We start from the raw sequence: 57,671 nt of genomic DNA on the forward strand, positions 1-57,671 counted from the left end.
CAGAAACGAATCGGGGACGTAGGGATTCCGAATGAACGGAAAAGGTAGGCACAGCACATTCAGTAGCTTTCCCATAAAGCACTCCTGGGGGCGGGACTGAGCTCGCCCCATAGGGCGAGAATCCCTATGGATGGATGTGAGGTTGAAACCGTGGTCAGGCGCCGCGGAGGGCACCCAAAATCAATTGAGCCGCGTGACGACGATCAGCCGCACGGACGCATGTGGCCTGTTCGTAGCCGGAGCCGCAGAGTGAGGTATCTGTCTTGCCGACCTGACGACAGATCAGTGGCCTGACAGAAGGTGTTGGGTGGGCATGGCGGACAAACACCACACCCATGAAGTGAAGGCCGACCAGCAGCGGGCATCGCAGGGATCCGGTGTTCGATCACCGTGTCAGCTTCTGCGCTGACGAGGTAAAAGGTGAGCCGTTGAGGCTCTTTGCAGCAGATATTGGGCATGGTGATTCTCCAGATTCATGAAGCGGAGCGCGGAGAACACTTCGCCCGGCGGGGAAGGATTCCCCGCGTGGGTGGGTACAACGGATGGTGTTACGCCAGGTACTTGAGTCCAGAAGTGACCAAGCCGGAAGATACACCGGCTGCGGCGCCTATGATCAACAAGAGACGTATCGTCAGGTTTTTGCTCAAGGTATCCACCTTGGCGTCAAGCTTCACGAGGCTTTTCTGAAGCTCGGAGATGTCGATCTTCAATTCGGCACGAAGCACCGCGAGATCAGTTTTACTCGCAAGGGTTGAGGTCATCTCTTTCTCCATTGCCTCAATGACGGCAGTAGCGTGTACTTCTGGAACGTTGGATGCGACCAACGCTTTGTATAAAACAGTTTCCATTTTCATGGAGCCTCCAAGATTAAGGGAGGACCTGCCCCATACGGGCGAGGCCCGTATGGGGGAAACAGTGAAGCAACAGCAGAGCTTCCATCGACAGCAGTCGATCGGTCGCGCTACTGGAAGCGTTGCGACCTGGGGAGTGGATCAATGCGCAATGGCGCATCGTAGCTTCCCGGATCCAAGCTACATGGGCATGGTGCTGACAACGTCAGCGGTACGCACCGATACAATGACCAACGCTGCAGTGGGCTGTCAAAACCCCAACTGCTACAAGCTTTTTCAGGCCGATGGCGTAGCGACTAGAGCAGGGACCAGGACTACAAATTCCGTTCCGGTGACAGTGTAGGAACCTTGCTGTTCGACTGATCAGCTTTTGCTGGACGATGTCTATATGCGCAGGGGGGAACGTGCAGGAAGATTTGATCCGGCGGAGAAGCGTTGGTGTACAAAGTGAATAGGGGGGAGTAGGTACTTCATGGCTGTGCGCCGCTAACTACCTCTCAACTCCAGAGTAAGGTGCTGCCTGACCTCCATGGCGTCATGCAGTATCCGAACGATCTCGATGACCTGGTCATCTGCCAATCGATGGAAAACGACATGCCGCGGTCTCTGTACGGTGCCCGTGGCCGTTGCAGCCTGCTTGCGTACGCAGGTCAGATGAAAGCTCCTCAGTTCCTCTGAGAGTTCATCTCGAGGGCTGCTACCCCCCCTGTTTGGCATTTCTGCAAGGTCTTCGATGGCTGTGTGTATGAGCGCCTGGTACCTGATCCTGGCATGTGAGCCAAACTGTACTTGGGAGTACCTGAGAACATCCTCTATATCACTGAGGACCGTATGAGAGAGGCGGTACTTCCCCATGCTCAACGGTTCTTGGTGGGGGTCACCCAGTCGACGCTGTCGCACCAGATCAAGCAACTTGAGGAAGAGTTGGGCGTCGATCTTTTTGATCGCGTTGGCAAGCGTGTAGTGATCACTGAGGCGGGTGATACTTTTTTAGCACAAATTTTGCCGACGCTCAGGCAAATCGACATGGCGGTTAATGCGTTGCATTTGTCGCCAGCTTCAACTGTGGGAACAGTCCGAGTAGGGGCGACTTACAGTTTCAATACTCGCCTGGTGCCCCAGTGCATTGCGAGCTTCCTATCCCGAAACCCAGGTATTCGTATGACAGCTGAAGAGTTGTCACGGGCCGATATCGTCGAGCGCCTGGAGTAAGGGAAGCAGGACCTTGGGATCGCCTACCGACCAGCAGAGGGACATGACCTTTGGTTTGAGCCGCTGTACAACGAAGAAATGGTCTTGGTGGTGGCCAACTATCATCCGTTGGCCAAGCGCCGTAAAGTCAGGATGATCGAGCTGCACAATCTGCGCATGACTCTGCTTCGAGCGACTTTCAGTACCCGCCAGAGCTTGATGAATGCTTCCGGGCAGCTGGCGCCGAACCTCTGGTGGTTGCCGAAATGAACACCATCATGCCGATGATCGAGTTGATCAGACAGCCTGACCTGGCTGGTTGTTGGAGAAACAGCTATTGGCCCTGCGCAAGGATTGTGTATCGTCGCCCTGGAAAACCCGACCCTGTGCGTACTCCAGGCTTGCTGTGGAAACGGGGTGGATCGGATGACCTGTTGATCAGGCAGTTTGCCTCGGTCGTTCGGCGGGTTGCCGAGGCCGGAGTAGGGCGGGTTGCCGTCAACCCTTGATTGGCACCAGCTCTTTCAGTGCCAGGTGCATAACAGCTCAGATACGTTGACCACTACACTGACGCCTGGCTGCCTAGGGCTGTTGAGTTTGTGACGTTGGCGTTGTTTCCCTATTTGCCTCGGGAAGCCCAGAGCGATTCACTCTCCCTGGGCTTTTTTACCGTTTGTAGTCAGCGGCTCGCTTGCTGGGAGGGGCGCTTAGGTGCCCAAGACGCGGATACGTTACGGCGCTTAACAACAAAACCAGTGCAGACAACCATGGCGGCCAGTCCCGCTGTGGCCAAAACCTCGCCTTGGTGGGCAGGGAGGGTCAGCATCAAGCCAAGAGCCCCGACGATGAATACGATCACGGCCCAGGTCAGTCCGGGGTAGAGCCACATCTTGAATTCAAGAATATGCCCCTGCGAAACCAGTTTCTTGCGCATCCGCAATTGAGAGATCGCGATCACCAAGTAAACGAGTAATGCCACGGCGCCAGACGTCGCAAGCAGAAAGGAAAACAATCTCTCGGGCGCGAAGTAGTTGATTATCGTCGTAATGCAGCCGATGGCAGTGCTGGCGATCACAGCTTGACGGGGGACTTTGGCAATCGTGGTTACCTTCAGAAAGCCAGGCGCTTCTCCTCTCTTCGCCAGGGAGAAAAGCATACGTGAAGCGGTATAGATCGCAGAGTTCAGGCAGCTGGCAACGGCAATCAGCACAACGACATCAACAATGAATTTCGCATTGGGGATCTGGAGATATTCTAGAGCTCGCTGATACGAGCCTACAGTTGCCAATGCTTGGTCGTTCCACGGGACAATGGATACGATCATGAGAATTGACACAATATAGAACAAGCCAATGCGCCAGATCACCGAGTTTGTGGCTCGCGCGATTTGCTTGCTTGGATTATGGGACTCTGCAGCGGCGATGGTTACGATTTCCGTGCCCATGAAGCTGAACATTGTCGTCAGGAGCGCGCCAAGCACAGGGCCGTATCCGTTGGGGGCAAAACCACCGTTGGCGCTTATCAGTGCGCTAATACCACTGACTTCCCGGTTCGGCAGCCCACCGACCAAGGCTATCGCGCACACGATGATAAACGTGATGATTGCCGCTACCTTGGCCAATGCAAACCAGAATTCAAATTCACCATACCGGGCCACACTATAGAGATTCGTTAGTGTTAGGCCACACGTAATCGATAGCGCAAAGATCCAAGTGTCGATTGTTGGAAACCAGCTATGCAAAATTGCGGCGGCTGCAATGGCTTCGAGTGGAATGACAAGCACCCAGAACCACCAATACAGCCAACCAATTGTGAAGCCGGCCCAAGGGCCTATGGCACGATTAGCATAGGTGGAGAAGGAACCGGTATCAGGTGATGCGACGGCCATCTCACCTAGCATCCGCATGACTAATACGACGAGAGTTCCCGCGGCAAGGTACGAGATCAGAACGGCTGGACCCGCCGCGGCAATGGCATGGCCTGATCCGACAAATAATCCTGCCCCAATGACCCCAGCGATGGAAAGCATTGTGACATGTCTTTGCTTTAGTCCAGGAGCAAGTGACGTGCCTCCTTGACCTTCAGACGCGCTGGATTTGTATGTTTTTGACATGTATTCACCCTTTTTTTATTAGGCAGGTAGTGAAAAACTATCTACTAGTGTGCGAAAGCATCTTATTGTTGTAACTGCATCTAGCATAAGTCGTAACGCATGCTGGCTTGGAAGGCACTAAGTTTTTAAGTGGTCAACCTCCGCCTGCACCAATAGTGGCTTTAGTCGCGCAGCACTTAACCCCATCAGAAAATAATTCGCCTATATTTTTCCTCGCATTCATTGCTTTTGACACATTCACGTCAACTCGATGTAAGTGCGGCTATGGAGCATAGGTTCGGAAATTGCTGTGTTTTTTTCTTCAAGTGCCATGTGCTAATAAGAGGAGGCGTTGTCCTATGCGGGATAGGGCGAATTTTGGGGAGAGGCAGTAATGGCAAGCGGAGATTGCCTTCAATGGGGGGCGACGGATGGTGACTTGGCGCTTTTCTCCCACACATGTTCGATGGCTCTCAGCGACTTGGGGGGGAGCGTTTGGTGCCAGTAGCTAGAAAAACGGCTGTCACATCCGCGTGAATAGACCCTTGCGAGCCACTAAATCCTGAAGCTATCCACCAGTTGCTTGAGTCGTGAAGCCTGTTGCTCCAGGTCCGAGCAAGCTAGCAGAGTTGACTGAAGGTTCTGAATGCCCTCCTGATTCAGCGTGTTGATTTCATGGATGTCTCTATTGATGGACTCGACCACCGCCGTCTGTTCTTCGGTAGCGGTGGCCACCGACTGGTTCATGCCGTCGATTTCGCCGATGCATTCAGTGACGCTACTCAGGCGTTCGCCGGCATGGTTAGCAATCTTGACACTGTCCTGGCTGTGACGCTGGCTGTCGCTCATAGTGCCCACTGAGGTGCGAGCCCCTACTTGTAGCTCTTCAATCATAATCTGCACCTGTTGCGCCGATTCCTGGGTGCGGTGTGCAAGGTTGCGAACTTCATCGGCGACCACCGCGAAACCACGGCCTGCTTCGCCGGCCCGTGCGGCCTCGATGGCCGCATTGAGTGCGAGCAAGTTCGTCTGCTGGGAGATGCTGGAAATCACCTCGAGAATCTGACCTATGTTCACGGTTTTGCTATTGAGCGTTTCTATATGGTCGCGTGAAGTACTGATCATATGTGAAAGTTGGGTCATAGCCTGAATATTACTATCCACGACAAGCTGACCGTCTAAAGCCAGGTGGCGCGCTTCGCTGGCCTGTTGAGAGGCCAAGGCTGCGTTTTGAGCAATTTCCTGAGCGGCAGCCCCCAACTCGTTGATGGCGGCGACAACGCTATTGGTTCGATTGGCCTGTTCGTCGGAATTGGCCATAGAGGCGTTCGATACCTCGATCACTCTTGTAGCCGCCTCATTGACTTGCGCACTGGCTGATGCCACCTCATGAATTGAGGTGTGTACGCGGGTCACGAAGAGATTGAAGGCGTTACCCAGCTTCCCAAACTCGTCTTGGTTGTGGATTACCAAGCGGCGGGTTAAATCGCCTTCGCCTTCGGCAATGTTCTCCATGGCTTGGGTCATGGTATTGAGCGGCTTGATCAGTACACGAATCAGTATGCCTAGTAAGAGGATGATGAAAATGACCGCTATAGCGGTGGCTATCATCGCCGACGTTTGGAATTTTTTCAGCATGGAGTAGGCCATATCCTTATCCACCGAAATACCAACGTACCAATTGACCGACGGCAGGCCTTTTACCGGTGCGAATGTGACCAGGCGCGTTTTTCCATCGACCTGGATTTCGCTTAGATTGCTGTTGAGTTTCAACGCATCGCCGGAGTAGAGATCGGACAGGTTTTTCATCACTACTTGGTTGTCTGGATGAACCAGTATCTTGCCATCGGCGCTGACCAGAAAGGCGTACCCTATACCGCCAAAATCTAGTGAATTGATGATCTGTACAACTCTGTCCAGCGTCATGTCACCACCGGCAACGCCCAAGGATATGCCCGCTTTTTTTACTTGGGCGACGGCTGTGATTACCAGTTTTTTTGTATTGAGGTCGATGTAAGGTTCGGTTAGAGCTGGGCCGGTATTCGCCTGCCCAGCCAGGTACCAAGGACGGGGGCGAGGGTCATATCCGACGGGCATCTTGTCGTCGGGGCGCATGGTGAATTGGCCTTGTGCTCCCCCTAGATAGCTGTGTTGGAAGGTTGAAATCAGTGTGGGCTGCTCGAGTAAGTTGACTGTACTGGCGGGGTCTGAATTGCTTGCAATGTTTTGCGCCAGGTTTTGAATCAGCAGGATGCGGCCGTCGAGCCATTGGCTGATGTTTGTCGCAGTGACGGCGCCCATTTCATGCAGGTAATTCTCCAGCCCCTTATGAATGGCATTACGTTGCAACTGGTCGATGTACGCGGTGAACAGCGTGAAAACCAGCAGCACGATCAAAGCTGCGACCAAAAGTATTTTGTGACTAAAGCGTAATGTGCTTTTCATGGGGGGATTCACTGAGATTGGATTTATGTAAAGTTGTTTTCGAGAATGTGTCGTTTTTATTTTTAATAACGACTTCAGGTTGTTCTGTCTTATTGTGCTGCAATATCTTGTTTTTGATCGTCAGTGTCTTGCAGGGCGTCATGTGTTTCAGTTCGAATGATGAGCTTACGTTCTTCAGTGGCTCTTTATTCGAACTAGTACCTATCAGCGCAAAAGGTCGTTAAAGCGACGTAGTGAATAAATTCTGTGAGGGACGCTATGTATAGCTTGGTTTTTTTACCAAGAGATAGCCTCCTATTTTGGAAATGATTTTGTCGGTTCTTTCTGGTGCATTAACTAGGTGGCGATATCGTAAATCTCGGCGAGCTCAATGTTGTTGCGGGGCGGTGACTAATTGGATAACACTTTTTTGTTCGAAGCTGACGGCTCATGTCATCACAGCTTTGTAGCTAGGCTGTCGGTCAGTTCGGCATCTCAGGTCGTTGCTCGGACAATTTTGGTGCTCACCTTTTTTTGGGGGGAGGGCACTCACACCGCTCGCGTTCGTCTCGATTCTGACGAAAGGCAGATCCAGGACGATGGTCAACGTACGTCTGAGCGAAAAAAGTACCTGGGTAGCCGGCCGATAGGCGATTTTTTCAACGTGCAGACGGAGGGAAGCCTTGCGAGTTCCTATTTTTTCTACGTGGTTCGTTTTTGGGCCTGATCCTATGATGAGGCACAGTCACGCTGCACCGTAGGCAGAGCAGGCCGTCGATACGCAGCGATAAAGAGAGGGGGCGCGAGTATGGGTATTAAACTGTTGCTGGTTTCCAAGCTCTTTCGGCTGTTCGGTGTCAGATCGAGTGTGGGCATCGAGAAGCGTACACGTTCGCTTTTTTCGTTATCTGACGTTGATAATTCGGCCGCTGAGGCGCCGCAAAGTTGCGGTAGCCCTCACGTATTTTTGGTGAGCGGGCCGTCGCTCCTGCGTACGCGGAGCAGTCAGAGATCTGTTCATACATAGCAGCGAGGATGCAAGGCTTGTAAGGCATTAGACAGGTGGTAAAGTGGAGTGACCGAGCACCACGTGAATTTTCTATGAGTCAACGTGAGTGATGAGGTGCAAGAAAAGTATCTGCTCAGACTGGAGTGTTTGGTTGTTCAGTGGAGTGGAATATGCAGAAAACTTCCAGTTTATGACCTGGTAATGGAAAGAGGCAGTGTATGAGGCTGACAGATTTTGAAGTCATGGTATTCGATTGTTATGGTACGTTGATTGACTGGGAAAGTGGAATATTCAATGCTTTAAAGCCCTTGGCGGATCGCTCGGAAAAAAAGCTGACGCGTGACCAGATACTCGAAGTGTTTGGTCGTCATGAGTCACCTCAGCAAAAAGAAACCCCGAAGGCGTTATATGCTGAAATCCTTCGTAAAGTGTATGATCGTATCGCGAAGGAGTGGAGGTTGGAGGTTGATCCGCAAGAGCGCGAGCATTTTGGCGTCTCGGTAAAAAACTGGCCACCGTTTTCTGATTCGATTGAGGCACTCAGGTATTTTGGCCGGTATTACAAATTAGCGATCTTGTCCAATATTGATCGTGGTGAGTTTGAGTTTAGTCGTGCGAAACTGGGCGCTGATTTTGATTGTGTGATCACGGCTCAGGATGTGGGTTCGTACAAGCCGGCCCCCAAAAATTTTACGTACATGATTAATGCAATAGGAAAGCTTGGGTTTGAGAAAAGCTCGATTTTGCATGTGGCGGAAAGTTTGTATCACGATCATGTTCCCGCCAATGCGGCGGGGTTGGCCAGTGCATGGATTCATCGTCGCCATAATCAGGAAGGTTTTGGCGCGATTCATGTGCCTGCCACGGAGGCGACCTACGATTTTCGTTTTATCAGCTTGGCTGCGATGGTTGAGTGTCATCAGCAATTGATGAGCAGTACATGACAAATGTGTGTCCGTCTTATTTGATAAGGCGGATGGTTATAAGATTTTTCAGTTGAGTCGTCAGCCGTGAGTGGTGTATTGAGCAGTTCAAAATCTCCGTTGTATATATTGGCTGCGCTCGGTGCGATTTTGATATGGAGTACGCTGGCCGTTAGCGTCACCTTCTGTCGTGAGGTGAACCCCCTGTTTATCACAGGGGCGGCATTGACCATCGGCGGGCTGATGGGGTTGCCTTGGGTTCGTTCTTGGGGGATGCCGAAGCGTTTGTTCCTGGTGGGGACGGCGTGCATGCTGGGTTATCACGTTATTTATTTTTATGCTTTGCAGTTGGCGGACCCTATAGGCGTGAGCCTTGTTCACTACCTATGGCCCGTGATGATTGTCCTGCTGGGGCCGGTCTTTGTTAGAGGGGGAAACGTCTCTTTTCGTTGCCTGCTCGCCGGAGCGGCGGGTTTTGCGGGAGCGGTGATCAGTTGTGACCCGACACAGAAGGTTGGTATGAATGGTTGGATAGGTTACGTATTGGCATTCGTATCTGCTGTTGTGTGGGCAGGATACTCGTTAACCGCGAAAAGCTATCCAAACGTTCGAAGTGCCTCCGTCGGTCTTTTTTGCATCGTTTCCGGGGTGGTGTGTCTTATCCTCTATCGGAGTACCGCTCAGTGGCCCTCATTGACGGGCAGCGAGAGCGTGGCGTTATTGTACATGGGGGTGGGGCCCATGGGCGGTGCCTTTTACCTCTGGGATTTTGCGATGAAAAAAGCAGATCACCAACAGGTGGCGGTTTTAAGTTATGCAACACCTGTGCTTTCCACGGGGTTTTTGGCACTTTATCTCGGGCAGGGTCTGCAGCTTTCGATATGGGTGGGCGCACTGATGGTCGCGGTGTCAATGGCGATTGCAAAGGAAGATGCCCCTGCCATTAAAAATAAAAAGAAGGCGTTTCCGTTTTTCTGGAGACGTTCTAAAGGTTCAGGTCTTTTTTAACTGCCGACGTCAACGTCGATAATATTTCAAATTGCACCTTGGGGCGTCGCTGTCTCCACGGTGCGTCTGTGTTTGAAGTTATTAGCTAACTAAATCAATAACAATGGAGCAGTTTTATGGATACGCGCAAGCTATTGGGTTTTCGTTCGTTTTGGATGCTGACGGTTGCTTTGACTTCGTCAACCGCTTTCGCTGATATAAAAATTGGTGTCGCTGGACCTCATACGGGTCCCAATGCGGCATTCGGTGAGCAAATGTGGCGGGGTGCGACACAGGCCGCCGCTGACATTAATAGCGCCGGTGGCATCAATGGAGAAAAAATTGTTTTGGTCAAAGGCGATGATGCCTGTGAGCCGAAGCAAGCGGTGGCGGCAGCCAAACAACTGGTCAATGGCGAGAAGGTAGTGGGTGTCATTGGTCATTACTGTTCGTCGTCCACTATCCCCGCCTCAAATGTTTATGATGAAGCTCAAGTCATCGCGATCACTCCGGCTTCGTCATCCCCGGTGTTAACCGAACGCGGGTTGTCCACGATGTTCCGGATGTGTGGTCGCGATGATCAGCAAGGCGAAGTGGCCGCTCGTTATATCGTTGATACGCTCAAATCGAAAACAGTGGCTGTCATTCACGACAAAGACACTTACGGACAAGGGCTTGCCGATGTGACCAAGGGCAAACTCAAGGCTGCCGGCGTTGACGTTGTTCTTTACGAAGGTTTGACACGGGGTGAAAAAGACTTCAGTTCTCTTGTCACCAAACTTCGGCAAGTCGCGCCTGACGTTGTTTACTTCGGTGGTTGCCATCCAGAAGCGGGCCCTCTGGTGCGTCAGATGCGCGAGCAGGGTGTGAACGCTAAGTTCATCTCCGGCGATTGCGTCGTGACGGATCAGTTGGTGGTGACGGCGGGCGGTCCTCAGTACACCAAAGACTTGCTGATGACGTTCTACGCGGACCCTCGTGATTCGTCGGCTGGTAAAGAGGTTGTTGCCAAAATGCGCGCCGCCGGTTTCGAGCCTGAGGGGTATACCTTGTTCTCGTATGCGTCGATGCAGGCACTCGCTGCCGCGTTTATCGGCACCGGGACGACGGATGGAGACAAGGCCAGTCAATGGCTTAAGTCCCATTCGGTGAACACGATTCTCGGTTCAAAGAGCTGGGACAGCAAAGGCGATCTCAAGGATTCCCCGTACGTGATGTACCAGTGGGATGCCAGCGGTCACTACAAACAGCTGTAACGCCCTTGCGTCCAGAGTCCGCGTTTCTGGCGGACTCATCCTTGTTTGGAGAATTGATCGTGGATGTTTTCTTCCTTCAGCAAATTATAAATGGTCTGACACTGGGTTCAGTGTATGGACTGATTGCCATCGGTTACACCATGGTTTACGGCATCATCGGTATGATCAACTTCGCCCATGGTGACGTTTATATGATCTCTGCCTACCTGGCTGCCATTGGCTTGGCTGTTCTGTCGTACTTCGGCGTGGAATCCTTTCCCTTCCTGATACTGGGGACGCTGGTGTTTACCATTGTCGTGACGGGCGTCTACGGCTTTGTTATCGAGCGGATTGCCTATAAGCCGCTGCGTAATTCAACACGCTTGGCACCGCTTATCAGTGCTATCGGTATCTCGCTGATTCTGCAGAACTATGCGCAGATCGCGCAGGGTCCCAATCAGCAAGGGGTGCCCACTCTGCTGGAAGGCGGTTTGCACCTGAGTGTTGGATCTGACTTCGTGCAGATCACCTACACGAAGATCTTCATCCTGGTCGCTGCATTCACCGGCATGGCAGCGCTGACTTACATCATCAAGTTCACCAAGCTCGGGCGGATGTGCCGGGCGACCCAGCAAGACCGCAAGATGGCGTCGATCCTCGGAATCAACACTGACCGGGTGATTTCGTATGTATTCGTCATTGGTGCGGCCATGGCGGCCTTGGCGGGCGTACTGATCACGGTCAACTTCGGCACCTTCGACTTCTATGCCGGGTTCATCATCGGTATCAAAGCGTTCACGGCTGCCGTATTGGGGGGGATCGGGTCACTGCCAGGGGCCATGCTCGGCGGCATCATTCTGGGCGTTTCAGAGTCGCTGTTCGCCGGGTTGGTCAACTCCGACTACAAAGACGTCTTTAGTTTCACGTTGCTGGTGCTGATTCTGATTTTCCGTCCTCAAGGCCTGCTGGGTCGTCCACTTGTGGCGAAGGTGTAACTATGTCTGTCGCTAAAAACAAACCCAATGTGATCAAAAAAAGCCTGATTGATGCGGTGCTCGCGGGCCTACTGGCCTTGATCGTATTCGGCCCGATTGTGGGGGTCGTTCTGCAAGGTTACAGCTTCGAATTGGAGCCTAGTCGAGTGGCTTGGCTGGTGGCTACGGTGACAGTTGGGCGCTTCCTGGTCAGCCTGTTTCTGCAGACGTCCAAGGGCATGAGCCTGTCTCAGGCACTCGAGCGTGGAGGCGCAGGCGTCCATGTTCTGGCACCCGATCATAAGTCGGCACTGCGCTGGGCTATTCCGATGATGATCGTAGTCGCGATTATCTTTCCGAAATTCGCCAACGCCTACCTATTGGGTGTGGTGATCCTCGGGCTGATCTATGTGTTGCTCGGCTTGGGGCTCAACATCGTGGTGGGCCTTGCTGGTTTGCTTGACCTGGGGTACGTGGCGTTTTACGCCATTGGCGCATACGGTCTGGCGCTGGGGTATCAATATTTGGGACTGGGTTTCTGGTCCGTGCTGCCCCTGGCGGCCATCGTTGCGGCCTTGGCGGGATGCATACTGGGCTTTCCGGTGTTACGCATGCATGGTGACTATCTGGCGATCGTCACCTTGGGCTTCGGTGAAATCATCCGGCTGATCCTCAACAACTGGTTGTCCCTGACCGGAGGTCCAAACGGTTTACCCGCGCCGCTACCGACGTTCTTCGGCCTGGAATTCGGCCGCAAAGCCAAGGAGGGGGGTATCCCAATCCATGAGTTTCTTGGCACTGCCTACAACCCGGACCTGAAATTCATCTTTATTTACGGCGTACTCTTTCTGGCAGTGTTGGCAGTTCTTTACATCAAGCATCGCCTCACGCGGATGCCGGTTGGGCGTGCCTGGGAGGCGCTACGTGAAGACGAGATTGCCTGCCGTGCCATGGGTTTGAACCACGTCCTGGTAAAACTCTCGGCCTTTACCCTGGGGGCTTCCACGGCGGGGCTGGCCGGTGTTTTTTTCGCCACCTACCAAGGTTTCGTGAATCCGACCTCGTTCACCTTCTTTGAATCGGCACTGATCCTGGCCATCGTCGTCTTGGGCGGAATGGGCTCAACGGTCGGCGTGGTCATCGCTGCATTTGTGCTGACCGTTGCACCAGAATTGTTGCGCAGTTTTTCCGAATATCGGGTGTTGTTGTTCGGCGTCTTGATGGTGCTGATGATGATCTGGAAGCCGCGTGGTCTGATCCGTGTCAGTCGTACCGGTGTGGCCCCGCGTAAAGGAGTCATCTCATGAGCAACGAAATTATTCTTTCGGTCGATAACCTGATGATGCATTTCGGTGGCATCAAGGCGCTAAGCGACGTCAGTCTGAAGGTGCGTCGTAACTCGATTTTTGCTCTGATCGGTCCTAACGGGGCAGGTAAGACCACCGTCTTCAACTGCCTCACCGGTTTCTACAAAGCGACCGGCGGGCGGATCATTCTCAATACCCGGGAAAAGAGTACCCATGTCATCAAGTTGTTGGGTGAGCCCTTCAAGGCCCGAGATTTTGTGTCACCGACGAGCTTCGCCAGCCGCTTGTATTACAAAATGTTCGGCGGCACCCATCTGATCAACCGTGCTGGATTGGCTCGGACCTTTCAGAACATCCGCCTATTCAAGGAAATGTCGGTTATCGAGAACCTGCTGGTTGCCCAGCACATGTGGGTCAACCGCAACATGCTGTCGGGCATCCTCAACACCAAGGCGTATCGCAAGGCTGAAGAAGATGCGCTGAACACCGCCTTCTATTGGTTGGAAGTCGTGGACTTGGTGGGCTGCGCAAATCGTCTGGCGGGCGAGCTGTCATACGGGCAACAACGTCGGCTTGAAATCGCTCGAGCCATGTGCACGCGTCCGCAAGTGATCTGCCTGGATGAGCCGGCCGCAGGTCTCAACCCTCAAGAAACCGAAGCACTGAGCGGCATGATCCGTTTGCTGCGTGATGAGCACGACATGACCATCGTGCTGATTGAGCACGACATGGGAATGGTCATGGGCATTTCCGACGATATTGTGGTGCTCGACCACGGCAATGTCATTGCCACAGGTGGGCCTGAAAAAATTCGCAACGATCCGAAGGTGATTGCAGCCTATCTGGGTGCAGATGAAGAGGAACTGGTATGAGCAGATCAATCCTCCAACTGAAAGAGATTGACGTATTTTACGGGCCTGTCCAGGCCCTGAAAAAAGTGTCGCTTCATATCAACGAAGGTGAGACCGTGAGTCTTATCGGCTCCAACGGTGCGGGCAAGTCCACGTTGTTGATGTCGATCTTCGGTCAGCCCCGGATAAGCAGTGGGCAGATTCTCTACCAGGGGGCCGACATTGCTGCGAAGTCGACCCACTATATCGCGTCCAATGGTATCGCCCAGTCGCCCGAAGGGCGCCGGGTGTTTCCCGATATGAGCGTCGAAGAAAACCTGATGATGGGCACCATCCCCATTGGCGACAAGCACGCGAACGAGGATATGCAGCGTATGTTCGAGCTCTTTCCACGCCTTAAAGAGCGTCGTAACCAGCGCGCCATGACCATGTCCGGTGGTGAGCAGCAAATGCTGGCCATTGCTCGCGCATTGATGAGCCGTCCCAAGTTGCTGCTGCTCGACGAACCCAGCCTGGGATTGGCCCCGATTGTGGTCAAGCAGATCTTCCAGACTTTGAGGGACCTGGCTAAATCGGGCATGACCATCTTCTTGGTCGAGCAGAATGCCAATCACGCCTTGAGGCTCTCTGATCGGGCCTACGTGATGGTAAACGGCCAGATCCGCATGAGTGGTACAGGGCAAGAGCTGCTGGTCAATGATGAGGTGCGTAACGCCTATCTCGGGGGGCATTAAGCGCAGGTGAAAAGCGAGAGGAGCTGGCAATAGGCTCCTTTCGTTCTTCAATTCACTGCTCTCGGCTGCTTTATTCGTCGTGTTCCAGGCGGTACATTTCCGCCGCTACTTGAATCTGAAAACGTGACTCAGGGTTTTCCAGGGAAATATCGAGCAGTGCTTCTATTCGGGCCAAGCGATACCGTAAGGTGCTGATATGCACATCCAGCGCTTTTGCCGTATTCGCCAGTTGAAAGCCTTCGCTCGACAGGGCGCAAATGGTTTCCAGCAACATGGTGCCGTTCTTTCGATTGGCCAACGGTTCGATCAGCCGCTGAAGCAGCATTTTCCGAGCTTCCTTGTCTCCCATCAGGGCGCGGGGAAACAGCACCTCATTGAAGGCATGAAGACGGCCTGGACGCAGCAACGGTACCAGCGCTGCCACGTCTTCAGCCCCTTGTGCCATGCCGGAAACCCCCCGATGCACTCGACTGACGGCCATTGCGCCGCCTTCATGGCGTATCTGCTTCCAGATCGTTTCGGGGGCGAGGGTGGCAGGTACTATGAAACTGATCTGATTAAGAGAGACAGAGATCAGTGGTGAAATGCTGAGCGAAACCATCAGATCAAAAATACGACCGGTTTTCGCTTTGCGCCGTTTGAAACCCTCCAGGCTGAGCGGAATGGGCTCGTCCAGGAGCACCAGGCAGATCCTGTAGTCACGGGTTTCACTCCAACCCGAAACCAGGGCTCGTTCAATGGCGCTTGGCGTTTCCGGAAACTTGCCTTCCAGCAGGCCGGCGACCAATGCGTGCCCGAGGCGTGTTTCCTGATCCAGCAATTCACGCTGATGGGACAGATGGAGAGCGGCGATCACCGCGGAATGTTCAAGTGCCCGGGAGTGCAACTCTTCAAACTCGTCGGTGGGGCTTTCGAGCCAGACGATGCCGGCGACTTCTCCCAGGAGCCAGATGGCGCAGCCAAGCCTGAAGCGCGACTGCTCAGCCGACAGGTTGATCAGCAAGGTTTGTGATTCACCAAAGCTTTGCTCCAATGGTCGCTCGGCGATGACTTTGGAAATCAGTTCGCGTTCAAAACTTTCATTGGCGTCTATGTTGTGTCGACTCAGGATATTTCCAGATGTCGAAACTACCAGGCAGGACATGTTCAAGGCGCTGGACAGTGCATTGCCCAGGCTGTCCAGGTTATCGGCTTCGATCGCTGCTCGAGTCAATTTGCGATGAATCAAGTCAGAACGCTGAATGATATCTGTCTGCAAGTTAATGATTTTGGCGAGTATTTCCTGGGTGATCGCACTGAAGGGGACTTCCCAGGGTAATTCCAGGAGTGGAAAATCGCATTCGTTTGCCTCGCTGATTGTAGCTGGCGGGAAATGCTCACGAAAGTGCGGGACGGCCAGTACGACACCGGCCAAGCCGAGTTCGTTCAGTTTGCGCACCAGCACCCTGCTGGTTTCATCGTCCTGTGGCCAGTTGTAACCGGTGGTTAATAGCAGGTCACCCTTCTTCAGCCATTGGGTGATATCCGGATGATCGATGATGTGGACCCACGTAATTTCGCGATCCAGGCCGCGGGCTCCGGCGACGACTGATGCCTGTTTAAGAACGGTCTGCTCGAGTGCAGTAGCTACTTTCATTGTCTGCCCATGAGTGAAGGGTGAACGTGTTATACCTGACGGCATGGTGACCTTGTTTGAAAGGTTGCCGTGCAGTCAGGTGTTCAAGAGGTCACGGCCTTGGTTCAGCGCAACAGCTTGGCCAGCAACTGAGCCAGATGAAGCGGGTCTCGGCCGCTCACCTTCTTGATTTGACCTCGGCAGCTGAACCCGTCTGCGACGACGTCCGCATCAGTGGGTAGCTTATCCAGGTGTGGTTTGAACTCGTTCATGCCAATCGTCTGGGCAATCGGGGCAGTCTTGCTGTGGTAGGCGTAGGCACCTGCGACCCCACAGCAACCTGTTGGTAGGACGCGACCACTGTTGCCCAGCTTGTCGAGCAGTGACTGCTCGGCCCCCAGGCCACCACAAGCTTTTTGATGGCAATGACCATGAATGTGAACATCCTTGGTAAGGGGGGGCAGAGATAGGGCACGATTCTGAATGAATTCGCTCAAGGTCATGATGGATGAGCGTAGTTGAGTAGCCCGTGCATCGTCCGGAAACAGCGCAGGCATTTCGTCGCGAAAGACCGACAGACAGCTGGGCTCCAGAACAATCACCGGCGTTTTCATTGCCAGAACCGGTTCGAGCTGTGACAGGATCGAACTGAGGTTTCGTTTGGCTTCGTCAAGCATCCCCACGTCGTAATAAGGTCTGCCGCAGCAGGTATGTTTCTTCATCAACAAGACGTTGAACCCCAGCTTTTCCAGTACCTCTACGCCGGCTTCCAGCACCTGTGGCGTGAAGCCGTTATTGAAGCTGTCGACCCAGAGCAGGACGTCCTGGCTTAACGGCTCGCTCTGTCGTTTGATCAGTCGCTTGGCCGTGTTGCCTGCACGAAAACTACAACTGGCGATGGCTGGGAATTTGACCGAGGGCGCTAGGCCAAAGTAGCCGCCCACGGCGCGAAACGGCTTGTTGGTCATCGCGAAGTTGAGTATTGGGGAGACTTTACCTGCCACCGGTAGCCATTCACCTATACGGCCAATCATTGCGTCCATCAGAGAGCGACGGCGATTGGCGTAGTGACGATGCAGGAACTCGGCTTTGTAGCGCGCTATATCGACATGAGTCGGGCAGTCGGATTTGCATCCTTTGCAGCCCAGGCACATATCCAGCGAGTCCTTGACCTCTGCGCTGTCCCACTGATCTTCGATGACTTCGCCCTTGAGCAACTCAAAAAACAGACGCGCTCGCCCCCGCGTTGAATAGCGCTCCTCACGTGTGGCACGGAAGCTTGGGCACATCGTCCCGCCTTCCAGGGAGCGGCATTTACCCATACCGATGCAGCGTTCAGACTCTCTTGCCAAGCCTTGATCGCCCAGGCGCGAGTCATACGTGAACAGGCTGGGGATATGCCGGCGTTCATAATCCGGGCCCATACGTAAATGGCTGTCCACAGGCATTGCGTCAATCAGCTTGCCCGGGTTCATTCGGTTTAACGGATCCCAAATACGCTTGAACTCGGAAAAGGCCTGCATGATGGCTGGGGAGTACATGATGTGCAGGTATTCTCCCTTGGCTTGCCCGTCGCCATGTTCTCCCGAGAGCGATCCTCCGTACTTCACCACCAGGTGGGCCGCCTCGTCGAGGAACGCACGCCAGGTTTCAAGGCCTTCCTGGGACTTCAAATCGAAAGTAATGCGCGAGTGAATGCAGCCATCGCCGAAGTGACCATAGAGGTTTGTCTGGTAGCCGTAACTGGCGACAACTGCAGAGAACTCACGAAGGTAGGCGCCAAGCAGCTCGGGTTCCACGGCGGCATCTTCCCAACCCACCACAGGATCGGGCTGGCTGGGATCCAGACCCAGCGAGGTGGCGGAGGCTCCCGTCTCTCGAATGGTCCAGATCCGATTCATCAAGGTGCTGTCGGTGATCAGGCGACTAGCTGGCGAGCCGGGCAAGGCATCGCTGATGCTGATGGCGCGACGAGCAGCGGTGGCCGCTTCCTCGGGTGTGGAACCGCCAAACTCGATCATCAACCAGGCTGCGCCGGTCGGCAGTTCCGCGATATCGGCCAGTTTCAAGCCGCGCTCGCGTAATCCGCCAATGATGCCCTCATCCAATCCTTCCATAGCAATAGGGTGCAGTGGCAGTAGTTGAGGAACAGAGTCGGCGGCCAGGAAGATATCCGAATAGCCAAGCACGACTAACACTCGATGGCGCGGGTTCTCTACAAGACGTGTTTCGGCACGCAGCACCGTGACGCATGTTCCTTCGACCCCTACCAGGGCTCGGGCAATGTTGAATCCGTTCTCGGGCAGCAACTGATCCAGGTTGTAACCGGAAACCCGGCGCTTAAGCTTTGGAAAACCCTGGCGGATTTCGTCCTCATAACGTTCGACCAGAGCCCGAAGGGATCTGACGATCTCAGCCCGTTGACCGCCGGCTTGCAAGTGTTCCTGGTAAGTCGTTTCGTCCGTTGGCCCTACCCAGAATCTCGCCCCGTCGTACGTCAGGATTTCCAGGCGCTCTACGTTCTCGACGGTTTTTCCCGCCATTACCGAGTGGGCACCACACGAGTTATTACCAATCATCCCGCCCAGTGTGCAGCGGCTATGGGTGGCGGGGTCTGGACCGAATGTCAGGCCGGAGTGGCTGGCAGCGGTCTTCAACTGGTCGCAAATCACACCAGGCTCGACCCTGGCCACTCGTTTTTCCGAATCAATAAATTCAATGTTGGAGAGGTACTTAGAGGCATCAATGATGACGGCGGCGTTGACGGATTGCCCACACATGGATGTCCCTGCGCCCCGCGCAAGAATGGGGAGGCCGGCATTCCTGCAGAGCTCAACGGTTTTCACCATGTCATCTAACGTGCGTGGGATGACCACGCCGATGGGGAGTTGGCGGTAGTTTGAGGCTTCTGAGGCGTAGATCGCGCGCGTGCCAGAGTCGAAGCGCACTTCCGCCGTTGTCAGCAACGTCAGTTGCTCGCGCAGGGTGATAAGTGCATTCAAATCCGGTTTGAGAGGGATGTACTTTGTCATTAAGCGGGCCTTCACTGGACGATATTTGCTGAGGTCAAAGAACGCTGTGCAGGCGATCAATGGACTATTTATCGCATCACTTTAATAAGCGCCTTGATGCGTCACTACCTGTGCAGGGTAGGAGGGGGCTAGGTGAATGTCCTACCTGATGTGGGGGTATGGGGTCGTTTTGAAAGCCCCAGGCAGGTAAGGCGCTGGTGTAGAGGCGTGGCTCCGTTCGATGGGTTTTTTTTCCGTCGAAAGGTTTGATGAACGGACCACCTTGTCCTGCTTTTGGTAGGTGGATTGGGGGGCTGGCACTTCCTATGATTGTTAAACGTCAAACGGACTTCGTTCGGAGCGACGTGCAGTGAGCATGTTATCCAGCGCTGGGTGTTTGGTCGGGTCCGCTTGCGATACGTAGGGTTACCAGCCGTTGCCACGCGCTGACTTAGGCGCAGCGGATCATGATTTCAGCGCCTTGTTTAATGTCAGGAGGGAAGTATGACGCCGTACGAAGCGTTTTCCAGCGTCGATATACGTATCGGAAGGGTTGTCAAAGTCGAAGTCAATGAGAAGGCTAAGAAACCGGCTTATAAATTTTGGATCGAGTTTGGTGAGTTGGGTGTGAAAACAACAAGCGCCCAATATACCCAGCTTTATTCGGCAGAAGAGCTGATTGGCCAGTACGTCGTCTGTGTGGTCAATTTGGGGGCGCGAAATATCGCCGGCTTCGCATCGGAAGTGCTCATGCTGGGGGCCGAGTCCGCGCCCGGTGAGGTGGTTTTCCTTAAGCCTGAGCGTGCCGTCGCGCTGGGGCAGAAAGTATTTTAACTGTGCGCCGATGCGCAAACGCTACGGCTTATCAATAGCCGCTGATCTCGCATCACATTACGTCATACCTGAAGGGTATATTAAGAGGAAAGGCAATGAAACTTACTGATTTCACAACACTGTCGTTCGATTGCTACGGTACGTTGATCGACTGGGAGAGCGGTATTGTAAACGGTCTCCAGCCGTTGGCTAAGCGTACTGGTAAAGACCTTGACCGTGAGCAGATTCTGGAAGTCTTTGGTCGCCACGAGTCGCCTCAGCAAACGCTGACCCCGGGCGCCATGTATCCAGTTATCCTTGGCGCGGTATACGACCGTATTGCCAAGGAGTGGGAGCTTGAGCCCATCGCCGCCGAGCGTGAACTCTTTGCCACTTCGGTCAAGGATTGGCCCACCTTCCCCGATTCCGCAGAAGCGTTGCGTTATTTGAAGAAGCACTACAAGTTGGTAATTCTTTCCAACATTGACCGTACCGAATTCAAATACAGCGAGGCCAAGCTTGGCGTTGAATTCGATCACGTGGTGACTGCGCAGGATGTGGGTTCTTACAAACCTAATCCCAACAATTTTACCTACATGATTGATCTGCTGGCCAAGGCGGGTATCGAGAAGAAGGATATCTTGCATACCGCTGAAAGCCTGTACCACGACCACGTGCCAGGCAACGCTGCTGGTCTGGCGGGCGCCTGGATTCATCGTCGCCACGGTAAAGAAGGTTTCGGTGCGACTCATGTTCCTGCGACAGAAGCCAAGTACGATTTCCGTTTTATCAGTATGGCCGACATGGTCGACGCTCATAAAAAGTTAGTGGGCTGATAGACGCGTCTTATCGGCCGGCCTCCTTAATTGCGGTGTCGGCCCGATAAGGCGGTAATAAGCTTGTCGGATTTTTATTTTTTCTCTGAGCCGCACGATCAGTGGGTTGGAAGTGCCGTATGGCTCGCCCCCCCGCGGTGTGGTGTCGCAGGTTATTTATTTTAATGGTGTCTACTGAGTGTTTTCGGCAGGACGCTTTCGGTGGGGTTAAAGAGCAAAGGAGATTTTTGAGAATGACTGAAGTGAATTCCAATCCTATTCTGGTGGCGCGAGAAAATAATGTGCCGCGGGGAGTAGCGTCCGCGCATCCTATCGTCATCAGTCGAGCGGCCGGCAGCTATGTATGGGATACGGCTGGCAAGAAGTACTTGGACTTTGTGGGGGGGATTGGCGTCCTTAACGTCGGGCATAATCATCCTGCTGTCGTTGATGCAATCAAGAAGCAGGTCGATAGCTTCACTCATGTTTGCTTCCAGGTCGGCGCCTACGAACCCTATGTGGAACTGGCGAGCAAATTGAATGTGCTCGTAGGAAGCGGGCTGCCCTACAAATCGGTGTTCTTGACGACCGGTGCTGAAGCTGTCGAGAACGCGATCAAGATAGCCCGTAGTCATACACGGCGCTCCGGGGTTATCGCTTTCCGTGGAGGGTTCCATGGTCGCACGCTTCTGGGGATCTCTCTCACGGGCTTCAGCCAACCCTACAAGCAAAACTTCGGCCCTTTTGCGCCTGACGTCTATCACGCCTCTTACCCGAATGAGTACCGTGGTGTTTCGACCGAGCAGGCCCTCGCATCGCTTCAGGAAATTTTTGATACTCAGATTTTGCCTGAGCGGGTTGCAGCGATCATCATTGAGCCTGTGCTGGGCGACGGTGGTTTTGTGGCGGCGCCGCCGACGTTCATGCAGGCGCTACGTGAACTGACCACTCGGCACGGCATCGTGCTGATTTGTGACGAAATTCAAACGGGCTTCGGTCGTACCGGCAAGATGTTCGGATTCCAGCACTCCAATATTCAGCCTGACCTTGTAACGGTTGCAAAAAGCCTGGCAGGTGGCGTTCCGTTGTCGGGTGTGGTTGGTCGTGCGGAAATCATGGATGCCCCGACTCCAGGCGGCCTAGGCGGCACCTATGGTGGTAACCCACTGGGATGCGCGGCTGGTTTGGCGGTACTGTCTATTTTCGAAAATGAGAACCTGCTGGAGCGTAGCCAGGGTATCGGCAGCCAACTGCTCAGTGGTTTCGAGAAACTCAAGGCGCGCCATCCACGTATTGGTGATGTCAGGACCTTGGGTGCGATGGCTGCGGTTGAGTTCGTCACTGACCGGGACAGCAAGACACCGGATGCGGATGTTGCGCAAAAAGTGATTGAGCAGGCCAGGGATCAAGGGCTGCTGCTGATCAAGTGCGGGATTCATCGCAACATCGTGCGCTTCCTTTGCCCTTTGAATACCTCTGAAAACGATGTCAATGAGGCGCTGGGCATGTTTGAGCGAGCACTGGAAGCGTGTCTTTGATCTCCCGTGATAGTCTCTGAGCCGGTTTGATGAGACAGTAAAAGTCGCCGAATGGCGACTTTTGCGTTCACCATGGGCCCACTATGAAGGGGGCTAAATACTGAATATGGGTTCACACGAGAGGGGCAGAGGGGGAGATGCACGATTCAATCAAGCTCGACCGCATAGATATTTCCATTCTTGCCCAATTGCAAAAAGACAGCTCGTTGACGAATGCGGCGCTTGCAGAAAAGGTCAACCTCTCTCCAAGTCCTTGCTACATTAGGGTCAAACGACTTGAAAAAAGCGGCTATATTCTCCGGTATTCGGCGACCTTGAACATAGCGAAGATCGTAGGCTGTTTAACCATTTATTCGGAAATCGAGTTGGATGAGCATCGCAAGGAAAGCTTTCATCGGTTCGAAACGGCCATTCGCAAGTATCAGGATTTGCAAGAGTGCTACATGGTGACGGGGAAAATTGACTACGTATTGAAATTCATCTGTAAAAGCGTGGTGGAGTATCAGGCGATTATGGATGAGTTGTTGCAAAGCGACGCGGGCGTTGCTCGATTTTTCACGTTCTTTGTTACCCGAATTGTCTTTCAGCGGGAGGGCGTGGAGTTGCAGTCACTTCTGGACCCCAGAAGTGACTGACTGTTTTATATTTGGGTATACCCCGAGACGGCCTGAAGGGTGCGCTTCCATAACTCCAGGTATGCCTCTTCAGTCATGTACGCGGCGTGGGGCGTCAAGGTGACGTTTTCCATGTGACACCATGGATTGCCTGTGCAGATCGGCTCTTGCCAGAATACGTCGAGAGCGGCGTGTCCTACTTGTCCCGATTGCAGGGCGTGAGCCAGCGCGTCTTGATTGACCAATGCCGCCCGCGCAGTGTTGATGATCAAGGCTCCGGGCTTGAGCAACTGCAAGCGTGACGCGTCGAGAAAGTCGATCGTTTGATCGTTTAGCGCCAGATGAAGGGAGACAACCTCGGCTTCGAACAGGACCTTTTCGATATCCGGCTCGAAAAAAGGTGAGTCGATCGGCGAGCGATTCCAGGCTGAAACAGACATGCCGAGCGCAGAGGCCATCTCTGCATAGCATCGACCAATTTCTCCCATACCGATGACTGCAACCTTACGACCTTTGAGTTGCATACCGCCGCGAGGTTGCCACACGCCAGACATCACATCCTTGATCATAAGGGCCAGTTGACGCGCGGCTGCAAATGTCAGGGCCATCGCATGTTCGGCGACCGCGGTGCTTCCATATCCAGGTGTGGTTGCAACGGCAATGCCTCGGTTCTTTGCCCATTCCAGCGGAATATAGGTGCTGGCACCTGTTCCCATAAACACGATGGTCTCCAGATGGGGGCAGGCGCCCAGTGTTTCGGCATCCAGAATGGTGTGTTCGACGAGCAGGATCCGGGCCTTGCTACACAGCGAAATGATTTCGCTTGTGGTGGGGTCGCCGAAGTTTATCGCTGTGTTCTTCGGGGCTCTTATCTTTCCCGAGTCGAAAAGAGTTTTCAGTTCTGGCGTACAGTCAATAAATACAATGGTACTCATGGTTTGCCCTCGCGTGTAGGTTGATGAAGCCTAAACAATGACGGCAAAAAAATTAATTTTTAGGGTGGGGGTGAAAAGAAAATTCTCAGTGAGAACCGTGAGATTTCGAACAAAAAAAATCTGGCCAATACGCATAATCGATTCTTGTCGGGGTCTGTTGATCCTGTTCAGTGAACAGATTTCACCTGTGCCAATGATGGCCTTAATGCCCTATCTGCATGCCGTGGTGAACTTAACGCTCAAAAGGTCTGAATATGAAAGTGTTGGTGCTAGGTGCGGGTCTTGCTGGTATTCCGTCGGCCTATTATCTGGCTCGGGATGGTCATGAGGTAACGGTTATTGATCGTCAGTCAGCGGCGGCCATGGAAACAAGCTTTGCGAACGGCAGCTTGCTATGCCAAGGTCACTCCTATCCTTGGGCAAGCCCTGCGGCGCCGCGAATTATGCTCAAGTCTTTCTTTAGAAATGACCAGGCCCTTCGTATCGCGCCTAAAGTCGACCCTAGGATGTGGTCCTGGCTGCTGAAATTTCTTTGCGAATGTCCGCGCAATCGTGCGGACAAGCACGCCGCCACCCGCCTGCGACTGGCCTCCTATTCTCAAGACGTCATGCGTCAAGTAGTGCGTGATACCGGGATTGAATTTTTTCACACGGACAAAGGCCTTTTGTACGTTTATCGAACCCATCATTCAATGGATGAAGGCTTGCGCCAAATGCGCGTGTTGGAGCAGGCAGGTTTAGGGATCGAGGTGGTTTCCGGGGCGCGCGCAGCAGAACTTGAGCCGGCCCTCAAGCCTGTCGCCGACAAACTGGTAGGGGGCGTGTATGTGCCGTCGGATGGCACCGGGGATGCCCGCCTATTTACTGCGGAATTGGCACGTGTTTGTGCGGAGCGTGGGGTTGAGTTCATGTTCAACACGCAGGTTCTGGATCTAAACGTGGTCAACAACAAAGTGCAATCGGTGAGTACCTCCAAGGGGGTGATTCAGGCGGATGCCATCGTTGTTGCGATGGGCTCCTACTCGTCGGTGCTGCTGCGCAAATGCGGCGTGAAGATTGATGTGTTTCCGGTGAAGGGCTACTCGATGACGGTGCCTATTCTCAGACCGGAGGAAGCGCCGACCATGGGGGGGCTGGATGAGGACAATCTGCTGGCGTTTTCGGTTCTGGGTGACCGTTTGCGACTGACCGCAACAGCCGAGTTCACCGGTTATGACATGAGAATCTCGCAGAAGGATTTTCGTTACATGACCCAGGCGGCCAAGGATCTGTTTCCTACCATCGGCGACTACTCCAAAGCTGAATTATGGTGTGGTTTGCGACCTGCCACACCGGATGGCAATCCTCTATTCGGTCCTACGAAAATAAGTAACCTGTTCCTCAATACAGGTCACGGCTCTCAGGGCTGGACGATGTCTTGTGGTAGCGGAAAGGTCACCGCTGACCTGATTGCAGGCCGCGAACCCGATATTGATATGAGCGGCCTGATGTATCAGTAGGTTGTCGTTGGGGCAGTGGGTGTTTACTGACCCGGTAGCGTATCGCCGAAGAATAGCGTCGAGGCCCTTGCTGTGTCCCGTAGGAGGATTTCGTCGGTTTATCCTAAGTCACAACTGTAGTTTGAGTGTTCCTGCATCCTTATTCTGAAGATGAGTCAACTTGGAGGTTTTGCTATGCCATTGGCATTGATCGAAGTCTGTCGTGCGCGCACCGACGATGAAATTGAGCAGCTACTGCAGTCGGTGTATGAAGCACAGTTAATGGCATTCAATGTTCCCGCATCAGATCGCCAATTGCGCTATGTCGAGCATGACCCCAAGTCTTTTTTTACTCCCCCGGACAGTTCTGAGAATTTTACCCTGATCACGATTCAGGTGTATCCAGGAAGAACCGAGGTGGCCAAACAAGTGTTGTATCAGGAAATCATTAAACGCTTGGGTGCCTTGGGTATTCAGGATACGGACATTTTTATTGGCTTGAACGAAGTGCCTCGTGAAAACTGGTGCATTCGCAATGGTCGGTCAGCCCCGTAGTAGGGCGCTTCGAAGAAGTCAATCGCTCGAGGTAACTCGATGAGTGGGAGGGCGTGAGGCCTTGTCAGTCATCGAGTTATGGTTTGGATCTAGATGCTCATTTTTACAATTAAGAGATTTAGCGGCCGGAGCGAGTATGAATGTCTATCGCGAAGCATGTGCTGTGCGTTCGAACGTTAAGCTAGGCACGGTGGTTGGCAAGTTTCCGGTCGGTCAGCGTTATGCCGCAGGTGATTGGGTATCGGCTGATCGGGTCTTTCTGATTGATCGTGATGGGCGGCGCGTTCAGGATTGTTTTTCTGGCGGTGGCAGTGCGAATCTGGGGTATCTGGCTGAGCTGGCTGAGCAGGAACCGTCACAGGAGCGCCAGGCTGCTCAGGTTTCCAGGCTGTGTCACGCCCTCGCTGATATGGCTGCGCCCGCGCTATCGCATGTATTTTTACGGCAGAGCGCTGATGAAGCGCTGAAACTCGCATTAACTTCAGCGCATCATTATTTTGTCGCCAAGGGGCGACCCGATAAGACTTACTTCCTTGAGCTGGAGTTCACGAGAAGAACAACGATGCGTGCTGTGGGATCGGCCAAGACGCTGAAAAATAGTGTATTTGATGTTCGTTCGGCCTATCTGCCCGCGATGCACCTTTTTTATGGGGCCGAAACGCAGAATGATGATGAGCCTTCGGTCGACTGGAGTCATCTGGCAATCGCCTCGTTGAGGCGGTTTGTTACCTTGAATGGTGCGGATCGATGTGCCGGAATTATTGTCGAGCCGGTTCAGCTTTTTGGGGAGCTTGAGATTATCCCTAGTGGTTTTTTGGCTCGCCTGCGCAGTGAGTGCGATCGACTGGGAACTCTATTGATTATCAATGAAAGGCTCTCAGGTTTTGGGCGGACTGCCGGTGTTTTTTTTTCCAGTGATGAGGGCGTTGTTCCGGATATCCTGGTCGTCGGCGATGGCATGAGTTCTGGTTATCTTGAGACAGGCGCCGCTTTGCTGAGTGATCACGTAGGCGATACCCTGAATCGGGCTAATACGGCGGAAATGAACGTTGAGGGCCGCTCATATACCGCGTTGAGCGATGTGTCAGTTACCAATACGGCTTTGCAACTTTATACCTTCGGTGGTGTGGAGGCTGCCCGCGACATCAGTGCCTACTTTCAAGCACGTCTCAATGAATTACTGCGGATGCCGTATGTCGGTGATGTTCGAGTCAAGGGACTGCTGGCGACGATAGCCATCGTCGAAGATAAAGTGCGTAATGTTAAGTTTTTACCGCGTGCGACGGTTGGGAAAAGAATTCTATCCAGTGCACTTGAACGAGGTTTGATTTTTCAAGTCATTGAAGGCGATATCTTGGCCTTTGCACCCTCATTCAACTACACCTTCGCCGATATTGATGCTTTGGTTGAGGGTGTTCGGAACTCAATTGCTGCCACCTTTTTCTCTCGCTAGTGCACGCAGGCAGTGTAAGTGCGTGGACCGTGTTTGTTGTTTTTTGGAGGTAAAATGTCATTTGTACTAGAGAAACCTGAGTTGCTTCTCCAGATGAACTTCATCAATGGTGTGTGGTGCGACGCGCATAGTAAAAGCATCATGCCGGTCATTAACCCGGCCACAGGGGAAGTGTATGCTACTGTGCCCGATAGTGATGAAGTCGATGCGAAAGCGGCCGTTAATGCAGCAGCGGATGCCTTCGTAACGTGGAAAAAAGTGCCGGCCAAGCAACGGGCTACGATCCTTAAGCGTTGGAATGATTTGATCCTGGCTCATGCACAGGATCTGGGAAAAATCATTTCGTCCGAGCAAGGCAAACCCTTGGCGGAAGGTATTGGCGAAGTCGCTTATGCCGCCAGTTATGTTGAATGGTTCGCTGAGGAGGCGACTCGCTCCAACGGAGAAATCATTCCGTCTCCCGCCGTAGGGCGCCGCATGGCCGCCTATAAGGAGCCAGTAGGCGTCATTGCCGCGATCACCCCCTGGAATTTTCCAGCCGCGATGATTGCGCGCAAGATCGCCCCAGCATTGGCTGCCGGCTGTACCGTTGTGTGCAAGCCCGCCGCTGAAACACCCTTGACGTCCTTGGCATTGGTCAAATTGGCGGAGCTGGCAGGTGTGCCGCCCGGTGTCCTGAATATCGTCGTAACCTCCCACTCGAAAACAGTGGCGGATGTCTGGTTGGACGATTCACGGGTTCGTAAAATCACCTTTACAGGCTCTACCCCTGTCGGTAAGCACCTGGCCCGAGAGTCCGCCGATACACTGAAAAAACTATCGCTGGAACTGGGAGGCAATGCACCGTTCATTGTGTTCGACGATGCGGTGTTGGATGACGCGGTCGACGGATTGATGGTTGCCAAGTTTCGAAACGGCGGACAGACCTGTGTGTGCCCTAACCGCATCTATGTTCAGGAAGGTGTCTACGAGGCGTTCGTGAGCAAACTCACCGCTCGGGTGTCGGCACTGGTCGTTGGGCCGGCAACGGATCCGGCATCGCAAATCGGCCCGATGATCAATGCCAAGGCGATCGAGAAAATCGAGAGTCATGTGGCGGATGCCGTGGAGAAGGGCGCGCGTATTGCCACCGGTGGTCAGCGTATTCAATCGGCTACCTGTATCGGGCCTACCTACTACGCCCCTACGGTCCTGGTCGACGTGGACAAGACTTCAAAATGTTTTCTCGAGGAGACATTCGGTCCCGTGGCGCCGATCACGAAATTCGCTACCGAGGCCGAGGTGCTGGAGTGGGCCAACGATTCACCCTTCGGTTTGGCATCCTACTTCTACACCACTGACCTGCGTCGAGTGACCCGTGTGGCCGAGGCATTGGAGTGCGGAATCGTCGGAATTAACGAGGGCGCCCTGGCTGCCGAAGCGGCTCCGTTCGGCGGTGTGAAGGACTCCGGTTATGGCCGAGAAGGTTCTACCCATGGCCTGGAAGAGTACATGCACGTGAAATACACCTGCCAAGGCGGGTTGGATTGAAGTAGCGCGTCAAGTGGCTGACGGAGGATACCCTTAACGCCGTGGGTGTTGAGGGTATTGTCCTATTTGTGTCATCAGTCGACAACACGACTCGATAGTCTCTGGAGTTTTTATGCACGATGTAGAGCGTTTGTTGCGCCAGGATCGCCACTGGGTTCACCCTGTAACGGCGTTAATGCAGCATGAGGCAATGGGGCCTTGCATCTGGAAATCAGCACAGGGTATTCACCTTACCGATATTCACGGTAAGCGAGTTCAAGACGCCTTCTCCGGGCTGTGGTGCGTCAACGCCGGTTATGGTCAACAAACCATTGTACAGGCTGCAAAAGAGCAACTTGAAAAGCTGCCCTACGCGACAGGGTACTTTCATTTTGCCAGCGAGCCGGCCATTGAGCTTGCTGCACGACTGGCAGCGTTGGCGCCTAAAGGGCTGAATCGGGTGGTATTCGGTCAGGGTGGGTCGGATGCAGTGGACACCGCTATTCGTCTGGTGCGCTACTATTTCAATGCCATTGGCCGACCTGAAAAAAAGCAATTTATTGGCCTGCAGCGTGGCTACCATGGCACTTCCTCAACCGGCAGCGGGTTAACGGCACTGCCGTTATTCCATCGTTATTTTGATGTGCCGACGCCTGAACAACATCACATTCCATCGCCCTACACTTATCGTCATCCAGACGGTCCGGATGAAAGTAAGGTACTGCTCAGTACGGTCAAGGCCCTCGAAGAAAAAGTCGCCCAGATTGGTCCCGAGAAAGTGGCGGCGTTTATCTGCGAGCCTATTCAAGGATCGGGCGGTGTCATTGTTCCACCACCAGGCTTTTTGAAGGCCATGCGTGAAACCTGTGATCGATTGGGCATTCTTTTGATTGTCGATGAAGTGATTACAGGATTCGGTCGTACAGGGCCGATGTTCGCGTGTGAGTCGGAGGGTGTGAGCCCCGATCTACTGACACTTGCCAAAGGCTTGACCTCAGGCTACGCCCCAATGGGCGCGACACTGATATCCGAGCAAATCTACGCAGCTATCGCGGAGGCTGGAAGCGATGGAACGGCATTGGGACATGGGCAAACTTACGCGGGTCACCCGGTCAGTGCTGCGATCGCGAATGCCACGCTTGACCTCTACCTTGAAGGCGGACTTTTGCAGAATGGCGCGCGAGTAGGGGCATATTTCCAGCAACGTCTGAAACAACTCGAGTCTCTGGCCTGTGTCGGTGAAGTCCGTGGCCGAGGTCTGCTCGCGGCAGTGGAGCTGGTCGCTGACAAGCACACCAAGGCTAAACCACCGGCCGCCATGCAGTTGGGTCAACAGGTCCTCAAACATGCCTTCTCAGAGGGATTGGTATTTCGCGCCTTCTCGGACGATATCCTTGGGTTCGCCCCTTCTTTGAATTACACCGAGGCAGATGTCGATGTGCTCATCGACATCTTGAAGTATTCAATCGAAAAAGCTGTTTCCGGTCAGATGTAAGCAGGCAGGACTGAAGAGGCTCGCTGGCTTGGGCCTCTGGCTTAAGAGGGGCACCGAATGCTCAAAAAAGGGGGCAATGTGTACGACGTAGCTGTTTGGGTGGTAGATACGCGATTGCTGATCCGAGAGCACAATGCCATTGATATTGATGGTGTCCGCGCTTGGGCTGAACAAGCGAGATCAAGCAGCGAACAGGGGCGTCGTCCCATACTGGTCTGCGACAGCGCCATCTCGGTGGGTCTGGCACAGATGAAATCGCTGCTGGGCCACCGTTTGCCAACACTCTCATTGGCAGCTATGGCATTTGGCCAAACGACTATGGGGACGCTCTGGGAGTCTATGTTCGCTGAGTCAGGTCAAGTCTGTGCGCAGGTGCTGCTCAATCAGGACGACCTCAAGATCGATCACCGTAAATCCGGTATCAGGGCGACCCTTCGAACCTTGCTGGATAAGGGGGTCGTGCCCATTATCAGTGAGAACGAGCTGTCGGCTCTTCCTCCTTCGCCCTTAGGGGCGGTTCACTTTCTGGCTGAGGTAATCAGCCAGATGATGAATGTGCCCTGCATCAGTCCGGCCCAGACGCTGGAAGGGGTTCAGTGAGCGTGTTCCCAGCTTTTTTGATCGGCGTGGACGCCAGGTTGGTTTTTTGATGGGGGGGAGAAGAGATGGGCGCCGAGCATGGCTTCGGCGCGCTATCAGAGACCCTCTAGTTTTTACTGGACCACGCAATGAAGCGCTCTTCCAGACTTTCGCCATACTCCAGCCAGAAATCCACGTTAATTTTCAGCGCATTTTTCATATTGTCAGGGGCCGTGGGTAGGTCGGCGGCGAGGGATTTATCCAGCAGGCCGGCGGCTATTGTATTTGACGGACCATAAGCCATTTGTTCAGTATAGATTTTTTGCTGTTCAGGACGCATTGCGAAATTGATGAACTGATAGGCCTTATCAAGATGTGGTGTTCCCTTCGGAATTGCCCAGTCATCAAACTGATAGAGGTTCTGGTTCCAGACGGTTTTTAAGTTGACACCGGTTTTTTGAACAGCGTGAATTCTCCCGCTGTAGGCCGAGCTCATTACCACGTCGCCTGAAACAAGATACTGTGGTGGCTGCGCTCCGGCTTCCCACCACTGGATATAAGGTTTTAACTCGTCGAGTTTGGCAAACGCGCGCGCAACGCCAGCGGGGGTAGAAAGCACCTTGTACACATCATCCACCGGCACACCATCGGCCATGAGTGCAAACTCTAAAGACCCTCTTGCCGATTTGCGCAGGCTTCGCTTGCCTGGAAATTTCTTGACATCCCAAAAGTCTTTCCAGTCCTTGGGGGGCACTTTTAGTTTGTCTGCGTTATAAGCCAGTACGTTAGACCACATAAATATCCCGACGCCGCACTCTTGCTGGGAACCGGGAATTAAATGGTCTTTACTCTCGATTTTGCTGTAGTCGATTTTTTCAAATAACCCTTCCTCACAACCTCTGGCCAAGTCCGTATCTTCTACGTCAAGCACATCCCAGCTTACGCTTTTTGTTTCTACCATGGCTTTTAGCTTGGCCATCTCCCCATTCCATTCCCCGGCAACAATATCGGTGCCTGAATGAGCGGTGAAGGGTTTGTAAAAGGCGTCTTGCTGAGCGTCCTTGCTGGCCCCTCCGTATGAGATGACAGTTATTTTTTCTGCTATTGCGTGGCTCGATATTGCAAGGCCACTGATCAGGGAAATGGTCATAAGCGTCTTTGACATTTTGGCTCTCCGGATACAATTGCTATTGTTTGTTTTTGTATGCCATTTTTAGCGGCGGGAGCTAATTTTGTGCGTGCTGCTGGAGAAAACGCGGGTGAATGTTGGTGGACAGATTGAGGGTGCGTTCTGAGCGTAATTTATCTATTGATGGTTGGGGTAGGTGTGAAAGGTAGGAGTGCAAGCTTTTTTATTTGTATGTGTGGGTGGAGGTTTTTCTGGGCTAAATTCGCGTTGCGCAATGCAACAGAATGCATCGATCGCGGCGTGGAGTAAGCAAATAAGGCTGTGCTGTGGATGGCGTATCAACGCCGTTATAGACATTCAGAATACCTTAAGCGTGTCGCTGCTCATTGGGTAGCTTCCCGGACCACCGTTTGAAAGCACGTCTGAAACTGTGAGCGTCACTAAAGCCAAGCGCATGTGCAACGTCAGCGACAGTCATGTCCGTATGGCGGAGTAAGTCACATGCCCGCTCGTGCCGGATTTGATCGAATAGGCCGCTATAAGATAATCCTAGCTCAGTGAGTCGCCGACGTAGCGTACGCTCACTTATGTTAAGTTTCTTTGGGATAGCCTGCAGTGCTTCTCGATCATCCAGATTGAGGCGTATGTGGCTTGAAAGCGTTTCAATAAGCTCGTTACGTGTCGTGCGCCGGTTCAGCATTTTATCTAACTGGGCGCGCAGTGGCGCGCACGTGATATCGTCATAATCAGGCAGTTGTGTATTCAGCCAGTGGGGTTCGCTAATTAGACGATTTCCGCCTGCCGCGAATTTGATGGGGCAGCGGAAAACGCGTCGGTAGGCATCCGCATAGTCTGGACGTGCATAAGACAGTTCTACTCGAAGTGGATTAAAGGTTGCTCCCACAAGTCGCCGCACGATGGACACGGCACTGGAGAATGCTTCCTCGACCAAGAAAGGCTCGATTTCAATGTCAAATACCTTGGGTTTGACTTCTATTATCAATTCACTCGGATTTATGTTGGCCCGGTGCTCCAGCAGTGCTCCCGTATCGCCCTGGTGTTCTAGGCCGTAAGTGATGGCTTCTCCGAGCGTTCTGCACGTGAGCATCGCCAATCCGGCCAGCCCCCATGATACTGGCGTCTGACGGATCCCAGTGGAAAGCCCCAGCGCGGGATCGCGTAGCGTTCGCTGGGTTCGGGTGATCAAAGACCTTGTTTGTCGGTATGACAAGCGTGTCTCCAGGTCAAGGAGTTCAGGATATCCGAAGCCCAGGCCGCGGCAGACGTGGTCAATTGATAATCCACTTTCACTTAAAAGGCTTAGCAGGGCGCGCGCGACATTGGGCACGACAACGGCATCATTTTGTTGCGGATTATCCGTCCAGTGATGGGGGCTGACAGTGGGCTTTAGCATCGTAAAAAAGTTCACAGTTAAACCAGGCTCGCGGGCCGAAAGTGTCTTTTGTTTCGTTGGCAGTATCACCTGTCTTTCTGCCTCTTTGCTGGACGAGTCGTCGATTTAATGAACAGAGTATTAAAACTGTCCGTTAAAGATCCCTGCCTGGCCGGAAAAGGCTCATGGGCGAAGCTCGCTTCCTTTACATTCTGGGCTCGACTCCCTAAGAATAAAGGAAAGCGCTATGACCTCTGCGAACGACCCCGGCATCCTCGACCGAGGAGATGCAGCCTGTATCATTGGCTCGGGACCAGGAGGACTGAGTACCGCTCGGGCGCTGAAGGCGCAAGGTATAACGTATGACCAATACGAGCGGCACTCCGACGTCGGTGGTATCTGGGATATTAATAATTCGGGTACGCCGATGTATGAATCGGCTCACTTTATCTCGTCTCGAGATCTCTCAGGTTTTGTCGGGTTTCCAATGCCCCGACACTTTCCAGACTACCCCTCGCATCGTCAAATAACAGATTACCTTCGAAGTTTTGCGGACGCCTACGGTCTACGTGACCCTATTCAATTCAATATGCCCGTGGCGTTGATCGAAAAAGATGCTGAGGGTCGATGGATCGTGACTCTGGGTGATGGATCCAAGAAACGTTACCGTTGGGTGATCTTGGCGACGGGTACAAATTGGCAGCCCAACTTGCCTTCATTTCGCGGTCAATTTGATGGAGAGATACGTCATTCGAACAGCTTCAAGTCCGGGCAAGAGTTTCACGGGAAGCGGGTGTTGGTGGTGGGGGCTGGCAATTCGGGAACCGACATTTCTTGCGAGGCGGCCATTCATGCCGGAAAAGCGTTCATTAGCATGAGGCGTGGCTATTATTTTATTCCAAAGCATGTGTTCGGCGTGCCGGCTGATGTATTCGGCGAGAATGGGCCGCACCTTCCCCTCTGGTTGGCGAGGCCAATATTCAAGGTGCTCTTGAAACTGCTGGTGGGGGACTTGACTCGCTGGGGACTGCCGAAGCCTGACCATGCTCTATTTGAGACGCATCCGATTGTCAACTCGCAACTGATTCATCATTTGCAGCATGGCAATATTGCGGTCAGGCCGAATATCGATCGACTCGACGGCGAGTATGTAGTTTTCGAGGACGGTTCACGAGAACCGATTGATCTTGTCCTCTGTGCGACCGGTTTCAAATGGGGTGCTGAATGTGCCGCACAGTTTTTTGAGTGGAAGAACGGACGACCGTTACTGTATCTTTCAATGTTCAGCCGCACGCATCAGAACCTCTGTGCAATAGGCTATCTTGACCAAAATTCCAGTGCTTTCAAATTGTTTGATACACAAGCCTTCACCTTGGCGTCGTACTTGCGTGCTCAACTGGACGATTGCTCAAGTGCGAAGCAGTTCGACCAACTGATCAAAACGGATGAACCGGATCTCTCAGGGGGGATACGATTCGTACAGTCGGACCGTCATGCTGTCTATCTGGATGCTCGTTCTTTCACGACCTACCTGGAAAAACTGCGGGCCAGCCTTAACTGGGGAACGCTAAGCATTGGCTGTTATGACGCATTAAAACGCGTACCTAAGCAGGCGAGTGGCGTACCCCCAACCTCGCAGCCTTTGCAAGAGGTCAGCTTACATGGCAAATAAGACGTCGTTTACAGGCTGGACGGCGCTGATTACCGGTGGGGCCGGCGGGTTGGGGCGGGCTATTGCGGCGGTTCTTATCGCTCGGGGTATTAGATGTCTGCTGGTTGATATCGATCCAACCCGATTGGCTCAGGCCGCCACGGCGTTAGGCCCCATGGCGCTCACTCATGAGGCCGATCTCACTGACCCTCAAGCGCTGGAGAACTTAGTCTCGCGGGTAAGAAATGAGCTGGGACGCCTCGATCTTCTTGTCAATAATGCGGGGATATTGAGTAATGTACTGTTTGAAGTGCGTCCGATGCCGTCAATCGTTCGCGAGGTCCAACTCAACATGCTTGTTCCCATTGAGTTGACGCAAGCTCTTCTACCCCTGCTGCAACAGGCCACTGATGGTCGGGTGATTTCAATTGTTTCGCTTGGCGGGTTATTCCCCATGCCGGAAACCTGTATTTATTCGGCCACAAAATTTGGCCTGCGTGGTGCAATGCTCTGTCTGGGGCTGGACGGGCCGCGCCTGGGTGTAAAATTCACGATTGTAAATCCATCGGCTACGGAAACACCGATGTTGATGCGTGAGGCTATTGAGAATGGCAATAAAATGCAGTTCATGGATCGTCCCCAAATGCCTGCGGATGTGGCTAAAACAGTTCTACAGGCGCTAGATAAACCTCGTTTGGAGATGTTCGTGCGGCCTAGCGAGTCATGGAGTGCACGCCTGGTGATGCTGGCACCTGGGATTTTGCCTTACGTGTTACCACTGTTTCGCCGAAAAAGCGAAGCGGGTCATCGCAAGTACCTTGCCTCTCTCACGCAGCGGGGGTTGATCAAAAAGGACGGGGAAGGTTGGCGATTAAATTTGCCAGAAAATTAAGGGGTATTCATCTGCTGTCGTATGGTGGTTGTTTAACGTCTGGTAAGTAAAGTTTTGTCGAAAAATGTTAGCTGTTCTGCAGCCTGTTAATTTAACTGGAGATTAAAATGACACGTCCGGCGAAATATCATGACTTTCGGGAGTTTTACCCATTTTATCTGAGTGAGCACTCCAATCGTACGTCACGTCGTCTTCATTTTATTGGTTCGACAATCGCTGTCCTACTGTCTGTTGTCGCTGTCGCGACTGAACACTGGTGGCTGCTGGTTCTTGCGCTGGTTCAAGCGTATGCCTTCGCCTGGACGGGGCATTTTTTCTATGAGCGAAATCGACCCGCCACCTTCAAGCATCCAATCAATAGCTTCATGGGGGATTGGCGCATGTGGTGGGATATCCTTACCGGGAAGATATCGTTCTAACAGCCCACTGCAATAGTCGCTTCCAAGAGGGCGGTCTTCCATCTCCGATAGGATTGACCGCCACCGCCAAAGCTGGGGCCTTCCGCGCCCAATTTCTTCCCTTCCTTTTCTAGAAAACGGGTATGTACTCTGCCGCCAGCGATCTGGTCGCAGTCCGTTTTCAACCCTTTTTCGTCCTTCTCGCCCCTGCTTGCCCTGTCGGCTCTTGGTTACTTTAGGACGGGTAACCCGTTCTCAGGAGCGTTGAGTGAACAACGAGCATGACGAGCGAATGCCTCAACGACGCTCCGCGCTTTGAGTATGCCTTAGGGCCTTGATTGGAAGTGAAAGCAAACATGAACGATAAAATGACTCAGGTTGAACCTGCGGTTTCTAAAATGGCTTTTGATGCTGCGCGCGGTGCCTTTAAAACATATTTTCATCTCACCACCGAGGAGCGTTTGGCCGAGCTTTCAAAGCTCAAGGAAACGATTCTGATAGGCCGTTCGGTAATTATCGAGCGCGTCATGAAAGACGTCGGCAAGTGCCGCACCGATGCCCTGATCGCAGAAATCCTCGGGACCGTCGATTGGATCAACTGGCTTGAAAAAAATGCGGTTCGGCTGCTCAGGCCAGAAAAGGTCAAGACCCCAATCACACTGCTCGGCAAGCAATCGCTGTTGTTGCATGAGCCCTTGGGCGTGGTGCTGATCATTTGCCCCTGGAATTACCCTTTTCACAATGCCATTACCGGTATCGCCGCCGCTATCGTCACAGGGAATGCTGTGGTCTACAAGCCCTCGGAGCACGCACCCTGCGTTGGCCTGATCGAGCAGGTGCTGGCGTGTTCGCCGGTGCTGCAAAGCCTGGTACAGGTCGTCTATGGCGATGGTCAGCTGGGTTCGGCGCTTATTGATGAGCAGCCTGCAAAAATCTTCTTTACCGGCAGTGGGCCAACGGGCGGCAAGATCATGGCCCAAGCCAGCAAGGAGCTGATTCCTGTCGAACTCGAACTGGGTGGCAAGGACCCCATGATCGTTTTTTCCGATGCGCCCATTGCGCGTTCGGTTGCCGGTGCACTATGGGGGGCTTTTACCAACGCGGGGCAGTCCTGTAGTGCCGTGGAGCGGCTGCTGGTGCAGGACAGCATTCATGAGCATTTTATTGCGGAATTGGTCAAGGAGGCCGGCAAGATTGTCGTGCGTCCTGACGATAGCGGTGATGCGGACATCGGCCGAATGACCGTCGGCTTCCAGAGAGACAAAGTCATCGAGCATGTGCAGCAAGCACTCGCTTCGGGAGCTCGTTTGCGCTTTGGTCAGGTACCTTCCCCGGACTCGCTGATTGTGCAGCCGATCATTCTGGATCGAGTCACACCGGAAATGCTGGTATGGAAGGAGGAAACGTTCGGCCCTGTGCTTCCAGTCATGGCGTTTTCCAGCGAAGCACAGGCTATTCATGAGGCCAATGCGACGAGTTATGGCCTGTGTGCCAGCGTTTTTACCGCCGATGCCGAGCGCGGGCTGCGTGTTGCGCAGGCACTCGACGTCGGCGGTGTTTCGATCAATAACGTAAACATGAGTGAGGGGAATCCGGGATTGCCCTTTGGAGGTGCCAAGAAGAGCGGATTTGGAAAGTTGAGAGGGCCCGAGGGTTTGCTGGGATTTACTCGCAGCAAGGCGGTGCTCATCGACACGGCAAAGCCCAAGATCGAAGCCAACTGGTATCCCTATACCCAGGAAAAGTTTCGTCGGTTCGAACGGTTTATAAAGGCCTTGTATTTCCCGAGCCGACTGCGCCTTCTGGCCATCGCCTGGCATGGCTTCAGACTTGAATCATTCAGTCAGAAACCTCGCAAATAAACGGATGTTCCTGCTGTCGCGAGCACATCGACTCATATGTGCTCGTGTACACGAGCCTGGCCAACTTGACTCAAATAATAATGATGCGTGTTGTTTAACACTGCGGCCGTAACTTCAGTGATTTTGTTCGATTGCCTTTCTCTTAATTAAATAAAAATGAAAGGGTGTGCTAATGAATGAATCAACCGTTAAAAATAATAAGATCTACCTTTCGGTGCTCGGCTTACTTTCGATGAGTTCGGTCCCTTCACTGGCCCGGGCAGATGATGGAATCGCCAGCTATGCACTGGATGTGACTGCGAAAGTGGCCTCTGACGTGCGTAACAGAGGGACCTCTGATTCGCTGAATGGTCCTGGTGCGAGAGTTTCTTTCACGCTTGCACATGAAAGTGGTCTGGTCGCCCTTGCCGAGTTTACAACGGTGAGCGATAAGGAGTATTTGAACAGCGACGGATACAATGTGCTCTTGGGCGGCGGTTATCGATTTGGCGACCCTGACGCTGGGCATTACGGCTTGGGCCTCGCGGCCGAATTTTTTCCAGGTGGCAAGTATCAGGCTCCGAGTCGTTTTGATTTTGAAAATTTTGTGCCGACCGATGAGCGAACGACTAATTACAATGGTCAGTTTGCAGTTCTGGAGTTGGGTTATGGTGCGCTGGAGGCACGGATTGCAACGGTTATTTCTAAAACCTATCGCGGTACTAATACTTCAGGGGTGTGTGGCACTATGTTGCAATACATGAGCGATCCCACGGATGCCTTGAAGTGCTATGCCCGGGGAGACCGTAACTCACGGGGTAGCATGTTGTATGATCTGGACTATAAGTACGAGCTGATGTCGGCAACCACCTTGAAACTGCATGCGGGCTATCAACAGATCAAGAATTTTTCCGAAGCCAGTTTTTATGATTATGGTGTGGGCGTTGTCCATCGGTTTTTGGGATTTGACTGGGGGTTGGACTGGGTCTCACCCAGGACGCGAGTGAGGGCGCTGTTCATTGCGCAAGATGGCGATCATGAACGAGCGACGGACGAGAACAAGTGGGTACTTTCCGTTTCCCGTCATTTTTGAGTTTTCCGCGAACGCTATAAAGCAAGGCCTCCATCCCCCTGCACGGACGTGTGTTTGCGAGGGTGGAGGCGTTACTTAATTAACCCATCTCAAGCGATGGCTTGTCTGGGGCTATGTCCGGTCCATCGCTTGAAGGCTCTGCGAAAGTTGTGAGCGTCGCTGAACCCGACTTCATAGGCAATTTCATCCAGTGTCAGTCGTGGATTGCTCAACAGGGACAGTGCGCGGTTTTTGCGTAAATCATCCAGTACGGCCTGGTAAGACACGCCGTGCTCCGTCAGCCGACGACGCAATGTGCGATCACTCATGCAGAGTTGCGAGGCGACGGATGATAGGCTAATAGTATGACGCAAGTCACGTCGTACAATTCGCTCTATCGATTCGATAAATTCGCTTTCGTTGGAGTTTTGCTGTTCGTTCATTTGCAGCAACTCCATGACCTGCCGATTGCTCAGCGAATCATGGGTGGCGATGGGTTTGTTTGCCCAACGGGCGTCACACGTGAAGGTATTGTCTTTTTGATCAAAGCGTATCGGGCATTTGAACAGTTGTTCGTATTGAGCTGCATAGGCAGGTCTTGGATGGCTCAGTTCAATGGATGCGGGCGTGAACTCTTCACCCAGGAGTGCGCGTGCGATATTCAGGAAAACCCCAAAGGCTTCTTCAACTAGAAACGTCTGGATGTCGGGTTCGTGAAAACTGCAGATAACCCTGATTGAAAAACTCCCGGCGTTCTCGATTTTTTCAAAGTTCAACAACGCCCCTGTATGTTTTTGCATGGCGATGCCCAATTCGATGGCGCTCTCCAATGTTGCACTGGTCAACATGGCGTAACCCACCAGGCCCATGGAGGCAATACTCTCATGGGCACTCATGTCCAGGCCCAGGCTGCGATTGCGGCCTTTGGTCATGTCCAAGGCGCGTTTGATCATCAAGGAGGCCTGCCGAAAAGACACACGACTTTGCGGATTGGATAGATCTGCAACATCAAAGCCTAGTCCGATGCACAGCCGGCTCGCGTCAATCCCCAGATCAGCGCTCACGTCAGCCAGACTGCGCAGGAGGTTCACTTGTAATTCAGCCGTTGCGTAGCGAGTTGATCCGATCATTTGCAGTAACCTCTTTTTATTTGAAAGGGAGGTTTTTTTGTCTGTCTGACGGTTCCTTCGGGCGTCGGGGAAACGCATTCGGGAAGAGGATTCGAGTGATCTCCCTTTGTCCACCTGAACCTGGGCGCCGGCTTGGCGCTCAAGGTGGTTTTTTAAGCCGCAGAATGATTAAGACATGATCGTCTGGACTATTCAATGGGGGGAGTGGAGGGCGCTGCAAATGTTTCTGTTGTGTTAAAGGTGCAGACCAGATGCGGCCTGGCGGTCAATTGACCGTCGGACCGCTGTGGTGCTCAGGTTCGATGCGTCAGGGTCCCAGTATCGGCGTGAGGTACTGTTGCGTATGAATTGACGGGTAGCGCTGATCGAAGCGAAAGCCAGACGAAGGGCATCGTAAACGCAATGCCCAGGCCCAGTCCGCATGCGAACTGAATAGCACCGAGTTGTGAGAACAGCGAGCCCGCGACAGCAGTACCCAACCCGGCTCCCAGGAAGGTGATAACGACTGTTCGTGCGATCAGTGACCCATCTGGATCAACGTCTGAAAGCAGTCCGCTGAGGAATGGAATGATGATGAAAAATGCGGTATTCATCATCACTTGGCTCAAGAAAAAGGACCACGCGTCTCCTTCCAGGAAAAACCAGATAATCGAACCGGCCAGTACTAACTGAGCAAACCAGATAATGCTAAGTCTGTGATTGTGGCAGCCGCGGATGGACGGCACGATTGCGCCGGCAAACCCCAGCAACGACGAAATCGATAGCAGCATGCCGGTCGTAACGGCGGTCAGCCCGGCGTGGCTTCCGACGATCGTGGACACGGCCCACTGAGACGCCTGAACGCCATAGATGAGGACCGTGCAGACCCATACGCTCAACACCAGTTTTCTCGGTGGTTTAACGCCTCTGGATACCTGGACTACGGTATGAGTGAGTTTTCCGATCGTGGTTATCCACGGCGCAATCATCAGGGCGACGCCAGTCAGCAAGAGAAACAGCCAGCGGCTCAGCCAGCTTTCCGGCAGATTCGAGATCATGACCAAGACGCTACCGTTTATCGCGCCCGCAATCAGGTTGATCTTGCCCCACAACCGATCGGTCCCAACGCGTTGGGAGATGGCTGATCCGACAATGACAAACAATGCACCTTCGCATAAGCCGGTCAGACCTCGTGCGATACAGACGCCAATCACCGTCGTCGCCATTGCACTGAAGAGCTGGCCGGTAATGATGCCCACTATGCCGATGAGCGTGAAAGTGCCTGCTGTTCGCGTAATCCATCGTGGAAGCAGCGCGCAACTTATGGCGATCCCCAGTATTTCGACGCCCGCCATTTGCGTGGCAACGCTCTCGTCCAACTGAAACCTGAGCATGACCGAGGCCACTAGAAAAGGTGTCAGGCTCAGTCCTGCGGTGGCGAGGGAATACGCAAGCGCCAGTCGGATCACTGCGACTCCGCGTAATTCAGAGCGCAAGGTGGATAATACAGCCGAGGCCGATGACATTGAATCACCTCATTTTTGTTTTTAGGGAGAGGGGCTTGTTACTGGCCGAGCATCAAGCGGGTCACTAGGCGCGTCATGGTTCCGTAGGGGGCCGAGACCTTGTCGGACATGTTGAAGCGGCTCAGCTTGAACACGCCCCTGGCATGGGACAGGCGAACAAAACCCTCATACCCGTGATAGGCACCGGTCCCGCTATTACCGACACCACCAAAAGGAAGGTCATCCTGGGTTGCGTGCAGCATCGTGCCGTTGATCGTCACCCCGCCGGAGCGAGTCTGTTCAAGCAATTGATCCACGAAGGCGTTGCTGTTCGAAAAACCATAGAGCGCAAGAGGTTTAGGGCGAGCGTTGATAAAGGCGATGGCTTGCTCGAGGTTGTCGTATGCGATGACGGGTAACAGTGGCCCGAAGATTTCTTCGAGCATCACATCCGCCTCCAGGGGCACGTTGGTCAGAATGGTCGGGGGGATCTTGCGTTCATCTGTCCTGCCCAGCGTGCCGTTCTGCCAGATCCTGGCCCCGCCAGCGCCTGCCTGATCAATCATCTTCATCAGGCGATCATAGTGTCTTGGCGAGATAATCGAGGTGTAGTCCTTGTTTCCTTCGATACTCGGATACAGCTGTTTCGCAGCGTCCAACCACTCGGCGGCGAAGGTGTCCACAAGGTGACGTGGGACCATGACATAGTCGGGGGCTACACAGGTTTGGCCAGCGTTGAAGAGTTTGCCTATCGCAACCAGTCGTGCAGCTTTCTTCAAGGGGAAATCAGCACCGATCACCACCGGCGACTTACCTCCTAGCTCAAGTGTCACAGGTGTCAGGTTACGTGCGGCGGCAGCCATGACATACCGCCCCACATTCGTTGACCCGGTGAACAGCAAGTGATCGAAGGCCAACTCACAGAACCGGCCGGCCAGCGCGGCATCGCCGATAACCACCGTGACCTGCTCGGCGGGAAAGATTTCGGCGAGCAGGCGTTTGAGCAACTCGCCGGTCCGAGGCGTCAGCTCCGATGGTTTGAGCATCACCCGGTTGCCGGCCGCCAGCGCTTCCATAAGCGGGACCAGTGTCAATGTCAGCGGGTAATTCCAGGGAGCCAGAATGCCCACTACGCCTAAAGGCTGATACATGACACGTGCAGTGGCTGGCTTGAACGCCATGCCCACCTTGCGCTTGCTGGGCCGCATCCAGGTTTTGAGGTGGGAGCGGATATGTTTGATGCCGTTGACAATAGGCATCAATTCACTGAGTTTGGTTTCAGCGAACGACCGGTTGCCGAAGTCTGCACAGACTGTCTCGATGAGCACATCATGATTGGTTTTAATCAACTGCAATAAGGCCTCCAGCGCTGCGATGCGCTGCTTGTAGGTGGGGGCGCCGTGTACGCGCACAGCTTGTTGCTGCGCATCGAAAAGTGCAGTGAGCTCGTCGGTGTTGCTGATCGATGGAAGTGTAATGCTTGCTGGGTGGTTCATTACTTTATGTTCCTTTGGCGCAGTGCCTTGAGGACGGAGAAGGAGGGGCTGGCTCGATGCGGTCAGAAAAAGCTCTTGCCTTCACCACGATAAGTAAGGACACGATCCACCACTCGCCCGTTGCGGATCAGTAGCAGTTCGTTGAATCGCTCGCAGAGCTCGCCGGCTTTGGCATGACGGAACAAGACGGGGTCGCCGATCTTTACCGCCGACGCCATGGGGTGACGCAAGGGGGTCTGCACCTCGCCAGCGGCCTCGTTGTCAATCAAGGTGCAGTCAGTCGGCAACCAGGGTTTGGGCAAGCGATCTTTGCCGGCCGGCCCTGAGGCGATGTAGCCGCCCCCGGAGCAGACCATCACACCGTCGTCCTGGGTCCGCGTGACGGTCAGGGCAAATCCGGCGCAAGGGAGCAGTTCAAAAGTTTGGTAGTGATCGAATAACGTGGGGGCATAGAGCCCGGAACCGGCTGCCAATTCAGTGACCGATGAATCATCGCGGGTGCTTTCGAAACTGCCTGTTCCGCCGCCGTTTACAAAGCGCAAGGTATGCCCAGCGTCCAGTAGAGCCGTGACAACGTTCTGTCGCCGTGCGTTAACTTCCCGAATGGACCTTCGCTTGAGATAGCGGATAATTGCATTCTTCAGCGCTTGCCCCGGCACATCGTCCATCAGGCCGGCGATTTGTCCTTCATAGCCCATGAGTCCTTCAAGCACTACGCCTCGGCGCTCGGCAATCTGGTTGGCCAATTTCAGGGCTGTCGCAACGTCATTGATGGGCGAGCGGTGCACGCCAAAATAAAGCCCTGGGAAATCGGAAGACATGTCCAGATCGATGGACAGCGGAATGACGATATCTTCGCTCAGCGCTATTTCGTTAATGGTGACGACTTGTGCCAGGTTGTCGACCATCAGGGTGATTGATCGCCCCCTGCGCAGTTGGGCAGTCACCTTTAAAATGTCCCGGACGTCTACGGTGGGGTAGGCCACGACAATATCGTCGAACCCCTGACTGGCCAGCCAGGCGGCTTCCGCCGCGGAGTAGCACAGTAGGCCTTTCATGAATGGACCCGCCTCCATGATCGTGCGAATCATTTCCACAGAGCGCACCGATTTCGTCACCAGGCGTACAGGGAGGTGGCCTGCACGCAACCTCAAACGCTCCAGATTGATCAATAAATGGTCCAGGTCAATGAAGGCCGCGGGCAGCTGATAGTCAGCCAAAATCCCACGGTAGTAGTTGTAATTTCTGGCCGGGCCCGCGAGGGGAAGTTTTGTTTCTACGCAGCTCATGGGCTTTCCGCTGGGGTCATCAGATAAAGGATTGGGCAACTCGCCTCGTTTTGATGAGAGTAATCGGCGGATGGGGACTGAAAAAGGGTGGGGCGGGACCATCTAGGGGTCCGAAAAGGCCACAATCGCCAGGATATGAGCATGGCCTGCATGGACTCCAAACTGGCCTCAAGACGATGCCCGGGGGGTAGATCAAGCTCATACACTTGAGGCGTCGAGAACGTCTTGAGTCGAGGAGCGTCATCAATGAAATATGCGTTGATTACTGGAGCATCCAGAGGCATTGGAGCAGAGTTTGCTAAGTTGTTCGCTCGGGATGGCGTCGGCGTTATTCTGTGTTCCAGTCCGCGTGGTTTGGATGAGCTGCAGGCGTTGGTGGTGGAGCTCAAGTCGGTATTTAGCGTTGAGGCTTACGGACTTTGCCAGGACCTGTCTTTGCCTGGTGCGGCCGCAGCACTTATCGCGCAAGTCAATGAATTGGGTTTGCCCATCGAGTACTTGGTGAACAATGCAGGCGTTGGCATCGTCGGCATTGAGTTCCAGGGTTACGACCAGGCTCAAATGACGGCGATGCTTCAACTTAACGTCGTGACCCTTTCTGAGCTGACGTTGCATTACGTCAAGCAAATGCTTCCCCGCGGACGGGGGCGGATCCTCAATCTTAGCGCGGCGTCGGGCTATATCGTTCCCCATGGACTGGAAACGGGGTATGCCGCATCAAAGTCTTATGTCATCAGCCTGTCCGAGGCGCTCTCGTGCGATTTGCGCGGCACGGGCGTGACCTGTACCCATGTCGCTCCCAGTGCAACGAAAACCAGTTTTTTCTTTGATGCGGGCCTGGTTGATGATCGTCGGCTCGCCAAGTTGGGTTACAGCCAACCTGACGAGGTTGCTCGAGCGGGATATGAAGCCATGCTCGCAGGACGGACGTCTGCGGTGCCGGGGTTGAGCAATAAAATCATCATTTGGCTCGCCCGTATTTCACCTTCAAAATTATTGACCGGGATCATTTCCGCTTATGTCGTTACACGGAAATTGGAGTGAGCATCCGGTCAGCCATGAGATGACCAGGCCCGGCGTTTTTTGAGCCTGGGCCGATTCAGGCCTGGGATCTGCCGACGTCATGTCGTCCCCTCGGCAGGAACAATGCGGTCCAGATGGCTGGCAATCATCGCGGCGACCATGGCGCACACGTGTTGAGGGTCCAAAGACTCGTCGAATAACAGTTCGACCGTCGCATGGATCATCTCGACCACAACGCGGGCGACGGTGAAAAGCGTTTGCGGATCGGCGAGCGGGAAGGCCGCGGCCATGGCTTGAGCTTGTGCACTGGCGACTCGTCGGTGAGAGTCGAGTCTTACATGCTCCAGCACCGGTACCGCTCGAAGCCCCTTGAGAATCCACATCCCGCCCAAGGTGGCGTGGGTCACCCGATAAGTATCCAGGATCAGATCCGCGAGGGCCCGCTCCAATACCTGCGGGGAGCTGGTCAGCAGCTCCTGGGTGATCCAGTGGTCGATTCGTTCGTTTTGTTTCTCCAGCAACCGATCGCCCAGAACGCTCAGCAGCGCATATTTATTCGGGAAATATCGGTAGAGCGCTGGCGGGGTAAGGCCCGCGCGTTCACACACCAGGTTCGTTGACAAGCGCTCTATCCCGACATCGCAAAGGGTTTGAGCCGTCGCCGCGAGAATTCGCTCGTAGGTTTCGGTTGCCCGCTGTTGCGCAGGAAGTTTCTTGGGTTCCGGTGCTCCCTCGCCGGTGACGGAGGGGGAGGTTTGGATCTTGAGCTTAGCCATGAGCACCCTTACGAGAAATGAGAGGCAAGAATAGCAGGGTAAAAAAACAGTTGATTCGCTCATAAATGATAGCTATAACTATCGTGTAGCGATGACTATCATAACTGATGCGTCGTTTGTGTGACGGTCTTTCTAAAACAAAAAATAAAGGGCACGACTATGAACGCACGGAAATTGCTCCTCCTTTCTCTCGTTTTAATGGGCTGCGCCAATAGCTTTGCGGCGGCGGGTCCTTTGGAGGCCAAAGGACTTTGGCTCACCGCGGAGAAGGATGCGGTTATCAAGCTTGACGATTGTGCAACCCAGGCCGGCGCCATTTGTGGGCAGGTCGTCTGGGTGAAGGACATCAGCTCGACCAGCAACGATTGTGGTGTTCGGATCATGCAGTTGGATCGTTATGAGAAGGACGCCTGGCGCGATGGGTGGGTTTACGACCCTCGCGATCACAAAAAATACAAAGGCGTCGTTCGGGTCAAGGAAGGACATCTCAACGTCAGGGCATTCGTCGGCACCGAAATTCTGGGCCAGACGGAGCAATTCGAACGTATCGACACACTGCCTCCTACTCCGGTTTGCAAATTGTAAACCTGACCTTCTTTGTGGGAGAGCTTCATGCGTACACACTCTATCCATTACATGATGGCGGCCTTGCTGTTGTCCGGCGCAACCCCTGCACTGTCTTTGGCCGATGAGATGGCCAGCTATGCGGTGGATGTCACCGCACGGGTCAGCTCCGATATTCGCACTCGAGGCGTCTCCGATTCGTTGAATCGACCGGGCGCCAAAGTCACCCTGCAAGTTGCTCATGAAAGTGGCTTGGTGGCCCTGGCCGAGTTCACCACCGTCAGCAAAAAGGAGTTTCTGGGCGGAGACGGTGCCGGGGTTTTACTCGCTGGTGGTTATAGGTTCGGCGATCCCGAGGCCTGGCATTTTGGTCTGGGGCTGGCGAGTGAGATGTTTCCCGGTGCCCAGTTCAAGGCCCCGAATCGATTCGACTTTGACACCTTCACACCGACCGATGTGCGCAGCACTAACTACAACAGCCAATTCGCCGTGTTGGAGATCGGGTATGGGGCACTGGAGGGCCGGATCGCCAACGTGCTCTCCAAAACCTATCGCGGTGCCAATACCGGAGGTGTCTGCGGGGCGATATTGCAGTTCAGCCAAGATCCTACAAAAGGGCTGGCGTGTTATGCCCGAGGGGACCACAACTCGCGTGGTAGCCTGCTCTATGACTTGGATTACAAGTATGCGCTGGGGATGAATACCACGCTGAAACTGCATGCCGGTTACCAGCAGATCGCCAACTTCGACGAAGCGAATTTCGCCGACTATGGTGTTGGCCTGGTGCACCGCTGGTGGGGTTTCGACTGGGGGCTTGATTGGGTGACCGCCAAGACTCGAGCGCGAGAGTTGTACCTGGCCGACGATGATGGACATGCGCGGGCGACGGACGACAGTCGTTGGGTCCTTTCGGTTTCCCGTCAATTCTGAGTACCCTCTTATGACCTCGCTTTTCTTTTCCCGGGAGCCCGAAACGGCGACCGGGCTGGAGCAACTCGTCCTCGCGGTCGATCTCGGGACGTCTGGCTGCAAGTGCGCGCTGGTTTCGCTCGAAGGAGAGATCCGCGCGTGGGCATTCAACAGTGTGCCCTTGCATGTCAGTGGATTGAGTGCCGAGCAGGAGCCGCAGGATTGGTGGAATGCTTTTATCCGCGGAGCAACCGAGTTGCTCGGCACCGATCCGGTCAGACGTCGGCAGGTGATTGCCGTGTGCTGCTCGACCCAAAGCGAGGGGACGGTCTGCGTCGATCGAGATGGGGTGGCCATTGGTCGAGCGATGCTGTGGCTGGATAAGCGTGGCGCCACTGCCGTCAAGCGTCGTATGGGGGGAGGGCGCTTCAGCCTGGCCGGTTATGCCCCTCTCAAACTCTGGCGCTCATTGCGTTTGACTGGCGGGGTCGCTTCGTTGTCCGGCATGGATTCGGCCGGGCACATGGCCTACGTTCTTGATCATGAGCCGCTGCGATATGAGCGAACCCACAAGTTCCTGAATGTTCTCGACTACATGAACCTGCGCTTGTCCGGTCGATATTGTGCCACGAGCGATTCGATACTGACGTCCTGGATCACGGATAACCGCGACCCTCATCGCATTCGCTATGACGACAGTCTGGTACGAGCGCTGGGTATTGACGCAGGCAAACTGCCGGAGCTGGTGGGCTCGACCGAGGTCATCGGATCGCTGCTGCCTGAGTTGGCCGATGCACTGGGGCTCTCTCGAGACACCCAGGTAGTGGCGGGTGCCGTAGACACCTCCGCCGTGGCGGTAGGTGCCGCGGTGACTGATTTCGCCTCGCATCTGTATTTGGGGACATCCTCTTGGGTGGGTGCTCATGTGCCGTTCAAGAAGTCCAGTGTACGTCACCACATCGCAGCCGTGCCGAGCGCGGTCAAAGGCCGATATCTGGCATTAGCCATGCAGTCGGCTGCGGGGGCGAACCTTTCGTTTTTACGAGACAAGGTCCTGTATCACCCTGACGAGTTGCTCAGTGATGAGCAACAGCCGGATGTGTATGCCTTGTTGGACCGAATTGCGGCCAGGGTGCCGCCGGGGGCACGGGGGCTGATCTACACGCCTTGGCTCTGTGGTGAGCGATCCCCGGTGGGGGACCCGAGCCTGCGTGCAGGTTTGTTCAATCTGAAGCTTGAGCATTCACGAGAAGACATCATTCGGGCCTTCATGGAAGGCGTTGCGCTCAACACACGCTGGATGCTGGAGCCGTTCTCCCGCTTTCTCGGCCAATCGAGTGAGGTGGTCGTGGCCACGGGCGGGGGCGCCCAATCCAGCGTGTGGTGCCAGATCATGGCCGATGTCACCGGCCATGTGATCCAGCAGCCTCACAATCCCATCCAGACCAATGCTCGCGGTGCCGCATTCATCGCTGCGGTCGCCCTTGGAAAATTACAGTTTCATGATTTGCCGGCCCTGCAACGCCCCCATCGGCTGTATGAGCCGTCACGGGAAACGCGGGCTCTGTATGACGATCGTTTCGCCACTTTCAAGGAGGTCCGCAAGCGGCTTGCTCCGCTCTATCGCCGCCTGAACCCATCGCAGGAGACTGCTCCATGAATCAAGTACAAGAGCGGATTGTCGAGTTGTCGCAGCGTCTGTCACAGCGCGGTTTCTTTGCCGCTACTGGTGGAAATCTGGCATTGCGCGTTGATGCGTTGCATATAGCGGTCACGCCGTCGGCCACGGACTATTTCACCATGCGTGCCGACGACGTCTGCGTATTACGCCTGAAGGACCTGGTGCAAATATCAGGTGAGCGGGCGCCCTCTGTGGAAAGCGGTCTACATGCCAAAATTCTGCGCAATCGCCCGGACGTGAATTGCAGCATCCACACCCATCAGCCCCTGGCCAGTGCCTGCACGTTGCTGGGCAAACCCTTGGAAGTCGGTTACCCGCAGCTATGGAAGTCACTGGGCCAACGTATCCCACTGGTGGGTTATGCCCCTTCGGGGACTGGCTGGTTGGCCAGTAAGTTGGAGCGCGCCATACGCTCGGACCAAAACGCTTACCTGATGCGCAACCACGGTGTGCTGTGTTGCGGCCCCGATATCGATACAACCCTGGATCGTCTGGAAGATCTCGAGACGCTCTGTCGGGATCATCTGTTGAAACAGATCAAGGCGCACACCCGAGGCCGACCTGAGTCTCGTGCGGCTGTGGCTCGCTTGATCGACGCTTTGACCTTGGCCTCATCGGCTGCTGTCAGCCCCCAGAATCTTTCAGAGACTCAATCATGAACGAGCCCCTTCGTCCTTCCACCCTGTCCCAAATGACCTCACCTGCCGTTTCGCAATGGCCTGATGTGGACTCGTTGTATCGACGCTTCGATGAACTGGTCAAACAACCAATCCGCCCACTGAAGCGGGATGCGTTGAGCAAGGTAATGAGCTATTTCGACGAACGTTGCCAAGGTTCGAAGCAGCTCGCCGAGGCGGCAAAAAAAGTCATACCGGGTGGTGTACAGCATAACCTGGCATTCAATCATCCGTTCCCGCTCGCCATCTCTCAGGCCAAAGGTGCTTACCTGACGGACGTCGACGGTAACCGTTACATCGATTTCCTACAGGCGGGTGGGCCGACGTTGCTGGGCTCCAATCACCCGGCCATCCGCGAGCAGGTCAACCGGATTCTTGATGAGTGCGGGCCGGTCACGGGTTTGTTGCACGAGTACGAGGTTAAGCTGGCGGAGTTGGTCTGCGAGATGATGCCGGGAGTAGACATGGTGCGTCTGCTCGGTTCCGGCACTGAGGCGGTGATGGCCGCTGTTCGCCTGGCGCGCGCCTACACTCGTAAGAAGTGGGTAATCAAGATCGGGGGGGCTTACCACGGCTGGAGTGACCAGCTTGTCTACGGGATGCGTTTGCCTGGCACCGGCCGGATGGAAGCGGTGGGCATTCCCCGGGGCGCCACGGCGCACACCCAGGAGAGTCCGCCCAACAACCTGGATGCATTGCGTCGCAGGTTGCAGATTAACCGCCTGCGTGGTGGCACCGCTGCCGTGATGGTGGAGCCCTTCGGGCCTGAAAGCGGAACCCGTCCGGTACACCCGGACTTCAACCGACAGTTACGCAAACTGTGTGACGAGTTCGACACGTTGTTGATTTTCGATGAAGTGGTGACCGGTTTCCGTGCCGGGTTGGGCGGGGCACAAGCCTATTTCAACGTCATGCCGGACATTACGGTGCTGGGTAAATGCCTGACCGGCGGATACCCGATGGCCGGTGCCATCGGCGGGCGTCGGGACGTGATGCAACTGCTCGCGGGCGGTATCGGTACCTCCGCCAGGCGGGCCTTCGTCGGTGGGACGCTGTCGGCCAATCCGCTGTCCTGCGTGGCGGGTTATTACGCGCTGCTGGAAGCGCGGCGCCTGGATGCGCCTGCCGTGGCCGGGCGTGCTGGTGACCGGATGCGAAAGGGCCTTGAAGACATTATCACCCGTCGAGGCTTGCCGTATGTGGCTTATAACATGGGCTCCATCGTTCACTTGCAGACCTCCGGTGTGCTGCTGCTCGACACCAGCAACCCGCTCAAACTGCTCCGGGCGCGCAACGAAGCCAAAACCCGCAAGCACATGATGGAAGAGATGGGCGCTGCTTATACCGCCCACGGTCTGATCACCCTGGCGGGGAGCCGGATTTATACGAGTCTGGCCGATACCGACGAGGTCATCGATGAGGCACTCGAGCGATTCGACGCCGTTTTTCAATTGGTGTGAGGTGAATTCCATGCGAGATTTACTTCGACAACAATGGCTGGACTTGCGTCAACGTCTGAGCAGCCAGGTCGCCGCTCATGCCAGTTTCTCCTTGCGTTTACCTGGCGAGAAGGGGATGTGGTGGGGGCGACTGGATAGCCCTGAACCACTCAGGATCGACTGGACTGTGGCCCCAGTGGGCGATGCGCAGGCACATGTAGCTATTTATCGGGTACGCCATGATGTGGGTGCGATCCTCCTAGGTGGTGGAGCATTTGGCAATTGCCTGGCCGATTTTGGCGGCGTCATGCCTATCCTGTTTGATGAGCAGGCGCGGCATCTGGGGCATATGGCTACGCCAGTGGGAATGCTCGGTGAGTTGGCCGAAGCCTTGCGTCTGGGTGGTAATGCGGTACTGGTCAGGGGAGTACCTGCTTGCCTGGGGGCCACGGGCACACGCATGGCGCTCAATGCCGAATTATTTGAGAAGTGCGCTAAAGCCTACACCCTGGCTGAGGCCACGGGTGCTCGGATCACGCACTTGCCTTGGTGGGTGGCATTTATCGCCAATGGTCGATTGATGAAAGACGAGAAGAGGGCGGCGCGCTGTTTTGCCAACGGCCAACTCCCTCCAGAAAGTCGGGGCTACTGAATCATCTATAGAGGCTCAACGCTCATGCATACCTCGTCCGCTGTTTCTCGCAAGCATCTTGTTGCTGCATTGACTCTAGGTTCCGTGGCGGTACTCATGGTGGGCCTGCAACCCCTTCTCCTTGGCGAGCTGCTGGCGGCGGGTCGGCTCTCGCTTGAAGGGGTCGGTCTGGTTGCCATGGGGGAGATCGTCGCGTTGGGGGCCGGGGTCATTGTCGGTGATTTATTGCGATCGATGATGAACCTGCGTTTTATCACGATCGTGGCGGCGGTGTTCACCGCCGCGCTGGATCTCATGACCACAACGGCAACGGGGGATACCGGACTTATCGTAGTGCGTGCCTTGGCGGGTTTGACGGAGGGCCTTCTGTTGTGGGGGGCAGTCAGTCTGATTGTCCAGGGGCCTCATCCAGATCGCGTGTCAGGCCTGTTCATGGTGGTCCAGACCCTGGCCCAGGGTGTCATCGCGGCGGTTCTGGCTTTTTGGGTACTGCCGCGGCAAAGCGTATCCGGAGGATTTGTGTTGCTGGCGATGATATCGCTGGCGTCGGTGCTGCTGGTTTGTTGGCAACCTGTCCGACTGGCACCTCTGAGCAGTGGCGCGAGCCAGGAGGGTGGTTTTTCCTGGCAGCGTTCACATCTGCTGTTGCTGGCAGCGGTCTTTATCCAGCTCTCGGCCATTGGAGCGCTCTGGGCTTATATGGAGCCCTTGGGTAAATACGCCGGGTTGGATGCACAGGGCGCGCAAGCAATGATTTCGGCGGCTTTGTTCATGCAGGTGTTGGGTGGTTGTTGCGGCATTTTGTTGGTGCGTAGGGTATCTGAGTTCAAGCTACTGGCGACGGCTGCCGTGCTGTTGGGTGGCATTGCTGTTGGTATGTACCTGTCAGTGGGGCAGGGTGCAAAAGCGTTTATGTTGCTCAGCGGCTTTTTCAGCCTGGTATACCTGATGCTCACCCCTTTTCAGGTTCGGATTGCATTGAGTCTTGATCCGTCCGGACGCGTTGCGGTGCTGATTCCAGGCATGCAATTGCTGGGTTGCGCCTTCGGGCCATTGGTCGCCTCGCAGTGGGTGGTCGGCGATTATGTTCAGCCAGTGGCGCTTGTCAGTGTTGGGTTTTCTCTACTGGCGTTCATCCTGTTGTGTTGGTTGCGCAGGACATCGGTGATTGAAGAGGGTGGATTTGATGGCAAGGTTGTCCTGATCGTCGGCGCTTCCTCCGGTATGGGCCGCGGTCTGGCGTTACGTTTGGCGCAAGAGGGCGCTGTAGTGGTGGCCACCGCACGGCGTCAGGAACAACTCAATGAACTACGGCGTGAGATCCTCGGGCAGGGTGGAAAGTGTCTGGTACGAGCGGCGGATGCTTTGAACGAGCAGGCCGCTGCCGACTTGGTGGCGGAGGTTGTGGCGCTTTACGGCCACCTTGACGTGGTGGTGCTCAACGCCGGTGGCGCGCCAGCGCTGGATATGCGGCGGATGAACCCTGGGCAAGTCACGGCCTACATGAGGTCCAACTATGACGTGGCGGTTAATTACCTGTTTCCCGCACTGGAGCAAATGAGGGTGCAACGGAATGGTCTGATCGTTCAAACCAATTCTCTGGCGGGTTTTATTGGCGTACCACTGCAAGGGCCTTACTGCGCGGCCAAGGGCGCATTACGTCTGCTGATTGATACCTGCCGCATAGAGTTTGGTGGGTACGGTATTCGTTTCCTTTCTCTGTATCCGGGCTTTGTTGCAACGGCTCAGACGGCAAACGACGGTATGCCCGCGCCGTTGGAGTTGTCGGAGGTGGATGCCGTTTCACACATGCTCAAAGCTATGCGCGGAAAGCGTTGGGATTATCTCTTTCCGTGGTCCATTGGATGGATTGTGCGGCTGGCGAGGGTGCTCCCCAAACCCCTCCTTCTCTGGGTGTTGCGCCGCGAGTTACCGCCCCTGCCAGAGGACGTTCGGGTGGTATCAACTCACTTGCAAACCTCAGGAAAGCGCCCATGAGCCAGTTAGTTGAAGTCGATGCCATTTCCGAAGTGGACGAGGTGTTTATCCATCGTTGTTTTTTGGCGCAGGCTGACCAGGCAATGCGCTTGCGCAGCTCCACCGCCTTAATGCGTATCGCCGGATTAAAACGGCTTCGTCATGCATTGCTCGCTAGTCGAGAAGCGCTTTACCAGGCTTTTCAGGGCGACTTCAGGAAGCCCGCTACCGAAGTGGAACTCACGGAAATCTTGCCGGTACTGGATGAAATCAGGCATGCCATTCAACACCTTGGCCGTTGGATGCGCCCGCGCCGCGCTGCAACGACGCTCATGAGCCTGGGCAATCGAGGCCGGGTGGAGTTTCAGCCCAGAGGGCGATGCTTGATTATCGGGCCCTGGAATTATCCGGTGGCTACTGTACTGGGGCCCATCGTATCGGCGATTGCGGCTGGAAATACGGTGGTGTGCAAGCCTTCGGAATACACGCCTGCTGTAAACCGTGTGCTGAGCGACATTATTACCTCGGCCTTTGAGAGGCATACGGTTGAGCTTGTGACGGGCGGTGTCCCCACGGCCACAGCGCTCTTGAAGCTACCGTTCGATCATATTTTTTTTACTGGATCGCCTTCGGTTGGGCGAATCGTGATGGCGGCCGCTTCACGTCATCTCACGTCGGTGACGCTTGAGCTGGGTGGTAAGTCTCCCGTCGTGGTAGGAGAGAGCGCTGATCTGAAACGTGCGGCACAATTGGTGCTGTGGGGGAAATTTATCAACGCAGGGCAATCGTGCATCGCACCCGATTATCTTTTCGTTCACAACCGTGTGCGTGAAGCATTTGTCGAGCACTGTCGACGCCTTCTGAAAGAACGGTATGGAGCCGGAAGTGATGACACCGCAGATCACCCAGACCTGGCCAGGATGATTAATCGGCAACAGGCCCAGCGGGTGGTGGGTTTGTTGGAGGAGGCGATGGCAAACGGAGTGCCTTTGCTTGCCGGTGGGGAGCATGATGTGGGCCAATGCTACATTGGGCCTACCCTGTTGGGCGATCCGGGTACGACCACTCGCATCGCCCAGGAAGAGATTTTTGGCCCTGTGCTACCGGTGATTGGTTTCGACAACGTTACCGAGGTCATCTCTCGTATTAATACCGGGCCCAAGCCGCTTGCTCTGTATATTTGGAGTAGACAGTCTGCAGAAGTAAGGCAGTTGTTGGCGCAGATCAGTTCTGGCGGCGTCTGCGTAAACCAATGCATGCAGCACTATACGCACAGCAATTTACCCTTTGGAGGGGTTAACCATTCGGGGATGGGCAGCAGTCATGGCTTTTTTGGTTTTCGTGCCTTTTCCCATGAGCGGGCTGTTCTGACGGGGGGGCGATTCACGCCAGCGCAATTGCTGTTTCCTCCCTACACGGCTTCAAAGCATAGGTTGGCTCGAATGATCTCTGCACTGGTGCGCTAGCTTTTTTGCTGGGAGGCAACCCTGTGTGAAGCCTCCCTATGCGACCGGACTTTACGCGCGGGGCCCCGTTATCCAGAGCGAGGCCGTCGAGACTCCCCTTTGTAGCGTCAAATCGGCGAGCTCGGTACCACTGAGTTCAGGGGAACAAAAGCAGCGCTGCAATCAACCGGGGCTGCATTGCCCGGCGACCCCGAAACAGTGACGTCGTTGGTGCTCGAGGTCACGATCTGGTTAGAGAAGCTGACGGCCCCGGGCCCAAGAGTGAAGTGTGTAGCGGCACTTTTGCTTAAGGTAGGCTGTGTGCCGTCAAACACCACATTGTCGAGTGCGATCACGAGGGGGTTGTTCTGCCCGTTCGCTTCGTAGCCCTGGAACGTGAGCTTTGCGCCTTTGTATTTCGTGCTACCCAGGTAATGAAAGTCTCTGATCGTGATACCGGTGAAGTTCGGGTAGAGCGTACCGTTCGCGGAGCTGTAGAACGGGTCGAAGACCAACGGCTGTGCTGTGTTGCGCATACACACACCGGTATAGGTGACACTGTTGACGGTGCCGCCACGCGACACATCTGATTTGATGCGCAGACCGTTGCCGTTCGGACTGTCGTTGCCGTCCATGGTCAGGTCAGATACCGCCATGTTGCTGACGCCGCCATTCGTTTCACTGCCGATTGAGAGGCCATGCCCATAGTAGAAGTGGTTGTGAGCGAATGTCAGGTTTTGGGTACCCGGTGATGTGCTCGATTTGACCGCCACATGGTCATCGCCTGTGCTGATGTATGAGTACGCCAGCAGCACATTGCTCGATTGCCCGGGATCAAAACCATCCGTGTTCTTTACGGTATCAGGCGTAAAGCAGGTTGCCGGTGTGAGCTTGTCAGGTGTGGTGCCTGCTGGGCAGGCGTAACCTTTGACGCTATAGGCAAGACTAGGCGTCAGGATTTTCAGACTCCAGGCGGTGACGCCGGCGACCCCATCGGTCACCACGTTGAAGTTGGGTGAGTTCTGCAAGGTGATCCGATACAGCGTGAAGTTGGTGCCACCTGTCACCTGTACCAGACGAGGATTTTGTTGGTTCAAGCCTGCGGTCTTGTTCTGGTAGGCGACGTCCCACCAACTGCGCAGGCCCGCGTTCGGCCCGTTGGTGATCATGCTGCCTCCGCGGCCATCGATGACACCGTCACCGACGATCCCGCTGCCGGTTGTCCCCTTGGCCAGGATCAGCGGGAGGCAAGATTTCGTGTTAGCTGTTGTCGCGGTACCGCACGTGCCGACGCCGTTGTCGTAGTCGGCCGGGTTACGGGATGCGAACAGTGTGATGCCTTGGTCAATCCACAGAGTCACTCCTGATTTCAGGTGCAGTGGCCCACTCAGAAACGCCGACTGGCCCGCGGAGCCTTGTGTAAGTTTAACCGCCTGACCAGCAGTGCATCCGTCGATTGCGGTCTGGATGCGTGCGGTATCGGGGTTCGACGACGCAGGCGTGCTGTCCAGGCTATCGACTGAGCTGTTGACGGGCGTAAGCGTCGCGGGCAGCGAAGCGCACAAGGAAGAGGCATAGGGCAGCGCAGGTTCGCTGACAGGGCCCCATTGTGTGGTCACCGACGCTGCTGATACGGGGCCACTCGAGAGTATTGCCGCGCACAGTGTCCATGCTGTCATAGGCTTGTGGCTCGGGGCAGAGTTGGTGGCCTTGCGGGCTGCATAGGTCCGAGTGCGTGCCTCATCGCAGGTGCTACAGGTTTCAA

The 57,671-nt window shown here is 54.5% G+C and carries 46 protein-coding genes and 2 pseudogenes; 32 read left to right on the plus strand and 16 right to left on the minus strand.

The annotated features are described in order from the left end of the window. Window positions 1-548: 548 nt before the first annotated feature. Together CWE01_RS06565 and CWE01_RS06570 are read right to left on the minus strand one after the other, a co-directional pair. Entirely contained in the window at window positions 549-854 is a 306-nt protein-coding gene (locus CWE01_RS06565) for a hypothetical protein (RefSeq protein ID WP_100939724.1), read from the minus strand. A gap of 483 nt (window positions 855-1,337) precedes the next feature. Further along, complete coding sequence (locus CWE01_RS06570; RefSeq protein ID WP_100939725.1) at window positions 1,338-1,706, minus strand: type II toxin-antitoxin system RelE/ParE family toxin; 369 nt, start codon at window positions 1,704-1,706, stop codon at window positions 1,338-1,340. On the opposite strand from CWE01_RS06570, the pseudogene CWE01_RS34190 reads away from it, so the two are divergent. After that, window positions 1,683-2,312, plus strand: a pseudogene (locus CWE01_RS34190) (LysR family transcriptional regulator). The gene CWE01_RS06570 and the pseudogene CWE01_RS34190 sit on opposite strands and share 24 nt — an antisense overlap. Before the next feature lie 409 nt (window positions 2,313-2,721). Here CWE01_RS34190 and gabP read toward each other — a convergent pair. The 3 genes and pseudogenes from gabP to CWE01_RS34200 all read right to left on the minus strand — a co-directional run. Further along, window positions 2,722-4,155, minus strand: a complete 1,434-nt coding sequence (gene gabP, locus CWE01_RS06580; RefSeq protein ID WP_100939726.1) for a GABA permease — start codon at window positions 4,153-4,155, stop codon at window positions 2,722-2,724. Between the two features lie 534 nt (window positions 4,156-4,689). Then, entirely contained in the window at window positions 4,690-5,454 is a 765-nt protein-coding gene (locus CWE01_RS34195) for a methyl-accepting chemotaxis protein (protein ID WP_371917130.1), read from the minus strand. A gap of 93 nt (window positions 5,455-5,547) precedes the next feature. Then, window positions 5,548-6,579: pseudogene (locus CWE01_RS34200) on the minus strand (cache domain-containing protein); the annotation flags it as partial. A gap of 1,206 nt (window positions 6,580-7,785) precedes the next feature. Between CWE01_RS34200 and CWE01_RS06590 the strand changes: the two are divergent. From CWE01_RS06590 to CWE01_RS06620, 7 genes are all read left to right on the plus strand, one after another. Beyond that, window positions 7,786-8,511 carry a haloacid dehalogenase type II gene (locus CWE01_RS06590; protein WP_100939728.1) on the plus strand — a complete coding sequence of 242 codons (726 nt, stop codon included), beginning with the start codon at window positions 7,786-7,788 and terminating at the stop codon, window positions 8,509-8,511. A 66-nt stretch (window positions 8,512-8,577) separates the two neighbouring features. Then, complete coding sequence (locus tag CWE01_RS06595) at window positions 8,578-9,498, plus strand: EamA family transporter (RefSeq protein WP_100939729.1); 921 nt, start codon at window positions 8,578-8,580, stop codon at window positions 9,496-9,498. A gap of 116 nt (window positions 9,499-9,614) precedes the next feature. Next, complete coding sequence (locus CWE01_RS06600) at window positions 9,615-10,733, plus strand: branched-chain amino acid ABC transporter substrate-binding protein (protein ID WP_100939730.1); 1,119 nt, start codon at window positions 9,615-9,617, stop codon at window positions 10,731-10,733. 59 nt (window positions 10,734-10,792) lie between these two features. After that, complete coding sequence (locus CWE01_RS06605; RefSeq protein WP_100939731.1) at window positions 10,793-11,707, plus strand: branched-chain amino acid ABC transporter permease LivH; 915 nt, start codon at window positions 10,793-10,795, stop codon at window positions 11,705-11,707. Between the two features lie 2 nt (window positions 11,708-11,709). After that, complete coding sequence (livM, locus tag CWE01_RS06610; RefSeq protein WP_100939732.1) at window positions 11,710-12,993, plus strand: high-affinity branched-chain amino acid ABC transporter permease LivM; 1,284 nt, start codon at window positions 11,710-11,712, stop codon at window positions 12,991-12,993. Next, entirely contained in the window at window positions 12,990-13,865 is an 876-nt protein-coding gene (locus tag CWE01_RS06615) for an ABC transporter ATP-binding protein (RefSeq protein ID WP_100939733.1), read from the plus strand. The genes livM and CWE01_RS06615 overlap by 4 nt, the downstream gene beginning before the upstream one ends. Beyond that, window positions 13,862-14,578 carry an ABC transporter ATP-binding protein gene (locus CWE01_RS06620; RefSeq protein WP_100939734.1) on the plus strand — a complete coding sequence of 239 codons (717 nt, stop codon included), beginning with the start codon at window positions 13,862-13,864 and terminating at the stop codon, window positions 14,576-14,578. Before CWE01_RS06615 ends, CWE01_RS06620 begins: the two co-directional genes overlap by 4 nt. Before the next feature lie 70 nt (window positions 14,579-14,648). Here the strand turns inward: CWE01_RS06620 and CWE01_RS06625 are convergent, their stop codons facing one another. Further along, window positions 14,649-16,214 (minus strand): PucR family transcriptional regulator, encoded by a 1,566-nt coding sequence (locus CWE01_RS06625; RefSeq protein WP_100939735.1) that lies wholly within the window; start codon window positions 16,212-16,214, stop codon window positions 14,649-14,651. 104 nt (window positions 16,215-16,318) lie between these two features. Beyond that, on the minus strand, window positions 16,319-19,225 hold the full coding sequence (locus CWE01_RS06630) for an FAD-binding and (Fe-S)-binding domain-containing protein (protein WP_100939736.1): 2,907 nt from the start codon (window positions 19,223-19,225) through the stop codon (window positions 16,319-16,321). 483 nt (window positions 19,226-19,708) lie between these two features. On the opposite strand from CWE01_RS06630, the gene CWE01_RS06635 reads away from it, so the two are divergent. From CWE01_RS06635 to CWE01_RS06650, 4 genes are all read left to right on the plus strand, one after another. Beyond that, entirely contained in the window at window positions 19,709-20,038 is a 330-nt protein-coding gene (locus CWE01_RS06635) for a tRNA-binding protein (protein ID WP_100939737.1), read from the plus strand. 95 nt (window positions 20,039-20,133) lie between these two features. Continuing rightward, the gene (locus tag CWE01_RS06640) at window positions 20,134-20,853 is read left to right on the plus strand and encodes a haloacid dehalogenase type II (protein WP_100939738.1); all 720 of its coding nucleotides are present in this window, start codon (window positions 20,134-20,136) and stop codon (window positions 20,851-20,853) included. Between the two features lie 233 nt (window positions 20,854-21,086). Next, window positions 21,087-22,370, plus strand: coding sequence for a 4-aminobutyrate--2-oxoglutarate transaminase (gene gabT, locus CWE01_RS06645; RefSeq protein ID WP_100939739.1), 1,284 nt, complete (start codon window positions 21,087-21,089; stop codon window positions 22,368-22,370). A gap of 137 nt (window positions 22,371-22,507) precedes the next feature. Further along, window positions 22,508-23,005, plus strand: coding sequence for an Lrp/AsnC family transcriptional regulator (locus tag CWE01_RS06650; RefSeq protein ID WP_100939740.1), 498 nt, complete (start codon window positions 22,508-22,510; stop codon window positions 23,003-23,005). A gap of 5 nt (window positions 23,006-23,010) precedes the next feature. Here the strand turns inward: CWE01_RS06650 and CWE01_RS06655 are convergent, their stop codons facing one another. Beyond that, complete coding sequence (locus CWE01_RS06655; RefSeq protein ID WP_100939741.1) at window positions 23,011-23,919, minus strand: 2-hydroxyacid dehydrogenase; 909 nt, start codon at window positions 23,917-23,919, stop codon at window positions 23,011-23,013. Window positions 23,920-24,173: 254 nt separating this feature from the next. On the opposite strand from CWE01_RS06655, the gene CWE01_RS06660 reads away from it, so the two are divergent. From CWE01_RS06660 to CWE01_RS06685, 6 genes are all read left to right on the plus strand, one after another. Continuing rightward, the gene (locus tag CWE01_RS06660; protein WP_100939742.1) at window positions 24,174-25,418 is read left to right on the plus strand and encodes a D-amino acid dehydrogenase; all 1,245 of its coding nucleotides are present in this window, start codon (window positions 24,174-24,176) and stop codon (window positions 25,416-25,418) included. Between the two features lie 174 nt (window positions 25,419-25,592). Beyond that, window positions 25,593-25,952 (plus strand): tautomerase family protein, encoded by a 360-nt coding sequence (locus CWE01_RS06665; RefSeq protein ID WP_100939743.1) that lies wholly within the window; start codon window positions 25,593-25,595, stop codon window positions 25,950-25,952. A gap of 136 nt (window positions 25,953-26,088) precedes the next feature. Further along, window positions 26,089-27,405 (plus strand): aminotransferase class III-fold pyridoxal phosphate-dependent enzyme, encoded by a 1,317-nt coding sequence (locus CWE01_RS06670; protein WP_100939744.1) that lies wholly within the window; start codon window positions 26,089-26,091, stop codon window positions 27,403-27,405. Window positions 27,406-27,459: 54 nt separating this feature from the next. After that, the gene (locus CWE01_RS06675; RefSeq protein ID WP_100939745.1) at window positions 27,460-28,935 is read left to right on the plus strand and encodes an NAD-dependent succinate-semialdehyde dehydrogenase; all 1,476 of its coding nucleotides are present in this window, start codon (window positions 27,460-27,462) and stop codon (window positions 28,933-28,935) included. A 112-nt stretch (window positions 28,936-29,047) separates the two neighbouring features. Continuing rightward, entirely contained in the window at window positions 29,048-30,409 is a 1,362-nt protein-coding gene (locus CWE01_RS06680; protein ID WP_100939746.1) for an aminotransferase class III-fold pyridoxal phosphate-dependent enzyme, read from the plus strand. Between the two features lie 57 nt (window positions 30,410-30,466). Beyond that, the gene (locus tag CWE01_RS06685; protein WP_100939747.1) at window positions 30,467-31,009 is read left to right on the plus strand and encodes a hypothetical protein; all 543 of its coding nucleotides are present in this window, start codon (window positions 30,467-30,469) and stop codon (window positions 31,007-31,009) included. A gap of 106 nt (window positions 31,010-31,115) precedes the next feature. Here the strand turns inward: CWE01_RS06685 and CWE01_RS06690 are convergent, their stop codons facing one another. Both CWE01_RS06690 and CWE01_RS06695 read right to left on the minus strand, forming a co-directional pair. Next, window positions 31,116-32,153 (minus strand): ABC transporter substrate-binding protein, encoded by a 1,038-nt coding sequence (locus CWE01_RS06690; protein WP_100939748.1) that lies wholly within the window; start codon window positions 32,151-32,153, stop codon window positions 31,116-31,118. Between the two features lie 331 nt (window positions 32,154-32,484). After that, window positions 32,485-33,600 (minus strand): AraC family transcriptional regulator, encoded by a 1,116-nt coding sequence (locus tag CWE01_RS06695; protein ID WP_256579322.1) that lies wholly within the window; start codon window positions 33,598-33,600, stop codon window positions 32,485-32,487. A 157-nt stretch (window positions 33,601-33,757) separates the two neighbouring features. Here CWE01_RS06695 and CWE01_RS06700 point away from each other — a divergent pair, with 157 nt between their 5' ends. The 5 genes from CWE01_RS06700 (at window position 33,758) to CWE01_RS06720 (ending at window position 39,385) form a co-directional block, all read left to right on the plus strand. After that, the gene (locus CWE01_RS06700) at window positions 33,758-35,182 is read left to right on the plus strand and encodes an NAD(P)/FAD-dependent oxidoreductase (RefSeq protein ID WP_100939749.1); all 1,425 of its coding nucleotides are present in this window, start codon (window positions 33,758-33,760) and stop codon (window positions 35,180-35,182) included. After that, entirely contained in the window at window positions 35,172-36,053 is an 882-nt protein-coding gene (locus CWE01_RS06705; protein WP_100939750.1) for an SDR family oxidoreductase, read from the plus strand. Before CWE01_RS06700 ends, CWE01_RS06705 begins: the two co-directional genes overlap by 11 nt. Window positions 36,054-36,160: 107 nt before the next feature. Further along, window positions 36,161-36,472 (plus strand): DUF962 domain-containing protein, encoded by a 312-nt coding sequence (locus CWE01_RS06710; protein ID WP_100939751.1) that lies wholly within the window; start codon window positions 36,161-36,163, stop codon window positions 36,470-36,472. 335 nt (window positions 36,473-36,807) lie between these two features. After that, window positions 36,808-38,313 carry an aldehyde dehydrogenase family protein gene (locus tag CWE01_RS06715; protein ID WP_100939752.1) on the plus strand — a complete coding sequence of 502 codons (1,506 nt, stop codon included), beginning with the start codon at window positions 36,808-36,810 and terminating at the stop codon, window positions 38,311-38,313. Between the two features lie 172 nt (window positions 38,314-38,485). Then, complete coding sequence (locus tag CWE01_RS06720) at window positions 38,486-39,385, plus strand: TorF family putative porin (RefSeq protein ID WP_100939753.1); 900 nt, start codon at window positions 38,486-38,488, stop codon at window positions 39,383-39,385. A gap of 89 nt (window positions 39,386-39,474) precedes the next feature. Here the strand turns inward: CWE01_RS06720 and CWE01_RS06725 are convergent, their stop codons facing one another. The 4 genes from CWE01_RS06725 to CWE01_RS06740 all read right to left on the minus strand — a co-directional run bounded on the left by CWE01_RS06725 (window position 39,475) and on the right by CWE01_RS06740 (window position 44,763). Beyond that, a complete protein-coding gene (locus tag CWE01_RS06725) occupies window positions 39,475-40,494 on the minus strand; it encodes an AraC family transcriptional regulator (protein ID WP_100939754.1) in 1,020 nt (339 codons plus the stop codon). 293 nt (window positions 40,495-40,787) lie between these two features. Beyond that, window positions 40,788-41,942, minus strand: coding sequence for an MFS transporter (locus CWE01_RS06730; protein WP_256579323.1), 1,155 nt, complete (start codon window positions 41,940-41,942; stop codon window positions 40,788-40,790). Window positions 41,943-42,037: 95 nt separating this feature from the next. Further along, window positions 42,038-43,474, minus strand: a complete 1,437-nt coding sequence (locus tag CWE01_RS06735) for a coniferyl aldehyde dehydrogenase (protein ID WP_100939756.1) — start codon at window positions 43,472-43,474, stop codon at window positions 42,038-42,040. Between the two features lie 62 nt (window positions 43,475-43,536). Then, a complete protein-coding gene (locus CWE01_RS06740; RefSeq protein WP_100939757.1) occupies window positions 43,537-44,763 on the minus strand; it encodes an amino acid deaminase/aldolase in 1,227 nt (408 codons plus the stop codon). Between the two features lie 246 nt (window positions 44,764-45,009). Here CWE01_RS06740 and CWE01_RS06745 point away from each other — a divergent pair, with 246 nt between their 5' ends. Then, entirely contained in the window at window positions 45,010-45,807 is a 798-nt protein-coding gene (locus tag CWE01_RS06745; RefSeq protein ID WP_100939758.1) for an SDR family oxidoreductase, read from the plus strand. Between the two features lie 77 nt (window positions 45,808-45,884). Here CWE01_RS06745 and CWE01_RS06750 read toward each other — a convergent pair whose 3' ends face one another. Continuing rightward, window positions 45,885-46,562 carry a TetR/AcrR family transcriptional regulator gene (locus CWE01_RS06750; RefSeq protein ID WP_100939759.1) on the minus strand — a complete coding sequence of 226 codons (678 nt, stop codon included), beginning with the start codon at window positions 46,560-46,562 and terminating at the stop codon, window positions 45,885-45,887. 159 nt (window positions 46,563-46,721) lie between these two features. Between CWE01_RS06750 and CWE01_RS06755 the strand changes: the two genes are divergently transcribed. The 8 genes from CWE01_RS06755 to CWE01_RS06790 are packed head-to-tail and all read left to right on the plus strand — an operon-like array spanning window position 46,722 to window position 55,927. Next, window positions 46,722-47,147, plus strand: a complete 426-nt coding sequence (locus tag CWE01_RS06755) for a DUF2147 domain-containing protein (RefSeq protein ID WP_100939760.1) — start codon at window positions 46,722-46,724, stop codon at window positions 47,145-47,147. Window positions 47,148-47,174: 27 nt separating this feature from the next. After that, a complete protein-coding gene (locus tag CWE01_RS06760; protein ID WP_100939761.1) occupies window positions 47,175-48,056 on the plus strand; it encodes a TorF family putative porin in 882 nt (293 codons plus the stop codon). Between the two features lie 10 nt (window positions 48,057-48,066). Beyond that, window positions 48,067-49,695, plus strand: coding sequence for an FGGY-family carbohydrate kinase (locus CWE01_RS06765; protein ID WP_100939762.1), 1,629 nt, complete (start codon window positions 48,067-48,069; stop codon window positions 49,693-49,695). Further along, window positions 49,692-50,375: a class II aldolase/adducin family protein gene (locus CWE01_RS06770; RefSeq protein WP_100939763.1), complete on the plus strand. Its 684-nt coding sequence runs from the start codon at window positions 49,692-49,694 to the stop codon at window positions 50,373-50,375. The genes CWE01_RS06765 and CWE01_RS06770 overlap by 4 nt, the downstream gene beginning before the upstream one ends. Then, window positions 50,372-51,853 carry an aspartate aminotransferase family protein gene (locus tag CWE01_RS06775; RefSeq protein ID WP_100939764.1) on the plus strand — a complete coding sequence of 494 codons (1,482 nt, stop codon included), beginning with the start codon at window positions 50,372-50,374 and terminating at the stop codon, window positions 51,851-51,853. The genes CWE01_RS06770 and CWE01_RS06775 overlap by 4 nt, the downstream gene beginning before the upstream one ends. A gap of 10 nt (window positions 51,854-51,863) precedes the next feature. After that, window positions 51,864-52,484, plus strand: coding sequence for a hypothetical protein (locus tag CWE01_RS06780; protein ID WP_100939765.1), 621 nt, complete (start codon window positions 51,864-51,866; stop codon window positions 52,482-52,484). Window positions 52,485-52,508: 24 nt separating this feature from the next. Further along, the gene (locus tag CWE01_RS06785) at window positions 52,509-54,482 is read left to right on the plus strand and encodes an SDR family NAD(P)-dependent oxidoreductase (protein WP_100939766.1); all 1,974 of its coding nucleotides are present in this window, start codon (window positions 52,509-52,511) and stop codon (window positions 54,480-54,482) included. Next, window positions 54,479-55,927 (plus strand): aldehyde dehydrogenase family protein, encoded by a 1,449-nt coding sequence (locus tag CWE01_RS06790; protein ID WP_100939767.1) that lies wholly within the window; start codon window positions 54,479-54,481, stop codon window positions 55,925-55,927. The genes CWE01_RS06785 and CWE01_RS06790 overlap by 4 nt, the downstream gene beginning before the upstream one ends. 107 nt (window positions 55,928-56,034) lie before the next feature. Here CWE01_RS06790 and CWE01_RS06795 read toward each other — a convergent pair whose 3' ends face one another. Continuing rightward, window positions 56,035-57,585, minus strand: coding sequence for a glycoside hydrolase family 28 protein (locus CWE01_RS06795; RefSeq protein ID WP_100939788.1), 1,551 nt, complete (start codon window positions 57,583-57,585; stop codon window positions 56,035-56,037). Window positions 57,586-57,671: the final 86 nt, after the last annotated feature.

The organism is Pseudomonas sp. QS1027, from assembly GCF_002814235.1.
Classification (GTDB): Bacteria; Pseudomonadota; Gammaproteobacteria; order Pseudomonadales; family Pseudomonadaceae; genus Aquipseudomonas.

Excerpts from the sequence above, each read along its gene's own strand:
- CWE01_RS06565 (WP_100939724.1), bottom strand. The coding sequence starts at position 854 with ATGAAAATGGAAACTGTTTTATACAAAGCGTTGGTCGCATCCAACGTT.
- CWE01_RS06570 (WP_100939725.1), bottom strand. The coding sequence starts at position 1,706 with ATGGGGAAGTACCGCCTCTCTCATACGGTCCTCAGTGATATAGAGGAT.
- gabP (WP_100939726.1), bottom strand. The coding sequence starts at position 4,155 with ATGTCAAAAACATACAAATCCAGCGCGTCTGAAGGTCAAGGAGGCACG.
- CWE01_RS34195 (WP_371917130.1), bottom strand. The coding sequence starts at position 5,454 with ATGGCCAATTCCGACGAACAGGCCAATCGAACCAATAGCGTTGTCGCC.
- CWE01_RS06590 (WP_100939728.1), top strand. The coding sequence starts at position 7,786 with ATGAGGCTGACAGATTTTGAAGTCATGGTATTCGATTGTTATGGTACG.
- CWE01_RS06600 (WP_100939730.1), top strand. The coding sequence starts at position 9,615 with ATGGATACGCGCAAGCTATTGGGTTTTCGTTCGTTTTGGATGCTGACG.
- livM (WP_100939732.1), top strand. The coding sequence starts at position 11,710 with ATGTCTGTCGCTAAAAACAAACCCAATGTGATCAAAAAAAGCCTGATT.
- CWE01_RS06615 (WP_100939733.1), top strand. The coding sequence starts at position 12,990 with ATGAGCAACGAAATTATTCTTTCGGTCGATAACCTGATGATGCATTTC.
- CWE01_RS06620 (WP_100939734.1), top strand. The coding sequence starts at position 13,862 with ATGAGCAGATCAATCCTCCAACTGAAAGAGATTGACGTATTTTACGGG.
- CWE01_RS06625 (WP_100939735.1), bottom strand. The coding sequence starts at position 16,214 with ATGAAAGTAGCTACTGCACTCGAGCAGACCGTTCTTAAACAGGCATCA.
- CWE01_RS06630 (WP_100939736.1), bottom strand. The coding sequence starts at position 19,225 with ATGACAAAGTACATCCCTCTCAAACCGGATTTGAATGCACTTATCACC.
- CWE01_RS06635 (WP_100939737.1), top strand. The coding sequence starts at position 19,709 with ATGACGCCGTACGAAGCGTTTTCCAGCGTCGATATACGTATCGGAAGG.
- CWE01_RS06640 (WP_100939738.1), top strand. The coding sequence starts at position 20,134 with ATGAAACTTACTGATTTCACAACACTGTCGTTCGATTGCTACGGTACG.
- gabT (WP_100939739.1), top strand. The coding sequence starts at position 21,087 with ATGACTGAAGTGAATTCCAATCCTATTCTGGTGGCGCGAGAAAATAAT.
- CWE01_RS06650 (WP_100939740.1), top strand. The coding sequence starts at position 22,508 with ATGCACGATTCAATCAAGCTCGACCGCATAGATATTTCCATTCTTGCC.
- CWE01_RS06655 (WP_100939741.1), bottom strand. The coding sequence starts at position 23,919 with ATGAGTACCATTGTATTTATTGACTGTACGCCAGAACTGAAAACTCTT.
- CWE01_RS06660 (WP_100939742.1), top strand. The coding sequence starts at position 24,174 with ATGAAAGTGTTGGTGCTAGGTGCGGGTCTTGCTGGTATTCCGTCGGCC.
- CWE01_RS06665 (WP_100939743.1), top strand. The coding sequence starts at position 25,593 with ATGCCATTGGCATTGATCGAAGTCTGTCGTGCGCGCACCGACGATGAA.
- CWE01_RS06670 (WP_100939744.1), top strand. The coding sequence starts at position 26,089 with ATGAATGTCTATCGCGAAGCATGTGCTGTGCGTTCGAACGTTAAGCTA.
- CWE01_RS06675 (WP_100939745.1), top strand. The coding sequence starts at position 27,460 with ATGTCATTTGTACTAGAGAAACCTGAGTTGCTTCTCCAGATGAACTTC.
- CWE01_RS06680 (WP_100939746.1), top strand. The coding sequence starts at position 29,048 with ATGCACGATGTAGAGCGTTTGTTGCGCCAGGATCGCCACTGGGTTCAC.
- CWE01_RS06685 (WP_100939747.1), top strand. The coding sequence starts at position 30,467 with ATGCTCAAAAAAGGGGGCAATGTGTACGACGTAGCTGTTTGGGTGGTA.
- CWE01_RS06690 (WP_100939748.1), bottom strand. The coding sequence starts at position 32,153 with ATGTCAAAGACGCTTATGACCATTTCCCTGATCAGTGGCCTTGCAATA.
- CWE01_RS06700 (WP_100939749.1), top strand. The coding sequence starts at position 33,758 with ATGACCTCTGCGAACGACCCCGGCATCCTCGACCGAGGAGATGCAGCC.
- CWE01_RS06705 (WP_100939750.1), top strand. The coding sequence starts at position 35,172 with ATGGCAAATAAGACGTCGTTTACAGGCTGGACGGCGCTGATTACCGGT.
- CWE01_RS06710 (WP_100939751.1), top strand. The coding sequence starts at position 36,161 with ATGACACGTCCGGCGAAATATCATGACTTTCGGGAGTTTTACCCATTT.
- CWE01_RS06715 (WP_100939752.1), top strand. The coding sequence starts at position 36,808 with ATGAACGATAAAATGACTCAGGTTGAACCTGCGGTTTCTAAAATGGCT.
- CWE01_RS06720 (WP_100939753.1), top strand. The coding sequence starts at position 38,486 with ATGAATGAATCAACCGTTAAAAATAATAAGATCTACCTTTCGGTGCTC.
- CWE01_RS06725 (WP_100939754.1), bottom strand. The coding sequence starts at position 40,494 with ATGATCGGATCAACTCGCTACGCAACGGCTGAATTACAAGTGAACCTC.
- CWE01_RS06735 (WP_100939756.1), bottom strand. The coding sequence starts at position 43,474 with ATGAACCACCCAGCAAGCATTACACTTCCATCGATCAGCAACACCGAC.
- CWE01_RS06740 (WP_100939757.1), bottom strand. The coding sequence starts at position 44,763 with ATGAGCTGCGTAGAAACAAAACTTCCCCTCGCGGGCCCGGCCAGAAAT.
- CWE01_RS06745 (WP_100939758.1), top strand. The coding sequence starts at position 45,010 with ATGAAATATGCGTTGATTACTGGAGCATCCAGAGGCATTGGAGCAGAG.
- CWE01_RS06750 (WP_100939759.1), bottom strand. The coding sequence starts at position 46,562 with ATGGCTAAGCTCAAGATCCAAACCTCCCCCTCCGTCACCGGCGAGGGA.
- CWE01_RS06755 (WP_100939760.1), top strand. The coding sequence starts at position 46,722 with ATGAACGCACGGAAATTGCTCCTCCTTTCTCTCGTTTTAATGGGCTGC.
- CWE01_RS06760 (WP_100939761.1), top strand. The coding sequence starts at position 47,175 with ATGCGTACACACTCTATCCATTACATGATGGCGGCCTTGCTGTTGTCC.
- CWE01_RS06765 (WP_100939762.1), top strand. The coding sequence starts at position 48,067 with ATGACCTCGCTTTTCTTTTCCCGGGAGCCCGAAACGGCGACCGGGCTG.
- CWE01_RS06770 (WP_100939763.1), top strand. The coding sequence starts at position 49,692 with ATGAATCAAGTACAAGAGCGGATTGTCGAGTTGTCGCAGCGTCTGTCA.
- CWE01_RS06775 (WP_100939764.1), top strand. The coding sequence starts at position 50,372 with ATGAACGAGCCCCTTCGTCCTTCCACCCTGTCCCAAATGACCTCACCT.
- CWE01_RS06780 (WP_100939765.1), top strand. The coding sequence starts at position 51,864 with ATGCGAGATTTACTTCGACAACAATGGCTGGACTTGCGTCAACGTCTG.
- CWE01_RS06785 (WP_100939766.1), top strand. The coding sequence starts at position 52,509 with ATGCATACCTCGTCCGCTGTTTCTCGCAAGCATCTTGTTGCTGCATTG.
- CWE01_RS06790 (WP_100939767.1), top strand. The coding sequence starts at position 54,479 with ATGAGCCAGTTAGTTGAAGTCGATGCCATTTCCGAAGTGGACGAGGTG.
- CWE01_RS06795 (WP_100939788.1), bottom strand. The coding sequence starts at position 57,585 with ATGACAGCATGGACACTGTGCGCGGCAATACTCTCGAGTGGCCCCGTA.